The organism is Nonomuraea antri, assembly GCF_013283785.1.
Taxonomy (GTDB): Bacteria; Actinomycetota; Actinomycetes; order Streptosporangiales; family Streptosporangiaceae; genus Nonomuraea; species Nonomuraea antri.
In genome coordinates this window covers 1-48,661 of sequence record NZ_JABCPZ010000056.1, presented here as the reverse complement: position 1 = coordinate 48,661, position 48,661 = coordinate 1, and the positions used below count along the sequence as shown (strand labels likewise).

General features: G+C 70.4%; 49 protein-coding genes and 1 tRNA gene. 36 read left to right on the top strand and 14 right to left on the bottom strand.

The window, feature by feature from the left end; translation table 11 throughout:
- From HII36_RS20250 to HII36_RS20235, 4 genes are all read left to right on the top strand, one after another.
- The coding region (locus HII36_RS20250) for a Na+/H+ antiporter NhaA (protein WP_173524785.1) at positions 1–836 on the top strand (836 nt) is incomplete at its 5' end.
- A 31-nt stretch (positions 837–867) separates the two neighbouring features.
- Positions 868–1,308, top strand: a complete 441-nt coding sequence (locus tag HII36_RS20245) for a phage holin family protein (RefSeq protein WP_236003674.1) — start codon at positions 868–870, stop codon at positions 1,306–1,308.
- Positions 1,298–2,218, top strand: coding sequence for an alpha/beta fold hydrolase (locus HII36_RS20240; RefSeq protein WP_173524784.1), 921 nt, complete (start codon positions 1,298–1,300; stop codon positions 2,216–2,218). Before HII36_RS20245 ends, HII36_RS20240 begins: the two co-directional genes overlap by 11 nt.
- Entirely contained in the window at positions 2,215–2,658 is a 444-nt protein-coding gene (locus HII36_RS20235; RefSeq protein WP_173524783.1) for a DUF309 domain-containing protein, read from the top strand. The genes HII36_RS20240 and HII36_RS20235 overlap by 4 nt, the downstream gene beginning before the upstream one ends.
- Here HII36_RS20235 and HII36_RS20230 read toward each other — a convergent pair.
- Positions 2,655–3,845 (bottom strand): MarP family serine protease, encoded by a 1,191-nt coding sequence (locus tag HII36_RS20230; RefSeq protein ID WP_173524782.1) that lies wholly within the window; start codon positions 3,843–3,845, stop codon positions 2,655–2,657. The two genes, HII36_RS20235 and HII36_RS20230, sit on opposite strands and share 4 nt — an antisense overlap.
- A gap of 82 nt (positions 3,846–3,927) precedes the next feature.
- Between HII36_RS20230 and HII36_RS20225 the strand changes: the two genes are divergently transcribed.
- Positions 3,928–4,446: a HEAT repeat domain-containing protein gene (locus tag HII36_RS20225; RefSeq protein ID WP_173524781.1), complete on the top strand. Its 519-nt coding sequence runs from the start codon at positions 3,928–3,930 to the stop codon at positions 4,444–4,446.
- 54 nt (positions 4,447–4,500) lie between these two features.
- Here HII36_RS20225 and HII36_RS20220 read toward each other — a convergent pair whose 3' ends face one another.
- A complete protein-coding gene (locus tag HII36_RS20220) occupies positions 4,501–5,154 on the bottom strand; it encodes an NUDIX hydrolase (protein WP_173524780.1) in 654 nt (217 codons plus the stop codon).
- 40 nt (positions 5,155–5,194) lie between these two features.
- Positions 5,195–5,923, bottom strand: a complete 729-nt coding sequence (gene nth, locus HII36_RS20215) for an endonuclease III (protein ID WP_173524779.1) — start codon at positions 5,921–5,923, stop codon at positions 5,195–5,197.
- A 223-nt stretch (positions 5,924–6,146) separates the two neighbouring features.
- Here nth and HII36_RS20210 point away from each other — a divergent pair, with 223 nt between their 5' ends.
- Positions 6,147–6,827: a Crp/Fnr family transcriptional regulator gene (locus HII36_RS20210; protein ID WP_138690488.1), complete on the top strand. Its 681-nt coding sequence runs from the start codon at positions 6,147–6,149 to the stop codon at positions 6,825–6,827.
- 4 nt (positions 6,828–6,831) lie between these two features.
- On the opposite strand, the gene HII36_RS20205 is transcribed toward HII36_RS20210, so the two are convergent.
- From HII36_RS20205 to HII36_RS55735, 4 genes are read right to left on the bottom strand one after another with little or no spacing between them, the layout of a single operon-like run.
- Entirely contained in the window at positions 6,832–7,623 is a 792-nt protein-coding gene (locus HII36_RS20205; protein WP_173524778.1) for an MBL fold metallo-hydrolase, read from the bottom strand.
- Positions 7,620–8,432, bottom strand: coding sequence for an NUDIX hydrolase (locus HII36_RS20200; RefSeq protein WP_173524777.1), 813 nt, complete (start codon positions 8,430–8,432; stop codon positions 7,620–7,622). Before HII36_RS20200 ends, HII36_RS20205 begins: the two co-directional genes overlap by 4 nt.
- Positions 8,433–8,480: 48 nt before the next feature.
- Entirely contained in the window at positions 8,481–8,939 is a 459-nt protein-coding gene (locus HII36_RS20195) for a RidA family protein (RefSeq protein WP_328807796.1), read from the bottom strand.
- Positions 8,936–9,091 (bottom strand): hypothetical protein, encoded by a 156-nt coding sequence (locus HII36_RS55735; protein ID WP_193318817.1) that lies wholly within the window; start codon positions 9,089–9,091, stop codon positions 8,936–8,938. Before HII36_RS55735 ends, HII36_RS20195 begins: the two co-directional genes overlap by 4 nt.
- A 122-nt stretch (positions 9,092–9,213) precedes the next feature.
- Between HII36_RS55735 and HII36_RS20190 the strand changes: the two genes are divergently transcribed.
- Positions 9,214–10,215, top strand: a complete 1,002-nt coding sequence (locus HII36_RS20190; protein ID WP_173524775.1) for an ArsA-related P-loop ATPase — start codon at positions 9,214–9,216, stop codon at positions 10,213–10,215.
- Positions 10,212–11,342, top strand: a complete 1,131-nt coding sequence (locus HII36_RS20185) for an ArsA family ATPase (protein ID WP_173524774.1) — start codon at positions 10,212–10,214, stop codon at positions 11,340–11,342. Before HII36_RS20190 ends, HII36_RS20185 begins: the two co-directional genes overlap by 4 nt.
- A 73-nt stretch (positions 11,343–11,415) precedes the next feature.
- Here HII36_RS20185 and HII36_RS20180 read toward each other — a convergent pair whose 3' ends face one another.
- Positions 11,416–11,712, bottom strand: coding sequence for a WhiB family transcriptional regulator (locus tag HII36_RS20180; protein ID WP_148036282.1), 297 nt, complete (start codon positions 11,710–11,712; stop codon positions 11,416–11,418).
- A gap of 241 nt (positions 11,713–11,953) precedes the next feature.
- On the opposite strand from HII36_RS20180, the gene HII36_RS20175 reads away from it, so the two are divergent.
- Positions 11,954–14,218, top strand: a complete 2,265-nt coding sequence (locus HII36_RS20175) for a transglycosylase domain-containing protein (RefSeq protein ID WP_328807795.1) — start codon at positions 11,954–11,956, stop codon at positions 14,216–14,218.
- Between the two features lie 311 nt (positions 14,219–14,529).
- Here HII36_RS20175 and HII36_RS20170 read toward each other — a convergent pair whose 3' ends face one another.
- Complete coding sequence (locus HII36_RS20170) at positions 14,530–14,988, bottom strand: GatB/YqeY domain-containing protein (protein ID WP_173524772.1); 459 nt, start codon at positions 14,986–14,988, stop codon at positions 14,530–14,532.
- A 59-nt stretch (positions 14,989–15,047) separates the two neighbouring features.
- On the opposite strand from HII36_RS20170, the gene HII36_RS20165 reads away from it, so the two are divergent.
- The 4 genes from HII36_RS20165 (at position 15,048) to HII36_RS20150 (ending at position 19,505) form a co-directional block, all read left to right on the top strand.
- Positions 15,048–15,941, top strand: coding sequence for a metallophosphoesterase (locus HII36_RS20165; protein ID WP_328807794.1), 894 nt, complete (start codon positions 15,048–15,050; stop codon positions 15,939–15,941).
- Between the two features lie 64 nt (positions 15,942–16,005).
- Positions 16,006–16,079: transfer RNA gene (locus tag HII36_RS20160), tRNA-Pro, on the top strand.
- A 496-nt stretch (positions 16,080–16,575) separates the two neighbouring features.
- Positions 16,576–17,058 carry a hypothetical protein gene (locus tag HII36_RS20155; RefSeq protein WP_173524771.1) on the top strand — a complete coding sequence of 161 codons (483 nt, stop codon included), beginning with the start codon at positions 16,576–16,578 and terminating at the stop codon, positions 17,056–17,058.
- Between the two features lie 470 nt (positions 17,059–17,528).
- On the top strand, positions 17,529–19,505 hold the full coding sequence (locus tag HII36_RS20150) for a HEAT repeat domain-containing protein (RefSeq protein WP_173524770.1): 1,977 nt from the start codon (positions 17,529–17,531) through the stop codon (positions 19,503–19,505).
- 148 nt (positions 19,506–19,653) lie between these two features.
- On the opposite strand, the gene HII36_RS20145 is transcribed toward HII36_RS20150, so the two are convergent.
- The gene (locus tag HII36_RS20145; RefSeq protein ID WP_173524769.1) at positions 19,654–20,289 is read right to left on the bottom strand and encodes a DUF4760 domain-containing protein; all 636 of its coding nucleotides are present in this window, start codon (positions 20,287–20,289) and stop codon (positions 19,654–19,656) included.
- A 210-nt stretch (positions 20,290–20,499) separates the two neighbouring features.
- On the bottom strand, positions 20,500–20,958 hold the full coding sequence (locus HII36_RS20140) for a GNAT family N-acetyltransferase (RefSeq protein ID WP_173524768.1): 459 nt from the start codon (positions 20,956–20,958) through the stop codon (positions 20,500–20,502).
- Positions 20,959–21,087: 129 nt separating this feature from the next.
- Between HII36_RS20140 and HII36_RS20135 the strand changes: the two genes are divergently transcribed.
- From HII36_RS20135 to HII36_RS20100, 7 genes are all read left to right on the top strand, one after another.
- A complete protein-coding gene (locus tag HII36_RS20135; RefSeq protein WP_217369713.1) occupies positions 21,088–23,133 on the top strand; it encodes a right-handed parallel beta-helix repeat-containing protein in 2,046 nt (681 codons plus the stop codon).
- A gap of 99 nt (positions 23,134–23,232) precedes the next feature.
- Positions 23,233–24,063: a hypothetical protein gene (locus HII36_RS20130; RefSeq protein ID WP_173524767.1), complete on the top strand. Its 831-nt coding sequence runs from the start codon at positions 23,233–23,235 to the stop codon at positions 24,061–24,063.
- Positions 24,064–24,068: 5 nt separating this feature from the next.
- Positions 24,069–25,067, top strand: a complete 999-nt coding sequence (locus HII36_RS20120; RefSeq protein ID WP_236003673.1) for a phosphotransferase enzyme family protein — start codon at positions 24,069–24,071, stop codon at positions 25,065–25,067.
- A 328-nt stretch (positions 25,068–25,395) separates the two neighbouring features.
- A complete protein-coding gene (locus tag HII36_RS20115; RefSeq protein WP_173524766.1) occupies positions 25,396–26,289 on the top strand; it encodes an ABC transporter ATP-binding protein in 894 nt (297 codons plus the stop codon).
- Between the two features lie 152 nt (positions 26,290–26,441).
- Positions 26,442–27,137, top strand: a complete 696-nt coding sequence (locus HII36_RS20110) for an ABC transporter permease (protein WP_173524765.1) — start codon at positions 26,442–26,444, stop codon at positions 27,135–27,137.
- Positions 27,138–27,140: 3 nt separating this feature from the next.
- Positions 27,141–28,616, top strand: a complete 1,476-nt coding sequence (locus tag HII36_RS20105) for a sensor histidine kinase (protein ID WP_236003672.1) — start codon at positions 27,141–27,143, stop codon at positions 28,614–28,616.
- A complete protein-coding gene (locus tag HII36_RS20100; protein ID WP_173524764.1) occupies positions 28,609–29,253 on the top strand; it encodes a response regulator in 645 nt (214 codons plus the stop codon). Before HII36_RS20105 ends, HII36_RS20100 begins: the two co-directional genes overlap by 8 nt.
- Before the next feature lie 269 nt (positions 29,254–29,522).
- Here the strand turns inward: HII36_RS20100 and HII36_RS20095 are convergent, their stop codons facing one another.
- Positions 29,523–29,885, bottom strand: a complete 363-nt coding sequence (locus HII36_RS20095) for a nuclear transport factor 2 family protein (protein ID WP_173524763.1) — start codon at positions 29,883–29,885, stop codon at positions 29,523–29,525.
- A 318-nt stretch (positions 29,886–30,203) separates the two neighbouring features.
- Between HII36_RS20095 and HII36_RS20090 the strand changes: the two genes are divergently transcribed.
- From HII36_RS20090 to HII36_RS20080, 3 genes are all read left to right on the top strand, one after another.
- Entirely contained in the window at positions 30,204–31,061 is an 858-nt protein-coding gene (locus HII36_RS20090) for a polysaccharide deacetylase family protein (protein ID WP_173524762.1), read from the top strand.
- A gap of 319 nt (positions 31,062–31,380) precedes the next feature.
- Positions 31,381–32,928 carry a M64 family metallopeptidase gene (locus tag HII36_RS20085; protein ID WP_173524761.1) on the top strand — a complete coding sequence of 516 codons (1,548 nt, stop codon included), beginning with the start codon at positions 31,381–31,383 and terminating at the stop codon, positions 32,926–32,928.
- Between the two features lie 102 nt (positions 32,929–33,030).
- Positions 33,031–33,642, top strand: coding sequence for a hypothetical protein (locus HII36_RS20080; RefSeq protein ID WP_236003671.1), 612 nt, complete (start codon positions 33,031–33,033; stop codon positions 33,640–33,642).
- A 48-nt stretch (positions 33,643–33,690) separates the two neighbouring features.
- Here HII36_RS20080 and HII36_RS20075 read toward each other — a convergent pair whose 3' ends face one another.
- On the bottom strand, positions 33,691–35,082 hold the full coding sequence (locus HII36_RS20075; protein WP_173524760.1) for a hypothetical protein: 1,392 nt from the start codon (positions 35,080–35,082) through the stop codon (positions 33,691–33,693).
- Positions 35,083–35,264: 182 nt separating this feature from the next.
- Between HII36_RS20075 and HII36_RS20070 the strand changes: the two genes are divergently transcribed.
- Both HII36_RS20070 and HII36_RS20065 read left to right on the top strand, forming a co-directional pair.
- On the top strand, positions 35,265–36,761 hold the full coding sequence (locus tag HII36_RS20070) for an alkaline phosphatase PhoX (RefSeq protein ID WP_173524759.1): 1,497 nt from the start codon (positions 35,265–35,267) through the stop codon (positions 36,759–36,761).
- 75 nt (positions 36,762–36,836) lie between these two features.
- Positions 36,837–37,934: a hypothetical protein gene (locus HII36_RS20065; RefSeq protein ID WP_173524758.1), complete on the top strand. Its 1,098-nt coding sequence runs from the start codon at positions 36,837–36,839 to the stop codon at positions 37,932–37,934.
- Here the strand turns inward: HII36_RS20065 and HII36_RS20060 are convergent.
- Positions 37,888–39,048, bottom strand: coding sequence for an ROK family transcriptional regulator (locus tag HII36_RS20060; protein WP_173524757.1), 1,161 nt, complete (start codon positions 39,046–39,048; stop codon positions 37,888–37,890). The two genes, HII36_RS20065 and HII36_RS20060, sit on opposite strands and share 47 nt — an antisense overlap.
- 55 nt (positions 39,049–39,103) lie before the next feature.
- On the opposite strand from HII36_RS20060, the gene xylA reads away from it, so the two are divergent.
- From xylA to HII36_RS20005, 11 genes are all read left to right on the top strand, one after another.
- A complete protein-coding gene (gene xylA, locus HII36_RS20055; protein WP_173524756.1) occupies positions 39,104–40,255 on the top strand; it encodes a xylose isomerase in 1,152 nt (383 codons plus the stop codon).
- Positions 40,252–40,995 (top strand): sugar phosphate isomerase/epimerase family protein, encoded by a 744-nt coding sequence (locus HII36_RS20050; protein ID WP_173524755.1) that lies wholly within the window; start codon positions 40,252–40,254, stop codon positions 40,993–40,995. The genes xylA and HII36_RS20050 overlap by 4 nt, the downstream gene beginning before the upstream one ends.
- Positions 40,992–42,086, top strand: a complete 1,095-nt coding sequence (locus tag HII36_RS20045; protein WP_328807793.1) for a Gfo/Idh/MocA family protein — start codon at positions 40,992–40,994, stop codon at positions 42,084–42,086. The genes HII36_RS20050 and HII36_RS20045 overlap by 4 nt, the downstream gene beginning before the upstream one ends.
- Before the next feature lie 63 nt (positions 42,087–42,149).
- The gene (locus HII36_RS20040) at positions 42,150–42,476 is read left to right on the top strand and encodes a PadR family transcriptional regulator (protein ID WP_236003670.1); all 327 of its coding nucleotides are present in this window, start codon (positions 42,150–42,152) and stop codon (positions 42,474–42,476) included.
- Positions 42,473–43,444 carry a hypothetical protein gene (locus HII36_RS20035; protein ID WP_173524753.1) on the top strand — a complete coding sequence of 324 codons (972 nt, stop codon included), beginning with the start codon at positions 42,473–42,475 and terminating at the stop codon, positions 43,442–43,444. The genes HII36_RS20040 and HII36_RS20035 overlap by 4 nt, the downstream gene beginning before the upstream one ends.
- Before the next feature lie 34 nt (positions 43,445–43,478).
- The gene (locus HII36_RS20030) at positions 43,479–44,354 is read left to right on the top strand and encodes a hypothetical protein (RefSeq protein WP_173524752.1); all 876 of its coding nucleotides are present in this window, start codon (positions 43,479–43,481) and stop codon (positions 44,352–44,354) included.
- Between the two features lie 133 nt (positions 44,355–44,487).
- Positions 44,488–45,102: a VOC family protein gene (locus HII36_RS20025; RefSeq protein WP_173524751.1), complete on the top strand. Its 615-nt coding sequence runs from the start codon at positions 44,488–44,490 to the stop codon at positions 45,100–45,102.
- 44 nt (positions 45,103–45,146) lie between these two features.
- Positions 45,147–46,766 carry a lysine--tRNA ligase gene (gene lysS / locus HII36_RS20020; protein ID WP_173524750.1) on the top strand — a complete coding sequence of 540 codons (1,620 nt, stop codon included), beginning with the start codon at positions 45,147–45,149 and terminating at the stop codon, positions 46,764–46,766.
- Positions 46,763–47,308, top strand: coding sequence for an AAA family ATPase (locus HII36_RS20015; RefSeq protein ID WP_328807792.1), 546 nt, complete (start codon positions 46,763–46,765; stop codon positions 47,306–47,308). The genes lysS and HII36_RS20015 overlap by 4 nt, the downstream gene beginning before the upstream one ends.
- Positions 47,309–47,361: 53 nt before the next feature.
- Positions 47,362–48,090: a glycosyltransferase family 2 protein gene (locus tag HII36_RS20010; protein ID WP_173524749.1), complete on the top strand. Its 729-nt coding sequence runs from the start codon at positions 47,362–47,364 to the stop codon at positions 48,088–48,090.
- A 128-nt stretch (positions 48,091–48,218) separates the two neighbouring features.
- Positions 48,219–48,578 carry a hypothetical protein gene (locus tag HII36_RS20005; protein ID WP_173524748.1) on the top strand — a complete coding sequence of 120 codons (360 nt, stop codon included), beginning with the start codon at positions 48,219–48,221 and terminating at the stop codon, positions 48,576–48,578.
- The last annotated feature ends 83 nt before the right edge of the window (positions 48,579–48,661 follow it).

Sequence of the window (48,661 nt, the reverse complement as noted above, 5' to 3'; positions counted from 1 at the left end):
CCGAGGGGGCGTCCAGGGGGTGGGCGATCCCGACCGCGACGGACATCGCGTTCGCGCTGGCGGTGCTGGCCGTGACGGCCAGCGCGATGCCCGCGGCCCTGCGCGCCTTCCTGCTGACCTGCGCGGTCGTGGACGACCTCGGCGCGATCACGATCATCGCCATCTTCTACACCGACAACGTGAACCTGCCCATGCTGGCGCTCGGCGCGGCCCTGATCGCCTGCTACGGCCTGCTGCAGCGCAAGGGCGTCAGGTCGCCGTGGATCCACCTGCCGCTGGCCCTGGCGGCCTGGTACGCGGTCGAGGTCAGCGGTGTGCACGCGACCGTCGCCGGCGTGGCGCTGGGCCTGCTGACCCGCGTCAGGTCCACCGAGTTCGAGCGCACCTCGCCGGCCGAGGCCGCCGATCACTACCTGCGCCCGGTCTCGGCCGGTTTCGTGGTGCCGGTCTTCGCGTTCCTGTCGGCGGGGGTGAAGCTGGACGGATCAAGCCTGGGCGCTATGTTCTCCGATCGGGTAGTTCTGGGAGTGATAGCGGGACTCGTACTCGGCAAGTTCCTCGGCGTGTTCGGCGGCGCCTGGCTGTCCGTGCGGCTCGGCCTGGCGAGACTGTCGGAAGAGCTCCACTGGCGGGACATGGCGGCGGTGTCGTTGCTGGCCGGGATCGGGTTCACGGTGTCACTGCTGATCGGCGACCTCGCGTACGGCGCCGAGCGGCAGCGCGCCGTAGCCGTCACCACGGGGATCCTCGCGGCCAGCGTCATCGCGTCGATCCTGGCGGCGGTGCTGCTTCACTTGCGGGTACGCAAGCGCCGTCTTGCACTGGATGATGTTTGACAGGGCCACCAGGCCTCGATAGGAGACGTTCATGCCGCAGACTCCCGAGGAAGAATCCCTGGGCTCGCTGGTCGCCCAGGCGAGCAGTCACATCTCGTCCCTGGTCCGCTCCGAGATCGAGCTCGCCAAGGCCGAGTTCAGGTTCGACGCCAAGCGGGTCGGCATGGCGGGCGGCCTGTTCGCCGCGGCCGCCTTCATGGCCCACCTGTGCCTGATCCTCGCCTCGTTCACGATCGCGTACGTACTGGCCCAATGGCTGCCGCACTGGGCGGCCTTCCTCATCGTGACCGTCTTCTACCTGGTGGTCGCGGGGCTGCTGGTGCTCATCGGGGTCCGCAGGCTCAAGGGGCTCGCCGGGATGAAGCGGACGGCCAGGTCGATCAAGGGGCTCAAGGAGATCGCCTCGCCCAACGGGCAGAACCTGCCCGTTCCCACACCGGATCGCGAGCCGGTGACCCGCGATGGCACCTGACGAATCGCTCGTCCAGATCGAGGGGCCGTGGACGCATCGCGCGGTCCACGCGGGCGGCACCCGCTTCCACGTGGTCGAGGCCGGCGAGGGCCCGCTGGTGCTGCTGCTGCACGGGTTCCCGCAGTTCTGGTGGACCTGGCGCAGGCAGCTCGAATCGCTGCCGGCCGCCGGTTACCGCGCGGTCGCCGCCGACCTGCGCGGCTACGGCGGCAGCGACAAGCCCCCGCGCGGCTACGACCTGCCCACGCTGGCCGCCGACGCGGCGGGGCTGATCCGCGCGCTCGGCGAGACCGGGGCGATCGTGGTCGGCCACGACTGGGGCGGCCTGCTGGCCTGGACGATGGCGGTGCTCGACCCCAAGTGCGTGCACCGGCTGGTCACGGTCTCCGCCCCGCACCCGCTGCGGCTGCGCAGCGCGCTGCTCACCGACCCGTTCGGCCAGCTCAGGGCCAGCGGTCACGGCGTGGGCTTCCAACTGCCCATCCTGCCGGAACGCCGGCTCACCCGCGACGGCGCCGCGCTCGTCGGCCGGCTGATCTACGAGTGGTCGCGGCCCGGCTGGCCCGACGCCGAGACCGCGCGCACGTATCGCGAGGCGTTCGCGATCCCGGCCGTGGCGCACTCGGCGCTGGAGTATCACCGCTGGTTCGGCCGCTCCCAGTTCCGTCCTGACGGGCTGCGGTTCGCCCGCGCCATGCACACCGAGGTCGAAGCGCCGACCCTGCAGCTGCACGGCGCGCTCGACCCGTGCATACTGCCGCGTACCGCGCAGGGTTCCAGCCGGTACGTGGCCGCGCCCTACCGGTGGCGGCTGCTCGAAGGAGCCGGCCACTTCCCCCACGAGGAGATCCCCGACGTGTTCGACGCCGAACTGCTCGGCTGGCTGGCCGACCCAGAGCCCGACCGATGAGAGACCGCGACCCCGAGGGCCGTCCGCGCAACGCCAGGCCGCGCGACGCGTACGGCAGGCCGCTCCCCTACGGCTCGCCCGGCGTGGCCCGGGTCCCCGACGACTACGCCCCCACCACCGAGCAGGCCCTGGCCGACGCGCGCCGGTTCCTGGCCGAGGGCCTGCCGTTCAACGCGCACGAGGTGTTCGAGGGCCGCTGGAAGTGCGCGCCCGACGACGAGCGTGAGCTGTGGCAGGGCCTGGCGCAGATCTGCGTCGGCCTGACCCACCTCCAGCGCGGCAACGGACGCGGCGCGCTGACCCTGTTCAGCCGCGGCGCCGCGCGCATCCAGGGCTACGGGGCCCCGTACGACGAGGTCGGCAAGGCGGCGACCGCGCTGAGCCACGACAGCGACCCGGCCGCGGCCGTCGCCGCGATCCTGGGCAGGCTGCCCGGCTAGTCGCATTCCTGGGTGCTGGCCCGGGTGGTGTCGTTCCTGCCCTGCTCGACGTCGGGGGCGACCTCGGCGGCGGTCAGGACGTACCCGGTGTCCTTCTCGTTGATCGCCGCGGCGAAGATCACGCCGTAGACGCGGCCGCCGACGGTGAGCAGCGGGCCGCCGGAGTTGCCCGGCAGGACCTCGCCGCGGATCTGGTAGACGTTGCGCCGGACGTTCGAGCCGCGGTAGATGTCGGGCCCGTCGGCCTCAAGGCGGCCGCCGATCCTGGCGGCCACGGCGGTGAAGCCCTTGCCCTTGGGGAACCCGGCGATGATCGCGTTGTCGCCGCGCTCGCCGCTGTCGTCGAAGGCGAGTGACGGCAGGCCGAGGCCGGGCACGTACAGGACGGCGATGTCGCGCTGCGGGTTGTAGCGCACCACGGTGGCCGGATGCTTGCGCATGTCGGCGTCGATGACCTGCAGGTTGCTGGTGACGCCGGCGACCACGTGCGCGTTGGTCATGATCCGGTCTTTGGCGTAGACGAAGCCGGTGCCCTCGATGTGCTTGTTGCAGCTCTCGGCGTTGCCCTGGACCTTGACGATGGCCCGGCGGGCGCGCTCCAGCTTGGCGCCCTGCATGATGCTCTGGTCGGGCGGCGGCACGTCGATGAGCTGGCCGGCGCCGATCGCGTCGAAGACGGGCGGGAAGTCGGAGCGGTCGATGAACTTCTTGAACGGCGCCTGCCAGTTGCGCGCGGCCTGCGGGATGGCCTCGTCGACGGTGGTCAGCAGCGCGGAGTTCTTCACCTGGTCGACCAGCGGCGTGAACGCCGTCGAGACGATCAGCGACCCGATCAGCCAGGCGATCACCAGCACCGACAGCGCGCTGGCGAACGTGCCGCCCACCGCGTCGGCGGCCTTGGCCGGCTCCCACGTGACGTGGCTGCGCACCACCGCGCCCAGCGTGGACGAGGCGAACTGCCCGATCGTGGCCGCCAGGAAGACGATCACGATGGCGAGCAGCGCCTGGGGCGTGTCGCCGTCGACGACCGCCTTGGAGATCGGCGGCGCGATGAAGACTCCGAGCACGGCTCCGCCGACGAACCCCACGAAACTCATCGCGCCGATGATGAAACCCTGCCGGTACCCGGAGATGCCGAAGGCGATCACGAGGCCGATCAAGATGAGGTCAAGCAGATCACCGCGCACGCTTCAAAGGTAACCAGCGATACGGTCAAGTGTGCACGTCTTCCGCCAGGACGGCGTCACCCTGCTGACTATCTTGGGCGGTATGCCGCCGATCGAGCGAACAGTGCGTGGTCTCATCGAGGCAGCTCTGCGCGACACCGATCCCGACGGGCCGGTGCGCTGGCAGGTGATCTCCACGCTCCGGCAGCGGGGCGATCTGGAGTCGTTCATCGAGGCCAGGCGGCTGTGCGCGGCCGACAGCGTCACCGAGCGGCTGCTCGGGGTCGACATCATGGGCATGCTCTCGCCCTTCGTCGACCGCACGCTGCCCGTCCTGCGCTACCTGGCGGCCAGCGAGAGCGACGCCATGGTGCTGTACTCGGTGCTGATCGCCTTCGGGCACCTGGCCGACCCGCGCTCGCTGCCGTCCGTGATCGACCTGGCCGGTCACGACGACGCCAGGGTCAGGTACGGCGCGGCGTACGCGCTGCAGCACGTGCTGGGCAACCCGCCCGACAGGGCGGGGCTGGAGGCGCTGCGCATGCTGGCCGTCGACAGCGACGCGGACGTGGCCGGCTGGGCCGCGCTCGGCGTCGCCCTGACCACGGGACGCGTGCTCTAGCCGCGGGCTCGGGCGCCGTTCCAGCGGCGGCGCAGGCGCCGTTCCGGCCCCGGCTCAGGCGCCGTTGCGCGCGGCCAGGTTCAGCACGTCCTGCGGGAGCTCCTCGATCCGCCCCGGGTCCCACGGGCGCTCCAGGCCGCCCGCGCGCAGCACGGTGTCGAGCACCATCGCGGTGAAGCCCCACACCAGCATGCCGCGCACCCGGAAGGCCGGCCCGGTGAACCCGCTCGGGTGGCGCAGCGCGATGCGGTTGCCGGGGTCGACCAGCTCGGCCAGCGGCACCCGCTCCACGGACTCGACCTCGTCCGGCGAGGCCGCGTGCACCTCGCACGGCTCCTGCCACCAGGCGACGACGGGCGTGACCCGGTTGTCGCTGTGGTCGAGGTAGAGCTCGGGCAGTGAGCACAGCACGCGCACGCCGCCAGGGACGACGCCGGTCTCCTCCTCGGCCTCGCGCAGCGCCGCCTGGATCGGCCCGCCGTCGTCGGGATCGACGCCGCCGCCGGGGAAGGCGGGCTGGCCCGCGTGCCTGCGTCCGCGGGAACTGCGCTGGATGAGCAGCACGTCGGGGCCGAGCGGGCCCTCGCCGAACAACATCAGGACCGCGGCCGGACGTCCGCCGCGCGCGGGCGGGCGCAGGTACCGGGGGACGCGGATCCGCTGGGCCTGCTCGGCCAGTCGGTCGAGCCAGTCGGGCACTTGGGTCACGCATCCTCCAACACACCGGGGTCCAGGTGACTTCCCCGGCTCAAGAGAAAGGACCCGATCGGACGAGCTTCGCGGCTTCCTTCTCGCTGGTCGGCCCGGTGCCGTACGAGGGGCACAGCGCGGCCAGCGGGCACACCCCGCAGGCGGGACGTCGGGCGTGGCAGATGCGGCGGCCGTGCCAGATCACGCGGTGCGAGAAGATCGTCCACTCGCGCTTGGGCAGCAGGTCGCCGACGACGTGCTCGATCTTGACCGGGTCGGTCTCCTCGGTCCAGGCGAAGCGGCGCACCAGCCGCTGGAAGTGCGTGTCGACGGTCAGCCCGGGCACCCCGAAGGCGTTGCCGAGCACCACGTTGGCCGTCTTGCGGCCCACGCCTGGCAGTGTGACCAGGTCTTTCAGCTTGTTCGGCACCTCGCCGCGATAGCGTTCGCAGACCGTCTGGGCCATGCCGATGATGCTGTTCGTCTTGGCGCGGAAGAAGCCGGTCGAGCGGATGATCTCTTCCATCTCGGTCCGGTCGGCCGCGGCGTACGCCTCCACGTCCGGATATTTCGCGAACAGGTGGGGAGTGACCATGTTGACGCGCTTGTCCGTGCACTGGGCGGACAGGATGGTGGCGACCAGGAGTTCGAGCGGGTTGCGGAAGTCCAGCTCGCAGTGGGCGTCGGGGTAGGTGTCGGCGAGGATCCTGTTCATCTTGCGCGCGCGTCGTACCAGACCGAGCTGGGTCTCCTGCTTGCGTTGACGGCCTGCCACGTTCGTCGCCATGCCGCCAAGACTAGAACGCCCGGCATCCCGTTGAGCCCGTCACCGGCACGAACGCGCCCCGGCGACAAAAGGGGTAGAAGTAAGCATCTGTCCATGTATGTCCGTAAACTTCGCCAAGGAGATCGCGGCGAAGCGGGGACAAGCCCGGACCACTCAGGCATTCCCCTAACCTGTGTGTGCCGCCCGAAGTGGGGTGAGTCACAATGGCAGCAGAGGAGGCAGAGTGAACACCGAAGACGTGCTGGGTAAGGCCCCCCTGTTCGCCGCGCTCGACCGTGAGAGCGCCGCGGCGCTGCGCACGAGCATCACCGAGGTCCAGCTGTCCAAGGGACAGACGCTCTTCCACGAGAACGAGACCGGCGACCGGCTCTACGTCGTGCTCGAAGGCAAGATCAAACTCTCCCGCACCTCGCCGGACGGCCGGGAGAACCTGCTGAGCGTGCTCGGTCCGAGCGAGATGTTCGGCGAGCTGTCCCTGTTCGACCCGCGCCCGCGTACGGCCACCGCCACCGCGCTGACCGACGTGCGCCTGGCCGGCCTCGGCCACGACGACCTGCGCCCCTGGCTCACCGGCCGCCCCGAGGTGGCCCTGCACCTGCTGCGCGCGCTCGCCCAGCGGCTGCGCCGCACCAACGACGTGCTGGCCGACCTGGTCTTCACCGACGTCCCCGGCCGGGTGGCCAAGCAGCTGCTCGACCTGGCCGAGCGGTTCGGCACCAAGACCGACGACGGCCTGCGCGTGCACCACGACCTGACGCAGGAGGAGCTGGCCCAGCTCGTCGGCGCCTCGCGCGAGACGGTGAACAAGGCGCTGGCCGACTTCGCCCAGCGCGGCTGGCTGCGCATCGAGGCCAAGGCCGTGGTCATCCTCGACATGGACCGGCTCTACAACCGCTCCAGGTAGTCGCCTAGCGGCCGTCGAGGTAGTCGAGCTGGGCCCGCACCGACATCTCGGCGGCGGGCCAGAGCGACACGTCCACGTCCGCGTACACGATCTCGACGATCTCGCGCGGCGTGCGCGCGCCCCGCGCACGCGCGGCCCTGATCTGGTCGAGCCGCTGCCTGCGGTGCGCCAGGTAGCCGTCAAGCGCGGCGATCGGGTCGTTCAGCACGGGCCCGTGCCCCGGCAGCAGCGCCAGCGCGCCAAGGCTTTCCGCCGCGGCCCTGAGCCGGTCGAGGCTGCGCAGGTAGTCGCCCAGGTCGCCGTCGTCGGCGATGACCGTGGTGCCCCGGCCGAGCACGGTGTCGCCGGTGAGCATCGCCAGGTCGGCGGGCAGCCAGAAGCAGAGCGAGTCGAACGAGTGGCCCGGCGTGCCGTACACGTGGATCTCCACGTCGCCGGCGGTCACCACGTCGCCGTCGGCCAGCCCTTCCGAGCCGAGCCGGTGGCGCGGGTCGAGCGCCCGCACCGGCGCGCCGACCAGCTCGGCGAAGCGCTTGGCGCCGCCGCTGTGATCGATGTGCCCGTGCGTGAGCAGCACCTCCGTCACGCGCCGCGCCCCCAGGTGGTCGCGCAACCGCCGCAGGTGCGACTCGTCGTCGGGACCCGGGTCGACGACGACCACCTCTTCGCCCGCGCCGACGACCCAGGTGTTGGTGCCGTCGAGCGTCATCGCGGACGGGTTGGGCGCGAGCAGGTTCTCCGCGTGCTCGGTACGCGAGCCGTCGGGGGTGCCGATCGGGATGTGCAGCCCGCTCATGAGGTCATCAGCCGCATCTCGCCCTCGACCTCCACGGCCCTGGGCATGATCGTGACGATCTCCCGGTGCGCGGCGAGCGCGCCGGCCACGTCCGCGTACGCCGACAGCTCGCTCAGCGTCTGGTAAGTGGGCGGCATCAGGAAGATCTCGCCCCGGTGCGCCAGCTCGACGGCCTCGGCCGGACGCCGCCACACCACGTGGTCGGCCTCGCCGCCGACGTCGCGCGTGCGCTGGCCCGCGGGCAGCACCGCGGCGAAGAACCGCGTGTCGAAGCGCCGGTGCTCGATCTCCGGCGTGATCCAGTGCGCCCAGGGCTTGAGCAGGTCGGAGCGGAGCACCAGGCCGCGCTTGGCCAGGAAGTCGGCGAAGGCCAGACTCCGGTCGATCAGGGCCAGCCGGTCGGACTCCCAGTCGTCACCCGTGGTGTCGGCGACCACCGAGCCAGGGCCTGGGCCGGCCAGCAGCACGCCGGACTCCTCGAACGTCTCGCGCACGGCCGCGCACACCAGCCCGCGCGCCACCCGCTCGTCGGCGTTGAAGACCGCGCCCCACTCGGCGGGCGAGGGACCGGCCCAGGCCACGGCGTGGTCGGTGTCGCGCGGGTCGACCGAGCCGCCGGGGAACACGTACGCCCCGGCCGCGAAGGCCATCGTGGCTTTCCGCCTGAGCAGGTAGACCTCGGGACCGCGACCGCCGCCGCGCAGGATCACCACCGTGGCGGCGTCCCGCGCGGGCACCGGCTCGACGCGTCCGGCGAGAATGTCCCTCGCCCGCTCGGCGAGCTCTTCTGGTAGCGGAAGACCGGCCACATGACCTCCTCTAGAACGTCACTCGGTCATGGTGACACATCCCCGCGGTCAGGAGACCTCGACGATCAGCTCCACTTCCACCGGGGCGTCCAGCGGCAGGGAGGCGACGCCCACCGCGCTGCGCGCGTGCTTGCCCGGCTCGCCGAGCACCTCCGCGAGCAGGTCGCTGGCGCCGTTGCCGACCTGGGGCTGCTGGGTGAACGCGGGGTCGCTGGCCACGAAGACCACGACCTTGACGACGCGGTTCACCTTGCTCAGGTCGCCGATCTCCGACTTGACGGCCGCCAGCGCGTTGAGCGCGCAGATGCGGGCCAGCGCCGCGCCCTCCTCCAGGCTCACCTCGGCGCCCACCTTGCCGGTCTGCGGCAGCTTGCCCTCCACCATCGGGACCTGGCCCGAGGTGTAGACGAGGTTGCCGGTGCGCACGGCCGGCACGTACGCGCCCACCGGGGCGACGACCTCGGGCAGCGTCAGCCCGAGTTCGGCGATCTTCTGCTCGGGGGTCACGGCTTCTCCCTCTTGAAGTAGGCGACGAGCTGCTCGGGCGAGGCGCCCTGCACGATCTGGACCAGTTCCCAGCCGTCGGCGCCGAAGTTGTCGAGGATCATCTTGGTGTTGTGGATCAGCACGGGGGCCGTGAGGTACTCCCATTTCTTCATGGGGATCAGCGTCTCACAACACGCGACTCCACCAGCGCCGAGGCTCGGAACCGCGCCAGTGTGAGCAATCTCAAAGGGTGCTCGCAGGGTTTCGACAAGTGACCGTTCGGTAGCCTCGAAACGTGGACTCTCGGGACACGGATTGGGACGGCGTACGCCTGCACGTCGTCACCGGCAAGGGCGGCACGGGCAAGACCACTGTCGCCGCCGCCCTCGCACTCGCGCTGGCCGCGGGCGGGCGCAAGGTGCTGCTCGTCGAGGTGGAGGGCAGGCAGGGCATCGCCCAGATCTTCGACCTGCCGCCGCTGCCGTACGAGGAGCGCAAGATCGCGGTGGCGCCGGGCGGCGGTGACGTGTACGCGCTGGCCATCGATCCGGAAGAGGCCATGCTCGAATACATGGAGATGTTCTACGGGATGCGCAGGGCGGGCCGCGCGCTGACCAAGATGGGCATCGTCGACTTCGCCACCACCGTCGCGCCCGGCTTCCGCGACGTGCTGGTCACCGGCAAGACCACCGAGGCCGTGCGCAGGCGCGCCAAGAACGGCAGGCGCGTCTACGACGCCGTCGTGCTCGACGCGCCGCCCACCGGCCGCATCACGCGCTTCCTGAACGTCACCCAGGAGGTGGCGGGCCTGGCCAAGGTCGGACCGATCAAGAACCACTCCGAGCTGGTCAGCGGAGTGGTGAAATCTCCGGAAACGGCGGTGCACTTCATCACCCTGCTGGAGGAGATGCCGGTTCAGGAGACGCTCGACGGCATCGCCGAATTGCGTTCGGCCGGTCTGCCGCCCGGCGGCGTTTTCATCAACATGGTTCGTGAATCACTGCTTCCGCAGGCCGTTCTTGACACGGCTGTCAAGGGCCGCTTCGACGTCGGCGAGCTCGTGCTGGGGCTCAAGGCGGCCGGGCTGTCCGACGGCGCCGACGCCACCGCGCTGGCCGAGTCGCTCGCCGAGGAGGTCGTCGAGCACGCCCGCCGCACCGAGCTGGAGCACGCCGAGCGCGAGACGCTGGCCGGGGCCACGCTGCCGCGCTACGAGCTGCCGCTGCTGGCCGACGGCGTCGACCTGGCCGGACTGTACGAGCTGGCCGAGAGCATCCGCACCCAGGGAGCAGCGTGAAGAAGCCCGCCGTACTGGACGTCGACGCGATACTCGACGACCGGGGCACCAGGATCATCGTCTGCTGCGGCGCCGGCGGCGTCGGCAAGACCACCACGGCCGCCGCGCTGGGCCTGCGGGCCGCAGAACGCGGCAGGTGCGCGGTCGTGCTGACCGTCGACCCCGCGCGCCGGCTGGCGCAGTCGATGGGGCTCACCGAGCTGGACAACACCCCGCGCCTGGTCACCGAGCACGAGAACGGCGGCCAGCTGTTCGCGATGATGCTCGACATGAAGCGCACGTTCGACGAGATCATCGAGGCGCACGCCGACCCCGAGCGGGCCCGCCAGATCCTGTCCAACCCCTTCTACCAGTCGCTGTCCTCCAGCTTCTCCGGCACGCAGGAGTACATGGCGATGGAGAAGCTGGGCCAGCTGCGCCGCTCCGACGAGTGGGACCTGATCATCGTCGACACGCCGCCGTCGCGCTCGGCGCTCGACTTCCTCGACGCGCCGGAACGCCTCGGCCGCTTCCTCGACGGACGTTTCATCAGGCTGCTCACCGCGCCGGCCAAGGCCGGAGGACGTAGCGCGTTCCGGCTGCTGAACGCCGGGTTCGGGCTGATGGCCGGAGCCATGACGAAACTGCTCGGCGCGCAGGTGATCAAGGATCTGCAGACGTTCGTGTCGGCGCTCGACGCGGTCTTCGGCGGGTTCAGGCAGCGCGCGGAGATGACGTACAAGCTGCTGCAGGCGCCGGGCACGGCCTTCGTGGTGGTGGCGGCGCCCGAGCGCGACGCGATGCGCGAGGCGTCGTACTTCGTCGAGCGGCTCGCCGAAGAGCGCATGCCGCTGGCCGGCCTGGTGGTGAACCGGGTGCACGTCTCGAACGCCGCGACGCTCTCCGCCGCACGCAGCGCCGCCGCCGCGGAAGACCTGGAGTCCCGGGGCGAGCACGAGCTGACCGCCGCCGTGCTGCGGCTGCACACCGGACGGATGCAGCTGGCCGCCAGAGAAGGACGCGAGCAGGACCACTTCGTCTCCGCTCACCCGACGGTGCCGGTCGCCAGGGTCCAGGCGATGTCGCAGGACGTGCACGACCTGGCCGGGCTCCGTCAGATCGGCGAACTGCTCGCCGCCGGGCACTAGCCCCGCGGGAACCGACAGCGAACGCGGATACGGCCAGGCGCCTCACCGCCTGGCCGTATCCGCGCGGGCTCGGTCAGCCCGCGATCAGCTCATTGGTCCGTTCGTACTCTTCCTTGGCGGACTCGAGCAGCTCACGCCACGAGTCCACGTCGGGGCGCCGCCGCAGCAGCGCTCGCCGTTCCCGCTCAGTCATACCGCCCCACACCCCGAACTCGATGCGATTGTCCAGCGCATCGGCGAGGCATTCGGTACGGACCGGGCATCCTCGGCAGATCAGCTTCGCCCTGTTCTGTGCGGCGCCCTGGACGAACAGAGCGTCCGGGTCCGCACCTCGACAGGCGGCACGGGAGGTCCAATCCGTGATCCACATTTCGACCCCACTCCCCTTAGGTGGTCAGTCGTCATTTGGGGCCGACGGGCGCGGGCGCCGAGCCTCCGTATTCAGTTGCCGCAGAGGAGAACGTACGCAACGACCGGTTCGGGCCGACAGACCCCAGAGGACCAATTTCTCGCAGCAGTCTTGACCGGGAATGACTAGTCACCCCCGCCAGTCAAGGCGAAATGGTGTCGCGTTACCGATTCCGCCAGTCTTTCGACGTACTCTTGGTAGCGTGCAAGCTCAGGGTAAAGATCGTTCATCTCCGATCCTGAACGTCCTGCGACTGATCATCGCGGGCGCGGCGGCGGGAGTGCTCGTGGCCGCCATCGGGCTGCCCGCGGTCGGCGGCGCGGGCGTCTCCGCGAAGAGCGCGATGGAGGGTCTGAACCTCAAGCCCGAACAGCTGGACGAACCCCCGCTCCCTGAACGCACGGAACTGCTCGACGCCAACGGCAAGCGGTTCGCGCAGTTCTACTTCGAGAACCGCCAGTCGGTGCAGCTGGACAAGGTCTCCCCGATGATGCAGACGGCGCTGCTGTCGATCGAGGACTTCCGTTTCTACCAGCACGGGCCGATCGATGTGGAGGGAACGGCCAGAGCGCTGGTCAAGAACTTCACCTCCGGCGGCGTCATGCAGGGCGGCTCGTCCATCACGCAGCAGTACGTCAAGCAGGTGCTGGTCAACAAGGCCGAGACCCCGGAGGAGCGGCAGGCCGCCATCGCGCCCACGCTCTCGCGCAAGCTCGCCGAGCTGCGTTACGCCATGGCGATCGAGAAGAAGTACTCCAAGAACGAGATCCTGGAGAAGTACCTCAACATCGCCTACTTCGGCGCGGGCGCGCACGGCATCCAGGCCGCGGCCAGGCGGTTCTTCAACAAGCCCGCCTCCGAGCTCAACCTCGTCGAGTCGGCCACGCTGGCCGGCGCCGTGCAGAACCCGGCGCGCACCGACCCGAACGTCGGCCCCGAGTCGCGGGCCAGGCTGCAGGCCAGGCGCAACCTCGTCCTCGACAGGATGCACGAGCTCAAGAAGATCACCCTGGCGGAGGCGAACGAGGCCAAGGCCAAGAAGCTGGGCTGGAAGGACGTCGACGTCCCCGGCGGCTGCGACGAGAGCAAGTACGCCTACTTCTGCGTCTACGTCCAGCACGAGATACTCAACAACGAGGCGTTCGGCAAGACGCCCGAAGAGCGGCTGAAGCTGCTGCAGCGCGGCGGGCTGCGCATCAAGACCACGATCGACCCGAAGATGCAGGAAGCGTCCGAGAAGGCGATCAAGAAGTACGTCAGCAGCAAGGACAAGCCGGTCGCCGCGCAGGCCATGGTCGTCCCCGGCACGGGTGAGATCAAGGCGATGGCCGCCTCGCGCAAGTACGGCACCAGCAAGAAGAAGAACGAGATCAGCTACAACGTCGTCGCCGACGCCGCGCACGGCGGCGGCCGCGGCTTCCAGCAGGGCTCGACGGCCAAGGTGTACACCCTGGCCGCGGCGCTGGAAGAAGGCATGAAGTACGGCGACGGCTTCCCCTCGCCTGCCGGCTACAACGCGGCCAGCACCAGCTCGTTCCGCGACTGCAAGGGCAACCGGGTCGGCGACCCCAAGCACCAGGTGCGTAACTCCAGCGAGGGCGGCGGCGGCTTCAAGACCCTGCAGACCGGCACCTGGGGCTCGGTCAACACGTTCTTCATGAAGCTGCAGGAGAAGGTCGGCCTGTGCAAGGTCGTGAAGCTGGCCCAGAAGATCGGGCTCAAGCGGGCCGACGGCGGCAAGCTGGGCGAGTTCGAGACGTTCACGCTCGGCATCAACGAGGTCGACCCGGTCACCGTGGCCAGCACGTACGCCGTCTTCGCCGCGCGCGGCCAGTACTGCAAGCCGCTGGCCATCACCGAGATCAAGGACAGGTACGGCAAGGCCAAGCAGTACAAGCCGAAGTGCGACCAGGTGATGGAGGAAGAGGTCGCGGACGCGGTCAACGGCATCCTGGCCGGCGTGTTCACCAAGGGCACGATGAGCGGCGTCGGCGGCATCGGACGTGACGCGGCCGGCAAGACCGGCACCACCGACGGCTACATGTCGGCCTGGTTCGCCGGCTACACGCCGAACCTGGCCTCCGCGGTCTCGCTCGGCGACCCGCGCGGCGCGTTCAAGCACACGCTGACCGGCGTCACCATCGGCGGGCGTTACTTCTCCTACGTCTACGGCGCCTCGATCTCCGGCCCGATCTGGAAGGACTCCATGCTCGCGGCGCTGAAGGGGGTCGAGCCCGTCGACTTCGTCGGCTACGACCGGGACCGCTTCGGCGGCTGCGACGACAACTGCGCGCCCAAGCCGCCCAAGAAGAAGAAGGGCGACCGCGACGGCGACGGGCCGCCCGACGGAGGGCCGTTCGACGACTACGACCCGAACAACGACGGCCCCGACAACGGGCCCGGCCCGGACGACGGTCCCGGCCCCGATGACGGCCCTGGGCCGGGCGACGGCCCTGGGGGCTGGTGACGGCCGGGCTCGGAGTCGTTGACCGGACACGCGAGAGGCCTCCGCCTGTGGCAGGCGGAGGCCTCTCGAACGGGACACCTACCGGTCATGCGCTCATAAAGGCCCCAGGAGAGCCCTGAGAGGCACTTGAGAGCCCCGCGGAGACCATCGAGGAGTCTCGATGCCCGGAGCGAGCCCTGCGGCCCTGAGCCGGTCCCGCGGCCCCGCAGCCTAGAGCCGGCCTCACAGCCCTCGGAGCCTTGAGGAGTTCCGGAGCGTTGAGAAGCTCCGGAGGGTCAGGAGGACCAGGAAGGTCTGGAGGGTCTGGAGGATCAGGAAGCGGCCAGGCGAGCCCGGACGGCCGCCGCCACGCGCCCGCCCTCGGCGCGTCCGGCCACCTTCGGGTTGACGACCTTCATGACCTGACCCATCGCCTGCGGCCCCGCCGCGCCCGTCTCGGCGACGGCCTCGTCGACGAGCCTGGCCAGTTCCTCGTCCGACAGCTGCGCCGGCAGGTACTCCTCCAGCACGGCCTGCTCGTCCAGCTCGGCCTGGGCCTGCTCGGCGCGTCCGGCGTTCGAGAACGCCTCGGCGGCCTCGCGCCGCTTCTTGGCCTCCTTGGTGAGGACCTTGATGATCTCGTCGTCGCTGAGCTGCCTGGCCTCCTTGCCCGCGACCTCCTCGACGTTCACCGCGGCCAGTGCCATCCGAATCGTCCGCAGACGGACCTCGTCCTTGGCCTTCATCGAGGCCGTGAGGTCGGCCTTCAGCTTGTCCTTCAATGCGCTCATGCGGTCCATCTTGCCGTCTGCGCGGACGCCTCGTGCCCGTTGTCGGGCATCATGAGTACGTGAGGAAAGCCGTCGCAGTGCCCCTGTCCATACTCGGTCTCGGCCTGGCCGGACTGGGTTACGCCTCCGTGGTGGAGCGCAACTCGTTCCGCCTGCGCCGCTTCGACGTGCCCGTGCTCGCGCGTGGGCAGCGTCCCGTGCGAATCCTCCACCTGTCCGACCTGCACCTGACGCCGCGCCGCACCATGCTCATCAACTGGGTGCGCTCGCTCGGCGCGCTCGAGCCCGACCTGGTCGTCAACACCGGCGACTCCATCGCGCACCCCGACGCCGTCCCCGCGCTGCTGCACGCGCTCGAGCCGCTGCTGTCACGTCCCGGCCTGTTCGTGTACGGCTCCAACGACCTGTACGCCCCGGTCCCCAAGAACCCGGCCCGCTACCTCTGGCGCACGTCCAAGAACGACCACCGCCAGAAGATCCCGTCGCTGCCCTGGGAGGAACTGGGCGCCGGCATGGCGGCCGAGGGCTGGCTCGACATGAACAACACCACGGCCCGCATCAAGATCGGCGACCTGGACGTGGCGGTGGCCGGCATCCACGACTCGCACATCTCCCGCGACCGCTACGACCTGGTGGCCGGTCCGGCCCCGGCGGACGCCGACCTCCGGCTCGGCGTCATGCACTCACCCGAGCCGCGCAACATGACCCGTTTCGCCGCCGACGGATACCAGCTCCTGCTGGCCGGCCACACGCACGGCGGCCAGCTCTGCATCCCGTTCTACGGCGCCCTGGTCACCAACTGCGGCATCGACCGCGCCCGCGTCAAGGGCCTCAGCCGCCACGACGACGCCTGGCTCCACGTCTCGGCCGGCCTCGGCACCTCGCCGTACGCCCCGGTCCGCTTCGCCTGCTTCCCCGAGGCGTCGCTCCTGACGCTCGTGCCACGCCGATAACGCGGTCACAAGCACGCGAGAAGTCCGCTAGACTTTCCCAAGCACGAGCAAGACGGGCGTGCACCGGGGTGTAGCGCAGCTTGGCAGCGCGCTTCGTTCGGGACGAAGAGGTCGTGGGTTCAAATCCCGCCACCCCGACAGTATTGCCGCAGGTAGAAGGCCGCTTCTGAAGTTCGGAAGCGGCCTCTTCTGTTTCCTGGGTGACCAACTGCGTGGCTACACATCTCGCTCCAGCTCCGAGTCGTAGTCATCAAGCGGTCCAGTCCCAACCCAGGGCCGAAGTGTTCTCGTCTGGCGGGACACGCACGGGCTCGATGGAGCCGGGCGGTTGAGGGCACCACGGCGGGCAGATGGCGAACGTGTCCCCTGAAGATCGTTGGGTGTCTACGCCGCCTGGAGCACGTCACCGGCACCGTCCCGCCGGCTGACCTGCTCTTGGTCGCTGAACTCCTGGGAACCGTCTTGGATCCGCGCAGCCGGCGGGGTCGCCGCTATCGGCTCGGCGGATGGGGGTGGAGCGACTGCAGATTTCTTGCAGCAGTTCTGCACACCCGACCTGGGAGCTTGGACATGGAGGCGCTCCTATGAGTTGTGATCATATGGCAGCGCGTAATGGCCCATCGAAAGGGTATTCATGCGCACACGCAAGTTGCAGCCTGCGAAAACCCTCATCCTGTCCACCGCCCTCGTTTCCGCCGCCGTCCTCGCCAACCCGGGACCGGCGCAGGCAGCGGCTTACACCGCGGAGACCGCCTGCGCCGAGACAGCGGGTTACGGCAGCTGGAAAAACCTGGACAGCCGTCCCGTCAAGATCGGCTCCAGCACGTGGGGCAGGGTCTACCTGATGTGGAACGGCTCGCGCGGCACCAACTGTGTGGCCACGATCAAGACGACCTTCGACGGGGTGCCGAGTTTCACGCAGGCCACACTCAAGATCCAAGGCGTCGGAAGCTACAGCGACCCGCGGTTGCTCACCGACCGAAAATACAAGTACTACGCCGCCGTAGTGAAGGCTGCCGCGGGCAAGTGCGTCGACTTCGCCGGCAAAATCGCCGACACCCGTCTCGACTACTCGCTCGCCTCTGGCGGACGCGGACAGTGGGGCAACTGCGGCTGATGAACCGTTCCGGGGGTCGCCGCACGAGTGAGTGCGGCGACCTCCGGTTTCGTGCTTCGGCAAGCTCTCGGTCGCGGCTTCTCGGGACACCGCCCTCATTTCGTGTGCCAAAGCGTGAACCGTCTGATCGGTTCGGACACAGGGTGAGATGGCCGAGCCGGCTGCGTCGAAATCCCGATGACTCAAGTGATCGAAACCACGATCTTGGCCAGGGAGGTTGCTCCGCCGAGCACAGCGAGCAGGGATAACGCCAGCAGGGGGCGAGCCGGTAGTGGCGACCCCGTCGGCTGCGCAGGCAGCTCAGCGAGCAAGGGCAGGTCAGTCGATGGGTCGGTGAACGACGGCACAGCCGAAAGGTCCTCCTCGGCGCCTTGATCGTCGAATCAGCGGCAGGCCGGAAGCTCTGGCGGTTCAACTGGGAGAGCGCGAGACCGGAGCGGCGAGGTAGGCCTGCCGGGAGGGTGCCCGGCATGCTTGATCACTCCGGGCGAGCGGATCTGATCGACCGTGTCGACTGGGCGTCGCTGAACCATGCGTACGGGCCCGCGACCGACGTGCCCGGACGGCTGCGTGATCTGGTCTCCGGTGACGGCGAGGTGAGGCGCGCCGCGCTGGTGGACCTGTATGGGAACGTCCTGCACCAGGGCAGCGTCTACGACGCCACGCTGGCCTGCGTGCCGTTCCTGCTGGCGGTGGTGGCCGACGCGTGCACGCCTGGCCGGGCCGAGGTGGTGGCCCTCCTGGGCGAGATCTGCGACAGCCTGAACGACTTCCCGGAGGAGTTCGCGGCCACGCCGTGGCCGGGGGACGGAGGGGAGGTCTTCGTCAGGCTGCTGGCCGATCCAGACCCGCAGATCCGGCTGGAGGCGGCCAGGGCCGTGGCGACGTGTCGTGACGACAGCGGGACGGTCATGTCGGTGCTGCGTCGGCGACTGGGTGAGGAGGCGAATCCGGCTGTGCGGGTCGGGCTGGCGGAGGCGGTTCGTGCCCTGGCGCCGTACATGCCGGATGTGGCGGACGTTCGGGAGGTGGATGGCGAGGGCGGGCCGGATATGGCGGACGCGACGAGTGTGCGGCGGTGGCTTGCGGAGGTCGCGGCCGGTGACCGCGATCCGAAGGTGCGTGGCGAGGCGGTGTCCTGCCTTGTCGAGTGGGTGCCCGAGTCGCTGCCGGCCGGTGTCGTCCCCGCCGCGCTGGGCGTCGAGCTGACTGAGTGGCTCGTGGAGCGCCTGTCTGACGGGTTGGGCGACCGGGTCGCCGAGCGCCTGGAACTGATCACGGCTCTGCTCCGCGATCCCGATCCCGGGCGCAGACTGATGGTGATGGAACCGGCGGCGGCGCTGGTGGACGGGTGGCGCGGCGACTACCGGCGACTCGCAGCGCTACTGGGCACGCAGTTGTCCCATCCCGACCCACAACTGGCCGCCGCAGCCGCGGTGACCCTGCATTCTTTCGGGCGCCTGGCCGCTCCTGCCGCTGACGACCTGGCAGCGTACGTCGCCGCTGGGCCGCGCGAGGGGCGGCCACGGCTGGACCAGCACTTCGGCTGGATCACGGTGTGGCCCGACCATCCGCCGATGACCGGCTATGCGCTCGTCGCCCTGGCCGGGTTGCGTGACGAGCGTGCGCTGCCCGCCGTGCGCTGGGCGCTGGAGCGCGAGGACCCGCCGAAGGACATCGGCCGCGTGCTGGGGTCGATGGGACCTGTCGCCGCCGGGCTCGTACCGGTCGTCCGGCGGCGGTTGCATGACTTGGCGGGGGGTGAGCAGCGGGCCGGGCTCGTGCGCGCGCTCGGCGAGTTCGGTGAGGCCGCCGCCGCTGCGGTGCCCGAACTCCTCGCGCTGCCTGGCGACCTGGACGTTGTGACCACGCTCGGGCGGATCGGCCCGTCGGCGCAGCCGGCGGTGCCCGCACTGCGTCGTGCGCTGGAGAGCGACGACCCCCACCTCGCCGTGGCGGCCGCGACGGCGCTGTGGCGGATCGAGCAGGACGCCGGACGGGCGCTCCCGCTCCTCGCCCGTCACCTGGCCGAGGCCGACCATGACCGTCCTGGCGTCGCGACCGTGGTGGCAGCGGTGGCCGAACTGGGACCGGCGGCGGCTCCGCTCGCTGGAAGGCTGCGCGAGTGGCTTGACGCCCGCTCGCCGGACGTGCGCTGGCGGGCGGCTGTAGCGCTGTGGCGAGCCACCGCGGACGCCCGGAGCGCCCTGCCGGTTCTGCTGGACGCATGGGAAGGTCACGTCGCCTGCAGGCTCCCGGCCGCCCGCGTGTTCGCGGAGATGGGAGCGGCGGCCGGAGCAGCCGTACCGGCGCTGCGGGCGGAGCAGGCCCGCATCCGCCGTCACCAGCCCGGGCAGGAAGGCGGGACCGACACGATCGCCCCCGACGAGGACCTGCGGGCAGCTTGCGCCGATGCTCTGCGCCGGATCGGAGAGACGGCTCCATGAACCGGCGGTTCTTTGGGTGGACGCCGCAGACAGAACCAACGGCAGTCGGGCTTGAAGACGGTCAGCCTCTTGTCTCCGGCGCACATCGCCTTCGATGGCTGATGGCACGGCGATCAGCCTGCACCTGTTGTTTCCGTGCAACGCACGTTCAGCGATCATCCGGAGTCGGAGCACTTTCGCCGGTCGGGTCGTCTGGCCTTTCTTGCGGTGGATCTGCCGGCAGCCTTCTCAGGACGAGCCCATAGCTCTTGTCGAGCGGAAATTTATCACGAATCCGACACACCAAGTCTTCGTAGAATGTGCCGAACCCATCATTGGGCCCACGCAATTCACGTTCTCGCATGACAAATGGCTCAAGCGCCTTCCATGCCCTGTTCGCGCGATAGCCGAAAAGGGGGACAACCAGCACCTCATCCGCCATGTTCATCACGACGAGGGTGCCGATACTGCTGAAGAAGGTCATCACGGCATTAACGGCGATCCGCGCTTCTTCTGGCAGCCGAGAGCAGCCCAAGCTGGGATCTTGCTCCTTGGCGAGAGATTCGATGACATAGGATTCAGCGCGCTGGAATTCGACAGTTCTGAACTCTTGAGCAAGGTCCACCAGGACACTCAGCTCGTTTGCGTGGTGCATGGTAGTGGACTGCCTTAGCGCAATGAGCGCCGATATCACCAAAGCCGTCAGAGATAGCATCAGTGCCAAGATGTTGAAGAGGAGTGAGAAGTCCATGCCACCCTCACATGTGCCTTCGTTCGCACCGCCGAAGCTCAAGGCCTGCTGCACAGCCTAGACGTAATGGCTGCAGGAGAGGAGGCCCACCTGCAGTCCGTCACCTCGGGCCGGACGTGGATGATGGCTGTAAGAACATTCCGGCCGGTACGGATCCTGCATGCATGACGTGATCACGCCGAGAGCTCGTTGTTGCATCACAAATCCCGCTATCCCGACCGGCGAGAAGGCCGCTTCCGGTTTTCGGAAGCGGCTTCTTCTGTTTCAGCGCGAGTGGTAGTCGACTGCTTTGAAGGGCCAGCCGGTGGACAGCCAGGCTGTCACGGCTTCGTACAGGGGCACGTCCAGGTGGGCGCGGTCGGCTCGTACCCAGGAGGACACGTCGGCGTCATGGTCCTGGTCGCGCGAGGGATAGATGTAGACGCAGCCGATCACGTCGTCGTCGGCCGGGTCGAGGACGGTGTAGGTGAATCCGCGGCGCTGGGCGTAGTCGTTCGCGTGGCGTTCCAGGTCGGCGAGGTTCGCTTCCAGGGTCATGCCGTTCACGGGGGGCCACTTTCCGTCCGGGTAGCCGGGGGTGGCGCGGATGTGGTCGATGCTGCCGGTCCAGGCGGCGTGGTCGGCGACGTTGTGCTGCGGCCCCAGGGGTTCCAGCCGGAACTCCGGCTTGACCAGGTGTGCGGGGACGGCGAAGTCGTCGGGGACGAAGGGGGCGTCGGTCATGAGGCAGAGATTGTCATACGAGCCCGCTCGCGGTGTTCGATCTTGAGGGTGAGGTGAGCTCCGACTACAGTGTCGACGCTTGGCGGTCAGGTGCTGTCAAGGTTGGTCGAAACCGGAGGAGAATCAGTAATGCGAAGAACCTGGCCGGTGGCGTTGGCCGCCCTCGCCACGGTTGTCATAGGCGGTGCGACGCCGGCGAGCGGCGCCACGGTCGATCAGGCGGCCACCGCGACAGCGGCCAAGGCCGTAGTCGATCAGGCGGCCACCGCCACAGCGGCCAAGGGCGCGGCGAGCGCTGCTACGGCGGCCAAGGCGGCGGTCTGCGGTAGTTCGTCGCTGAACGGGCCGGCCACGCCGCCCCCGGGCGCGGTCGTGGTGCCCGCGGGCGACAACAGCGGCGTGGACTTACGCCGGCCGAACACCACGTACTACTTCGAGACCGGCACGCACACGCTGGCCCCCGAGCAGTACGCGCAGATCGTCCCGGGCGACGGCGCGACGTTCATCGGCGCGCCCGGCGCGGTGCTGGACGGGCAGCGGCTGAACCGGTACGCCTTCGGTCAGCACGCGACCGGCGTCACGATCCGGTACCTGACCATCACCGGGTTCGTCGCGCCCCGCGACGAGGGCGTGGTCAACCACGACTCGGGCGACGACTGGGTCGTGGAGCACAACACGATCCGCGACAACTCCGGCGCCGGACTGATGGCCGGGGCCAGGAACAAGATCCGCGGCAACTGCTTCAAGGACAACGGGCAGTACGGGCTGAACGCGTACAAGGCCGGCAACACCATCACCGGGCTGGTCGTCGCGGACAACGAGTTCACCGGCAACAACACCGACGACTGGGAGACCAAGGAGCCCGGCTGCGGGTGTACCGGTGGCATGAAGTTCTGGGCCGTGAACGGCGCCGACGTGACCGGCAACTGGGTCCACGCCAACCACGGGCCGGGCATCTGGGCGGACACCAACAACAACGACTTCCTCATCGAGAACAACCTCGTCGAGGACAACGAGTCGCTGGCGATCTTCTATGAGATCAGCTACAACGCCGTGATCAGGAACAACACCATCCGCCGCAACGCCTGGGACTCGGGTGCCGAGCGGGCGACGAAGGGCGACCCGTTCCCCGAAGCGGCGATCTACCTGTCCGAGGCGGACGGCGAGCCCCGCGTGCCGGCCCGGACCAGCAAGATCGAGATCACCGGCAACGTGCTGGAGAACAACTGGGGCGGCATCACCGCGTGGGCGAACGCCGACCGGTACTGCAACAGCCCGGCCTCGACGACCGGTGACTGCACGCTGATCGTCGGTCCGACCAACACCGCACAGTGCGCGGCCCCGGCCATCGCCACCAACCCGCTCTACACCGACTGCCGCTGGTGGACGAAGAACGTCGACGTCCACCACAACACGTTCACCTTCGACCCTGCCGCCGTCGACGGCGGCTGCCCGACGCAGTACTGCGGGCACATGGCCCTGCTGTCCAACTGGGGCACCTACCCGGACTGGTCTCCGTACAAGGGGGACGTGATCCAGAAGTCGATCGTCCGCGAGTCGAACAACTCCTGGCACGACAACACCTACACCGGACCGTGGCAGTTCAGGGTCGGCGACATGGGCAACCACGTCTCGCCCGGGCAGTGGGCCGGACCCCAGTACGCCCAGGACGCGGGCAGCACGTTCGACGGCGCCGCGCCCGTCCCGCCGGCGATCACCGAGCAGGACTTCGAGTCCGGCACGACGACCTCGCCCTACAGCCCGTGGTACGGAGCCGAACTGGCGCACCGGACCGGCGACGCGCACGGCGGCACCGGATCGCTGCTGATGACCAGCAGCCAGGCGTACGGCAGCGCGGTGGCGCTGGACAACTACCCCGGGTACAGCGGGGTCGTCGCCGGCACGAGCTACCAGGTGTCGCTGTGGTACCGGGAGGCCGCGGCGACCATGCCCGCCGTCACCTGGAACGTGCGCTGGCGCGACGAGTCCGGGACGGTGCTGCGTACCGACGCCGTGTCCTTGGCCAGGAAGGCCGACTGGACCGAGGCGTCCGGCACGTTCACCGCGCCCGCGGGCGCGACCCGCGTCGACTGGGCCTTCGTCTGGAACGCGAGCGCGGCCGGGCCCGCCTTCCAGATCGATGACGTGGTGATTCGTCCCGGGAAGCCGGCGTAGCGGAACAGATCAAGGGGCTCGATCCGCGAAAACGGGTTGAGCCCCACGATCGTTTCGGTGGGACAATCGGGCGGTCGTCACGATGCGGGAGGATCAGCCATGAAGCGCCGCGCCGCCACCACTGTGCTGGTCAGCTTGATGATCACGATCACGAGCGCGGTGGCCGATGCCCCCGCGCACGGTGCTCCCGTGTACGGCTCGGCCGGCGACGTCTCCCACGCGGTGCGGGCGCTCGAGCGGCAGCTCGTCGAGCATCGCGGCGTGACCGTGTCCGACCGCTGGACCAGGGGGTACGTCGGGGATGACATCCACTACGTGTACCTGTACAAGAAGCTGGTCGAATTCGGCAAGGGCAAGGTCGTCGCGACCGACACCAGGTACCGCGGGGGCAACAAGCACGCCGGCAACGGCGCCTTTCGCTATCTCACCTTCCCCGGCCGCCACTACATGCAGGACAAGAACCAGCGGCTGCCGGAGGGCAAGCGCTGGGTGCTGGAGGAGGGGAAGGAGTTCGTCCCGACGGCGAACGGGCCGATCAGGGTCACGGAGCCGGCCGTGCTGAGAGCCGTGCTCGCCAAGGCCAAGGTGAAGCGACCGGCCGGCGTGTACGACGGCACGCGTACCACCCTGTACGAAGGCACGATCACTTTCGGTGAGCTCTACGCGGCCTCCCCGCGGAACAATGGGGGCAAGCCCACGGCCAAGGACGCGAAGCGCGAAGTCTCCTGGCGAATCTGGGTCGGGAGCGACCAGCTGACCCGCCGCGTGTGGAGTTCGTATCGCTCGCGCTCGCTGCCCTCCGGCGTGAGCGAACTGCTGGAGACGCATGTCATGGACACGCTGTTCACCGGCTGGGGCGCGAAGACGGACATCACTCCTCCCCCGGACGATCAGGTCATCCGAGCCGAAGACCTCGACGGCGAGGAGTAGGCGGTATGCGGATGGCGGAAATCGCGCGGGCGGAGGCGGCGGCCAGGTCGATCGCCGCGTCACTCGGGCTGATGGCCGACAACGCGATCGTGCTGCACAACTCGAACGCGCTCACCTTGCGGCTGCTGCCTTGTGACGTCCTGGCCCGGGTGGTGCCCGTCGCGCGGGTCGAGGATGAGCCCGCCCCGCAGTCGGTTGAGTGGAACGAGGACGAGCGCGCACCGCAGTCCTCCGCGCGGATCGAGGACGAGGCCGCACCGAAGCCGGCCACGTGGATCGAGGACGAAGCCGCTCCACAGTCGGCCGCGTGGATCGAGGACGAGGCCGCACCGCAGTCGGCCGCGTGGTTCGAGGTCGGGCTCGCCCAGCGGCTGGCCGAGTCTGGGTGTCCGGTGGGCGTGCTCGATCCCCGGGTGGAGCCGGGCGTCCATGAGCGCGCCGGCTTCGTGGTCACGTTGTGGACCTACTACGCGCCGGTGACGTCTCACGAGGTCTCGCCGGTCGAGTACGCCGACGCGCTCGCGCGGCTGCATGCCGGTATGCGTACGGTCGACGTCCCCGCGCAGCACTTCACGGATCGGGTCGAGCGGGCTCAGCGGCTCGTCGCGGACCGCGACCGTACGCCGGAGCTCGCGGACGCCGACCGCGAGCTGCTCGGCGACACGTTGCGCCGTACGAGACGGGTGATCGGCGAGCGTGGCGGCGCCGAGCAGTTGCTGCACGGTGAGCCGCATCCGGGCAACCTGCTCAGCACTGCGCAGGGGCCGCTGTTCATCGACTTCGAGACGGTGTGCCGCGGACCGGTCGAGTTCGACCTCGCCCACGCGCCGGAGGAGGTCGCCCGGCACTACCCGGGCGTCGATCACGAGCTGCTGCGCGAGTGCCGGATGCTGACGCTGGCGATGATCACCTCCTGGCGCTGGGATCGCGGCGACCAGCTCCCGAACGGCCGTCTGCTGGCCGCGGAATGGCTCAGCCAACTCCGGGCGGACGCATCCCACTGAATCCGGCCGACACCCGACTCCGGGCGGACGCGTCAGGCTGATCCTGGCCGGCGCCCAGCTCCTCCTGGCGGATGCATCACCCTGATCCCGGCCAGCGCCCAGCTCCTCCTGGACGATGCATCACCCTGATCCTGGCCAGCGCCCAGCTCCTCCCCGCCGATACATCACCCTGATCCCGGCCGACGTCTGGCCCCTTCCCGCCAATGCATCACACTGACCCCGGTCGGCACCATCCACCGTTCGGTTGATTCGAGGATCAGCAGCTCGCACCGCCGATCATGGCCGGCGGGTCGATTCGCCGCGGCCGCGCAAAAACCATGCTTGAGGCATGGCAGTCATCGAAGTCACTGATCTCCGCAAGGGCTACGCGGGCCAGACGGTCCTGGACGGCGTGTCGTTCTCGGTGGAGGAGGGCGAGATCTTCGGCATCCTCGGCCCGAACGGCACCGGCAAGACCACCACGGTGGAGTGCGTGGAGGGCCTGCGCCGTCCCGACAGCGGGACGATCAGGGTGCTCGGGCTCGACCCGGCCAAGGACGGCCGCAAGCTCCGCGAGCAGATCGGCGTCCAGCTCCAGCAGACCCAGTTGCCGGAGAACCTGAAGGTCTGGGAGGCGCTCGATCTGTACGCCTCCTTCTACGCCGAGTCCCGTGACTGGCGGGAGCTGCTGGTCGAGTGGGGGCTGGCCGACAAACGCAACGCCCGGTTCGGCAAGTTGTCCGGTGGCCAGAAGCAGCGGCTGTTCATCGCGCTGGCGCTGGTGGGCAACCCGCGCGTGGCGTTTCTCGACGAGCTGACCACCGGGCTCGACCCGCAGGCCCGCCGTACCACGTGGGAGCTGATCAAGCAGGTGCGGGCGAGCGGCGTGACCGTGGTGCTGGTCAGCCACTTCATGGACGAGGTGGAGGAGCTGTGCGACCGCGTGGCGGTGCTCAACCACGGCAAGGTGGTGGCGGTCGACACGCCGTCGGGGCTGGCCGGCGGCGAGCACCGGATGCGGTTCAGGCTGATGGCCGGCGAGCTGACCGACCTGAGCGGGGTGCCGGGGGTCAGCGACGTGACCAGGACGGGCGACCGGGTGGTGGTCACGGGCCGGGGCGACTTCGCCACCGCAGTAACCGCGCATCTGGCCCGCCACCAGGTGCTGGTCAGCGACCTGCGCATCGACAAGCGCACGCTGGAGGACGCGTTCACCGCCCTCACCGGCCGCCCCCTCGACTGACCCGCACGCGTCCGTCTCATCCACCCCGACCGGCCGACCGGCTGGCTGACCCGCACGCATCTCACCGTCCCCGGCTGGCCGACCGCTCAACCTGACGCGCGCGCGTGCACGTTCAGTACGCACGCCCGCCCCCCACACAAAGGAACCTGATCATGATGAAGCTCGCCCTGGTCGAGACCAAACTGCTGACCCGCGAACCCGGCGCGCTGTTCTCGCTGCTCATCCCGCTGTTCATCCTGGTCGTCTTCGGCAGCTCGATCGAGCCCGGCGACACCGTGCTGCTGCCGATGGCGCTGGCCATCGCCGTGGGCCTGGTCGGCCTGTACCTGCTGCCGACCACCCTGGCCACCTACCGCGAACGCGGCATCCTGCGCAGGTTGTCGACCACGCCGGTCCGTCCGGGGAGCCTGCTGGCGGTGCAGTTGCTGTTGCAGTTCGTGCTCGCGGTGGCGGCCTGCGGGTTACTGATGGCGGTCGCGGGCAGTGTGCTCGGCGCCCACCTGCCCAGCCTGGTGCTGCCCGGGGTGCTCACGTTCCTCCTCGGTACGGCGAGTATGTTCGCGATCGGCCTGCTCGTGGCCGCTCTGGCGCCGAACGGCCGGGCCGCCAACGGTCTCGGGGTGCTGCTGTACTTCCCGATGGCCTATCTCGCGGGGCTGATTCAGCCGACCGACCAGATGCCCGATATGGTGGCCGCGATTGGGACGTACACCCCTCTGGGTGCTTTCGGGCAGAGCCTGCGGGAGGTCTGGGCGGGCAGTGTTCCCAGCCCGCTGCTGCTCGGCGTGATGGCCGCCTACGCCCTGGTCATCAGCGCCACCGCGGCCAAGTTCTTCCGCTGGGAGTAAGGAATGACCGGCAGGCTCGACCGCTGGGAACGATTACTGGAGCGCCAGATGGCGGCCGCTCCGTACGTGCTGCTGCTGATCTCCACGGTCCTGTCCCTGCTCACCGGTGGCCATCCGGGGATCACGATCGGCCTGGCCGTGCTCGCCGCGGCATGGTTGTGGCTGGTGCCCCGCGGCGTACCCCAGGCGGCCGATCAGGTGGACCCGCACGGCGCACCCCAAGCCGGCGAGCCGGGCAGCGCACCCCAGGCCACCAAGCCGGGCAGCGCACCTCAAGCCACCGAACCGCAAGGCCCACCCCAGGCGGCCGAGCCCGGCAGCGCACCTCAAGCCACCGAACCGCAAGGCCCACCCCAGGCGGCCGAGCCCGGCAGCGCACCTCAAGCCACCGAACCGCAAAGCCCGCCCCAGGCGGCCAAGCCGGGCAGCGTGCCCCAGGCGGCCGAGCCGGTGGTGCCGGGCAGTGCGCTCCGCCGGGCCCGGCCGGCGGTTCCGCGTGGCGGGCTCTACGTGACCGGGCTGGTGGTCCTGATCGGCGCGCTCTGCACGCAGGGAATGTGGTTCGCCAGCTTCTTCGGTTTCACCGGTTACCTGCACTCCTGGCAGTACCTGACAGGCAAGTGGCGTTTCGCCGGGGTGACCGCCACGGCGGCGATCAGCGTCGCGGCCTACGGCGGCGGGCTGCCGGAGCCCACCCCGTCAGCCGTCCTCACCTTCCTGTTCTTCACCGGCGCGATCGTGGCCGCGGTCGGCATGTTCAGCTTCGTCGGCGAGATCACCGCCGAGCGGAGCGCCGAGCGCAAGCGGATGGTGACGCGGCTCGAAGAGGCCATGCGCGAGAACGCGGGACTCCAGGCGCAGCTCCTGGTGCAGGCGAGAGAGGCCGGCGTGCTGGACGAGCGCCAGCGCATGGCGGCCGAGATCCACGACACCCTCGCTCAGGGCTTAACCGGCATCGTCACCCAGCTCCAGGCGGCCAAGCGGGGCGAGGACTGGCAGCGGCACGTGGATCTGGCGATACGGTTGGCACGCGAGAGCCTGGCCGAGGCCAGGCGCTCGGTGAACGCGGTGGGGCCCGGCCAGCTTGAGTCGGCGCCACTGCCCGAGGCCCTGACGGAGATCGTCGCCCAGTGGCGTGAGCTGAACGGCACACGAGCGGACCTCACCGTCACCGGACCGGTCCGGCCTCTGCATCCGGAGGTCGAGGAGACGTTGCTGCGCACCGCGCAGGAAGCCCTGGCCAACGCGGCCAAGCACGCCCAGGCCGAACGGGTCGGGCTGACCCTGTCGTACATGGAGGACGTGATCACTTTGGACGTACGCGACGACGGCGTCGGATTCGACCCCAAGCTGACGGCCTTCGGCCTGACCGCCATGCGCAAGCGCGTGGACCGGCTGGCGGGCACGCTGGAGATCGAGTCCGAGCCCGGCGCGGGCACCGCCATCTCGGCGAGCCTCCCGGCGGTGGCACGTGGCTGAGCGCCCGATCCGGCTGCTGATCGTCGACGACCACCCGATCGTTCGCGACGGGATCAAGGGCATGTTCACCGGCGACCCGGACTTCGAGGTGGTCGGCGAGGCCGGCGACGGCGCGCAGGCCGTCGAGCTCGCGCGGGTGTCGAACCCCGACGTGGTCCTCATGGACCTGCGCATGCCCAGGATGGACGGCGTCTCCGCGATCAAGGAGCTGGCCAGGGTCGGTGTCCCGGCCCGCGTCCTGGTGCTCACCACCTACGACACCGACCGGGACGTGCTGCCCGCCATCGAGGCCGGGGCCACCGGCTACCTGCTCAAGGACACCGGCCGCGACGAACTCGTCCAGGCCGTGCGCACGGCGGCGCGCGGCGCGGCCGTGCTCTCACCGTCGGTCGCCACCCGGCTGCTCACCCAGGTCCGCACGCCGGCCGACACGCTGAGCGAGCGGGAATTGGAGGTGCTCAGGCTGATCGCGGACGGCGCGACCAACCGCGAGGCCGCCGGGCGTCTGTTCATCAGCGAGGCCACGGTCAAGAGCCACGTCCTGCACATCTACGCCAAACTGGGCGTCAACGACCGCGCGGCCGCCGTCGCCACCGCCTTCCGCCGCGGCCTGCTCACCCTGGGAGACGACACCTGAGCCGACAGCCGACCCGACGCCCGACCAGACGCGACGCCCGAGCCCAACGCGACGCCTGACGCCCGACGCCCGACGCGACATCTGACGCCCGACGCCCGACCCAACACCAGACGCCGGACGCCGGACGCCGGACGCCGGACGCGACGCCCGAACCCGACGCGACGCCCGATACCCGACGCGACGCCCGACCCGACGGCGACGACACGCTCAGGGGGCCACACGCTCAGGGGGACGACACGCCCAGGGGACGATGGCTGACCCCGCCCGTCTCAGGTCGCGTAGACCGGGGCCAGGTCGACGAAGATCCGGTAGTCGGAGATCAGCCCGTCGTCCCGGGTCTGCCAGATCGTCACCGCCGCGACACTGACGTCCTTGCCATCGAGCCGCCGACAGGTCACCTCGGTCTCGGCGATGATGTCGGCGCCGGCCTGCCAGGTCCTGACGATGCGGTGCCGGAGACCGGCGATGGTGGCGTAGAAGGCCCGCAGCAAGGCGGTGACGGCCTCGTGTCCCACCAAGGGCTCGCCGTTGCCGAACACCAGCCTGGCGTCGTCGGCCAGAAGCCGGACGAATTCCTCCGGGTCGAACGAGTCGACCTTCTGAAAAACGTGCCGTGCCGCGTCATCGGACATGCCATTCACTCCTCGGGGTAAACGGAATCTCTGCTGGGGACGATACGTAATTACCGGCGACATGCAACCCCCGTCTTATTCAGCGGCCAGAAAATCGCGAATAGAAAAACGAGCGGGCCATTCTTCGGCCGCGGCGGGACGCATCGTGCCAGGTGGGCGCGCGGACGGGCGGCGACGCCGGCGTTCGCGGGAGGGCGCCGAAGGACCCGTGGCGCCCGCCGCCGGAAGAGCACCTGGCCAGAGTGCGGGGCACGAGCTTATATTTAGGAAGCTTTCCTATTAGAAGTGCCTCGACTCCCCCCATCGAAAGGCTCTTCCATGCGACTTCGCATACTCGCGTCCGGCGTCATCACGGCACTGACCCTCACCATGGCCGCACCCGCCCAGGCCGACACCGCCGGCCCGACCGGCGAGATCGTCCAGACCACGCGGACCGGCGGTCAGGTGGTCGCGCTCACCTTCGACGACGGCCCCTCGCCCGCCTGGACGCCCAAGGTGCTCGACCTGCTGCGCGGCCGGCGGATACGCGCGACGTTCTGTTTGCTCGGCAGCCAGGCCAAGGCCCATCCCGACCTGGTACGACGCATCGTCGCCGAGGGCCACGCCCTGTGCAACCACAGCTTCAACCACGACTACCTGGCCGATCGGACCCCGGAGGAGATTCGGTCCGACCTGACCGCCACCAACGACGCCATCCGCACCGCCGCCGGCGACCCGGACCTGCCCATCCGCTACTTCCGCGCCCCGTACGGCGGCTGGGGCGCCACCCCGCAGGTGGCCGCGAGCCTCGGCATGACCGCGCTGGCCTGGAACATGGACCCGGCCGACTGGGATGGTTCGCCGAGCGCGGTGCTCGCCGAGCGGCTCAACACCCAGCTCCACCCGACCGCCGTGGCACTGTCGCACGACGGCGGCGGCGACCGGGGTCCCACGCTGGCCGCCTACGAGCAGGTGCTGCCCCAGTGGCAGCAGGCGGGCTGGAAGTTCGACCTGCCCGCGGTGACCGGCGGGCCCTACCCGCCGATGTGCACCGCACCCGATTGGCAGGCGCACACGGTCTACGTCGAGGGCAAGCGGGTCTCGCGGGACGGCCGGGTGTACCAGGCACGCTGGTGGACCCAGCTGGAGAACCCGGCGTCGGCCTGGTGGGTCTGGACCGACCTCGGCGCCTGCTGACCCTCGGTAGTCGAGCAATTCCCCGGCTCGCGTATTACGAGCCCGACTCGCACACATGCGTTTACGCGACCGGGGGCCCAAATGGTGCGGAAAATCGCCCCAGAAGGTCACGCTACGAAAACGTCCCCGTTCAGCTCGGGCTTTTCTCGCCCGCCACCCGCCGGACACCGGATATCCCCCGAAAAACGCTTGCGCGTATGCCTGATGCGCCGCATACGATCGCCATAAGGGATGGGAGTTTCCAGGCCGGAACAAGCCTGGAATCCCGGGGGCCCCCTTCTCATCCTCCGTGTTCACCGACAGGGAGGATCAATTGAACGTGCGTGCGTTAGCCGCTGCATTCGCCGCGGCCACGATGTCCGTGGCGCTCGTATCGGCGCCCGCGCTGGCCGAGCCGACCAAGCCCGACGTCCCCCACGAGGTCTTCTCCCCCGACGGGACGATCAAGCACGTCGAAGTGGACCCCGCCGACCTGCCCAAGGTCCCCAAGTCGCTGGCCGCCGCTCCGTCCAGGCTGAAGCAGGTGGAGATCAACGGCCCCAGTGAGAACCGCATCGACCTGGTGTTCCTCGGCGACGGTTACACCGCGGCCGAACAGACCGCGTACGGCACGGAGATCGACGCCGCCTGGGCCACGATGGTGGAGCGGGAGCCGTACAAGACGTACCGCAAGCTGTTCAACGTCTGGCGCGTCGAGATCGATTCGCCGCAGTCGGGCGTGAGCGGCGACCCGACCGCGGACGTCCACGTGGACAGCCCGCTGGCCATGACGTACTGGTGCGGCAACACCGAGCGCCTGCTCTGCGTGGACACCGCCAAGGCCTGGGAGTACGCCAGCGCGCTGGTGCCCGGCGCCGACCAGCTCCTGGTGCAGGCCAACAGCTCCAAGTACGGCGGCGCCGGCTACTACACCGACGACGTCGGCACGTTCTCGCGCAACCCCTCCTCCAGGGAGGTCGTCCTGCACGAGCTCGGCCACTCCCAGGGTGACCTGGCCGACGAGTACGACTACGACGGCCCGGAGCAGTACCCGTCGACCGACGAGCCCACCGAGGTCAACGTCACCATCAACTCGACAGGCGCCAAGTGGGGCGTGTGGCTGGGCGAGACCACCCCGGACGGCGGCGTCATCGGCGCGTTCGAAGGCGCCAAGTACAGCCGGCTGGGCATCTGGCGCCCCAGCCAGGACTCGCTGATGCGTAACCTGGGCCGGGAGTTCAGCCTGGTCAACCGGGAGAAGCTGGTGCAGTCGTTCTACACCGAGGCCGACCCGGTGGACTCGGCCTCCACGCCGAGCGGCGGCACTCACAACCCGGCCCAGTCGCTCACCCTGCAGACGGTGGACGTGCCGCTGACCATCAAGTGGCAGGTCGACAACGTGGACGTGCCCGCCTGGGACGGCAAGAAGACGCTCACCCCGGCCGACTTCACCTCGACCGGCAAGAGCAGCTTCGCGCTGAAGGCCACGGTCACCGACTCGACGCCGATGGTCCGCAACCCGATCTTCAAGCCGGACCTGACGCAGACGCTCACCTGGGGCGTCGGTCAGACCAGCCCGACCAACCCCACGGCGACGTTCACCAAGACGTTCGACTGGGGCACGGGCTTCGAGGCGAGCGTGGCCGTCAAGGCCGGCTCCACCGCGGTGACCTCGTGGACGGTCGAGTTCGACGTGCCCGCGGGCTTCTCCATCAACAGCACGTGGGACGCCAACCGCACCCAGACCGGCACCCACTACACCTTCACCAACAAGTCGTACAACGGCTCGATCAACCCGGGTCAGACCGTGACGTTCGGCCTGGGCGGCGCTCCGGGCAACTTCCCCGGCATCACCAACTGCAAGATCAACGGAAACCCCTGCAACTGATCCAGCGGACGCCCGCCCCCGGGAAGCCGGGGGCGGGCGTCCCGATCGGTCTCCACGCCGGTCTCCAGTCGGGTCCAAGTGGGGACCGGCATCGTGGTGGCCATGAGGAAAGGCCGCCGCAAAGGCACCACCAGACCGCGTCGCAGGGAGGCCGGGCCCATCCGCATGCCGAGCGGCACCCGGCGGCCCGCCGCGACGGCCACCGCTCCCGCCAGGCGCGGCCCCGGCTGGTTCGGCCGGGTGCTGATCGTGCTGATGTGGGCGGGGACGTGCCTGGTGCCGCTGCCGTTCTCGGTGCCGTGGATCCAGCTCGCGGCCGGGGCCGTCGGCACGCCGGGCACGCTCACGGTCGAGTCGTGCGTGGCGCTCGGCCGGGGGCGTTACGACTGCGAGGGCGTCTTCGTGCCGCGGGGCGGCGGTGGTCCCGTCCAGGTGTCCGCGCCCGCCGATCTCGAGGCGGGCGACCGGGTGACGGCCCAGCTCACGCCCGAGGGCGACCGGGCGGCGCTGGCGGGGGCGCGCGGCGTGCTCAGCACGCTCATCCTGCCGTTCTTCTGTCTCGGCGGGCTCGGTTTCCTGCCGTACGTGCTCCTCTACTGGACCTCTTGGGCCACCAGGCGGCAGTTGCGGGTGGCGGCGATCACGGGCGGGGTGCTGACCGTCGTCTCACTCACCGGCATCGTCGTCGGCCTTGTCGCCGTGTATTCAGTGTGAGTCGTCCTGCTCCGTCTGAGACGTCCTGCTCGGTCTGAGCCACAAGGATCAGGCCGGCAGCCTGTGACCGTGGTCGAGCGGCACGGCGCGAACCGTCCTGGCCCACCACAGGAGCGCGGCCGAGGCAAGGCAGGCGGCGGTCAACCAGAGCGGAGACACAACCGGTTCCGGCCCGCTCACGAACATCTCCTGGACGGAATGCGCGTTCAACGAAAAGCCCCCGTCGTCCGTCTCCCGGCGCGACGAGCCGGCGATCAGCAGCGCCGTGCCGGCGAGCCCGGCCGCGGCGGTCACCAGCAGCGCGGTCACGGCCGCCAGGAACGTACGCCTGGTCCCGCGATGCGCCGCGACCAGCACCAGCACCGCCGCACCGCCGAGCCCGGCGGCGACCTCGACGGCCCACCAGAGACCCGGCAGGTCCTCCTCGAACCGGCGCGGCGTGAGCCACGACACCCGGTCATGGGCCAGATTGACCAGGCCGGGCACGACCGGGAGCACGCACGCGGCCACCCGGGCCGCCACCGACGACCAGGCCGTCACGGCGAGCGCGAGCGGCCGGGCGGGCAGCGGCAGCGGCGCCGGGCGCGGCGGGGCCTGGCGGCTGTCCGAGTCGGCGAGGTCGTGGGCGGAACGGGCGATCCAGACCATCGTCAGGATGGCGGCGGACGCGGTTACCGCCTCCCCGTAGACGAACCCGACACCGCCCACGTTGCGCAGCGGAATGCCCACGATCGCGAGCCCGACCGGCGCGGCCAGCACGGCGATCCCGTACCCGACGGTCGAGCGGCGCCAGCGGCCGTCGCCCCACTGGCCCGCCAGCACCAGGACGGTCCAGATCAGCGTCGCCCAGGAAGCCACCCGGCTGGAGTCGACCAGGCGCTCGGCGGCCCGCCAGTCGAGCGCGTCGAACACCTCGCTCGCCAGCGTGAGCACGCCGCCCGTCAGTCCGGCGAACAGCGCGAGCCCGCCGGCGCCCAGGATCGGGCCGAGCACCCGGTGAAAGGCCACCACGGCCGCGATCACCAGGAGCAGTTCGAGCACCACCGCCCACCAGGGCCAGATCGGCAGGACGACGTACACGAGCCAGATCGCGACCTGCGCGTACAGGGTCCAGCGCAGCAGCCGCACGCCCCGGCCGGCCGGCGGCCTGGGCCCGGACTCAGGGCCGCGCAGGATCTGCCAGAGCGCCCAGGCGAACAGGCCGCCCACGGCGACCAGGACGGCCACCCGCGGCCAGGACGGCGAATCCTGGATCTCCTGCAGGAACAGGGACGTGAGCCAGCCGTCCGAGTCGGCCTCGTCCAGGTCGTAGAAGAGCGTCAGCCGCCACAGGGCCCTGAGGTCGTCGCGGGCCAGCGCGATTCCCGCGGTGGCCAGGAGCATTACGGCATAGGCCGCCGCGGCGAGCACGGCGAGGAAGCCTGACCGATGACGATGCACGACACCATTCCAGTGAGCAGCCGGGGGGTTCGGGGCGCCTCACCTTAGCGGGCACAAAACGGAGAAGTCGATCAAGGCTGCACAAATGGGTCCCCTCAGCCGCCGGGAAGCCGTTTAGTCTGACGTAAGGTCCGGTTCACCGCATGTTCAGACAACAGGTCCAAGTATGCGAGGGAAAGCACATGACCGAGCTTGATCGACGTTCCTTCCTCGGCCGTGGCCTCGCCACCGCCGGTGGCGTGCTGGCCAGCGGCGTCGCCGTCCAGACCCTGACCGCGCACGCCGCGTGGGCGGACCAGGGCCGTCCCGTCGCGGAGTCGCACCAGGTGGGCTACGGCCCGCTGCGCCGCATGCCGACCAGGAACACCGGCGAGGAACTGCTCGCCCTGCCCGCCGGGTTCTCCTACGTCGTGCTCGGCAAGACCGGCACGCCCATGAGCGACGGTGTCGCGACGCCGATCGCGCACGACGGCATGGCCGCCTTCCACGGCACCCGCCGCCACACCGCCAGACTGATCCGCAACCACGAGGTACGCACCACCCCCGGTTCCCCGGTCGGCCGGGTGCACGTCGAAGGCTCGCGGCGCTACGACGAACTCGGCGTCGCCGGCACCACCACGCTGGAGGTGGACCTGCGCAGCGGCGAGGTGATCCGGCACTTCGTCAGCCTGAACGGCACCATCGTCAACTGCGCCGGCGGCCAGATGCTCGGCAGGCGCGGCTGGCTGACCTGCGAGGAGACGACCGCCGGGCCGAACCAGGGCTGGCAGCGCAAGCACGGCTACATCTTCGAGGTGCCGCTCGACGGCCCGTCGCCGGGAAATCCGGCGCCGTCGCAGCCGCTCACCGCCATGGGACGCTTCTCGCACGAGGCCGTCGCCGTGGACCCGCGAACCGGCTACGTGTACGAGACCGAGGACGACTCCGGCAAACCCGACGGCTTCTACCGCTTCCGCCCGCACGACCCCCGCAACCTCGCGGCCGGCGGCGTACTGGAAATGCTCAAGATCCGCGGCGTCAGCGGCTACGACTGCCGCGAGGGCCAGACGATGGGCGTCCGCCTGCCCGTCGAATGGGTACGCATCGACGACCCCGACCCCGACCTGGAGGGCGGCGCGCTCACCTGCACCAAGCAGGGCCTGGCCAAGGGCGGCGCCAAGTTCAACCGCCTGGAGGGCTGCTGGTACGGCGACGGCTCGATCTTCTTCAACTCCACCAGCGGCGGCGACGCCAAGAACGGCGACCCGCCCAACGCCGACGGCTTCGTGGAGGGCTACGGCCAGGTCTGGCAGTACCTCCCGAGCCGGCGCGACGGCGGCACGCTGGTCCTGGTCTACGAGTCTCCAGGGCGCAAGGAGCTCGACTCGCCCGACAACCTGACCTTCACCCCGCGCGGCGGCATCGTCCTGTGCGAGGACGACTCCTCAGACGCCGACGCCGACCCGCACCCGCTGGCGCCCGGGCTGGAGAACGTCAACCGGCTGATCGGGCTGGACCCGCGGCGCGGGCAGCCGTTCGAGTTCGCGGTCAACATCGCCGACGACAGCGAGTTCGCCGGGGCCTGCTTCAGCCCGGACGGCTCGACCCTGTTCGTCAACCAGCTCGGCAGCACGGCCGCGCTCGACCCGCCGGGCCGCACGTACGCCATCCGCGGCCCCTGGCACCGGGGTCCGCTGTAGCTTTCCGGCAGGCCGGGGGTTTCCCCAGGGCGGGCCCTGACGCGGACGGGCCCGCCGCTCGCCTACCGTGCGGGCATGCCGGAACCTGAGCCGCTGGACTGGGGCGCCCCGGTGACCGCCGCCTGGCGCGAAGGCGCGATCACCCGCATCCACGAGCTCGACTCCCTGTACCGCTGGATGCTGGCCGCCCCGCCGGCCCTCGGCGCGGCGTCGCTCACCGGCGACATCAGGCGGCACCTCGACCAGGCGGCGGCCGCCGCGGAACAGGCCAGGAACCCGTACCGGTCCTTCACCGGCGCCGCCTTCGAGCGGGTCAGCAGCAACTGCGACGCCGCCGAGGCGCACCTGCTGCGCGTGGCGCCGGACGGCTACCTGCTCGGCCAGTTGCCCAGCCTGGTCACGCACGTGCGCCGGCACCTGGCGCCGGACGACGCGCGGCTGCTCGCGCTGGTCCGCATCGCCGCCGGGCGGGAGAACGGGCCGCGATGGACCAGGTTCGGCCGCCGGGTCGAGCCGCTGGGCGAGCGCGAGCGCACCACGATCGTCTCCGCGGTGCGCGGGGCCAGCTCGGAGGCCGGGCGTGAGCAGTCGCGGGTCAGGAGTTTCCGCAACGTCCTCACGATCACCACGGCCTTCCTCGTCCTGCTCGCCGTCGCCGTGGGCGTCCTGGGCGCGCTCAACCCGACCGCGGTGCCGCTCTGCTTCACCCCGGAGCGCGGCGGCGAGGTCCTGGTCGTCTGCCCCACGGCGCAGTCCACGCTCGGCCGGGTCGGCTCGCCGCATGACATCGACGAGGTGGTGCGCGCCACCGCCGCGGCCCAGGACCTGGTCACCGTGGAGGTGGTCGGGCTCGTCGCGGCCGCCATCGCCGCCGCCACCGGGCTGCGCAAGCTGCGCGGCAGCTCGGTGCCCTTCGGCCTGCCGGTCGCCCTGGCCGTGCTCAAGCTGCCCACCGGCGCGCTGACCGCGTTCCTCGGGCTGCTGCTGATGCGCGGCCAGTTCATCCCCGGGCTGAGCGCGCTCGACTCCTCCGCGCAGGTCATCGCCTGGGCGGTCATCTTCGGGTACGCGCAGCAGGTGTTCACCCACTTCGTCGACCAGCAGGCGCAGAACGTGCTGAACCGGGTCAGAGGCCGAGCACCCGAGCAGGGTCGGCCAGCAGCCGCTGGATGACCAGCCCCGCGGCGCCCAGGACGGCGGCGTCCGCGCCGATCTCCGACACGGTGACCTGGGGCGTGCCGCCGCGCAGCCCGCCCAGCCTGGCCGTGAGCGCCTGGCCGACCGGGTCTTCGAGCCAGGGCGACAGCGGCGCGAAGATGCCGCCGAGCACGATCCTGCCCGGGTCCATCAGGTGCACGGCCGAGGTCAGCGCCACGCCGAGGGCGTGTCCGGCCCGCTCGCAGCCGGCCAGGGCCCGCTCGTCTCCGTCCTTCAGCAGCCTCACCAGGTCGTCGATCGTGTCCGCCGCGCCCAGCAGCGCGTCCCTGCCCGCGTACACCTCCAGGCAGCCCCGGCCGCCGCAGCGGCAGCTCGGGCCCTCCGGCATCACGACCACGTGGCCGAGCTCGCCGGCCAGCCCGTACGTGCCGCGGAACACCCGGCCGTCCACCACCAGGCCGGCGCCGATGCCGATCTCGCCGGAGACGTACAGGAAGTCCGTGGCGCCGGAGCCGAACCACAGCTCGCCCAGCGCGGCCAGGTTCGCCTCGTTGTCCACCTCGAAGCAGCCGTCCTGGACGGGCAGGCCGAGCAGGTCGGACACGCGTACGTCGCGCCAGCCGAGATGCGGCGCGTTGCGCAGCAGCCCGTCGGCCACCGGTCCCGGCACGGCCAGTGCCGCGCCGGTCAGGCGCAGCCCGGCGCGCCCCGCCTCGGCCATGGTCTCCTCGGCGAGGTCGCGCAGCGCCGCCAGCACCGCCTCGGGCCTGGAGTTGCGGTTGTCGACCGCCCGCGTCCTGCGCACCCGGACGGAACGGGTGAGGTCCACCACGCACGCGGCCAGGTAGCCGATGTTGGCCTCCAGCCCGAGCGCGGCCACCCGGTGCCCGCTGAGCCGGACCGCGACGCCCGGCCGGCCGCGTTCACCGTCGCGCATCGCGCCCAGCTCGGTCACAGCGCCCGCCTCCAGCAGGTCGGACACCAGCTTGGAGACGGTGGTCTTGGTCAGCCCGGTGGCCTCGGCCAGCGCGGCCCTGCTGAGCGGGCCCCGGTGGCGGATCACGTCGAGCGCCACCGCGAGGTTCCTGGCGCGCATGGAATCGTGCCGTACCCCCCTTGACGCTGCCATGCCCGCCTCCTCAGGATTATGTGCAGATTATGGACTAAAGAACCGAGGGCGGTAAATGGCCGAGTTCACCCCCACTCCTGATGACCGCTTCACCTTCGGACTCTGGACGGTCGGCTGGCAAGCCCGTGATCCGTTCGGCGACGCCACCCGGGCCCCGCTGGACCCCGTCGAGAGCGTGCACCGGCTGGCCGAGCTGGGCGCGTACGGCGTCACCTTCCACGACGACGACCTGCTCGCCGTCGAGCCCGACAAGGACACGGCCGTCGCCGCCTTCCGCAAGGCGCTGGACGAGACCGGCATGCAGGTGCCCATGGCCACCACCAACCTGTTCACCCACCCGATCTTCAAGGACGGCGCGTTCACCAGCAACGACCGCGACGTCCGGCGGTACGCGCTGCGCAAGGTGCTGCGCAACCTGGACCTGGCCGCCTCGCTCGGCGCCCGGACGTACGTGTGCTGGGGCGGGCGCGAGGGGGCCGAGTCCGACGCGGCCAAGGACGTGCGTGCCGCGCTCGGCCGCTACAAGGAGGCACTCGACCTGCTCTGCTCGTACGTCCTGGACCGCGGCTACGACCTGCGCTTCGCACTCGAACCCAAGCCGAACGAGCCCAGAGGCGACATCCTGCTGCCCACGATCGGCCACGCGCTGGCGTTCATCGGCGAGCTGGAACACCCGGAGATGGTGGGGCTCAATCCGGAGGTCGGCCACGAGCAGATGGCCGGGCTCAACTTCGTCCACGGCATCGCCCAGGCGCTGTGGCACGGCAAGCTCTTCCACATCGACCTCAACGGCCAGCACGGCCCCAAGTACGACCAGGACCTGATCTTCGGCCACGGCGACGTGAAGAGCGCCTTCTTCCTGGTCGACCTGCTCGAACACGGCGGCTACGACGGCCCGAGACACTTCGACTACAAGCCGCTGCGCACCGAGGACGCCGCCGACGTGTGGGCATCCGCGGCGGCGAACATGCGCACGTACCTGATCCTGCGTGAGAAGGCCAAGCAGTTCCGCGCCGACCCCGAGGTCCAGGACGCACTGCGCGCCTCCCGCGTGGACGAGCTCGCCCAGCCCACCCTGGCCCCCGGCGAGAGCCTGGCCGACCTGTGGAACGACGAGTTCGACCCGGAAGCGGCCGCTGCCCGCGGCTACCACTTCACCCGGCTCAACCAGCTCGCGCTCGAGCACCTTCTGGGGGTACGCGGATGACCAGGCCGATCAGCGTCCAGCTCTACACCGTCCGGCACCAGCTCGCCGAGGACCGCGACGGCACGCTCACCCGTCTCGCCGGCCTCGGCTACCGCGCGGTCGAGCCCTTCGACCCGATGGCCGACCCCAAGGGCTTCCGCCAGGTCATCGACGACCTCGGGCTGAGCGTGTCGAGCACGCACGCCTACGCCCTGCTCGGCCAGGAGCCTGCCGAGGTCTTCGAGGCCATCGCCACCATCGGCGCCGATCTGGCGATCATCCCGGGCGGCATCGCGCACGAGGAGTTCACCACCGCCGACGGGCTCGCCCGCACCGCCGGCCTGCTCAACGACCTGGCCGAGCAGGCGTCGGCGCACGGCACGCGGATCGGCTACCACAACCACTGGTGGGAGATCGAGCCGCGCATCGACGGCAGGCACGCGCTGGAGGCGCTGGCGGACCTGCTGGCGCCCGAGGTGTTCCTGGAGATCGACACGTACTGGGCCGCGGTGGGCGGCGCCGACGTGCCCGCGCTGCTGCGCCGGCAGGCGGCACGCACGCTCGCGCTGCACGTCAAGGACGGTCCCGGCGTCAAGGACGAGCCGCACACGGCGGTGGGCGCGGGCGTCATGCCGGTGCCGGAGATCCTGGCCGCCGCGCCCGACGCCTGGCGAATCGTCGAGCTCGACCACTGCGCCGGCGACGTCTTCGCCGCGCTCGCCGACAGCCACGCCTACCTCACCGAGCTGGAGTCGTCGTGACCGGGCCGGTGGGCGTCGCGATCGTCGGCGCGGGCGTGATCAGCGGCGAGTACCTGCGCAACCTCACCTCCTTCCCGGACGTACGCGTGCTCGGCCTGGCCGACCTCGACCAGGACCGGGCGGCGTCGGTCGCGGCCGAGTTCGGCGTGCCGGTCTCGGGCGACCTGGACACGGTCCTGGCGCTGCCCGAGGTGGAGATCGTGGTCAACCTCACCGTTCCGGCGGCGCACGCGTCCGTAGCGCTGGCCGCCCTGCGCGCCGGCAAGCACGTGTACGGCGAGAAGCCGCTGGCGCTGGACCTGGACGAGGCCGCCAAGGTCATGGCCGAGGCCGCGAACCTGGGCCTGCGGGTCGGCGGCGCCCCCGACACGTTCCTCGGCGCGGGACTGCAGTCCGCGCTGCGTGCCGTGCGCGCCGGGGTGGTCGGCACGCCGGTCGCCGCGGCGGCGGCCGTGCAGAGCCTGGGCCCGGAGTCCTGGCACCCCAACCCGGAGTTCTTCTACCAGCGTGGCGGCGGGCCGCTGTTCGACCTCGGCCCGTACTACCTGACCACGCTGGTGTCGCTGCTCGGCCCGGCGACGACGGTCGCCGCGGCCACCAGGCGCGCCCGCGAGCATCGGGTGGTCGGCTCGGGGCCGAAGGCCGGGGACGTCTTCCCTGTCGAGGTGCCCACGCACGTCCACGCCCTGCTGGACTTCGGCGCGGCCAGCGCGGCGGCGACGTTCAGCTTCGACTCGCCGATCAGCAGGCGCAGCATCGAGATCATCGGCAGCGAGGGCGCGCTGTCGCTGCCCGACCCCAACACCTTCGGCGGGCCGCTGCTGGCCCGCGGGCGGCGCGACGGCGACTGGCGCGAGCTGCCTGTCACGGGGACCACGGCCGGGCGCGGACTCGGCGTGCTCGACCTGGCCAGGTCGCTGCGCGCGGGCACGCCGCACCGCGCGTCCGGCGAGCTGGCCTTCCACGTGCTGGACCTGATGACCGCCATCACGGAGTCGGGCGAGCACGCGGAGTACCGGACGCTCGCCTCCACCGCGCACAGCCCCGAGCCGCTGCCGGACGACTGGGACCCGATGCGGTCCACCTTGTGACCCGGCGCCGGGGGCGCTCTCGTCACAGGGGCGTCTCCCGGCCCGCGTGTTATGTTCTGCACCATGCCCAGAGGCACCGACGAAGTCAGCGAGCCGATGTATTACGTGCTCGCCGCGCTGCTCGACGGCCCCATGCACGGGCACGCGATCATGGGCGTGGTCACCGAGCTGTCGGGCGGCCGGGTCAAGCCCTCGGTCGGCACGCTCTACGGCATCCTGGAGCGGCTCAGCGACCGCGGCATGATCGCGGTCGACCGCGAGGAGCCGGTCGGCGGCAGGAACCGCCGCTACTTCCGCATCACCGACTCCGGCACGACCGTGGTGGAGTCCGAGGCCCAGCGCATGTTGCGGGCGGCCACGCTGGTCATGAAGCGCACCGCCCCCGCATGACCCCGCGCGAAGACCGCTCACGCGCGAACCCGCCCGAACGCCGCGTCGACCCGCTCGAACGCCGCATGGACCCACCCGAACGCCGCATGGACCCGCTCGAACGCCGTTACCGCAGGCTGCTGCTGGCCTACCCGCGGGCCTACCGGGCCGCGCACGGGTCGGAACTGCTCGGCGTGCTGCTCGACTGCGCCGCGCCCGGCCGCACGGTGCCGGAGGCCGGGCAGGTGGCGGGGCTCCTCGCGGGCGGGCTGCGCGAGCGGGTCAGGCACGCCGCGCGCGGCGACGCCTGGCGCGACGGGCTGCACCTGGGCGTGAGCGCGGTGATGGCCGTGCAGCTGGCGGTGCTGCTGCCGTTCGCCGGGCAGCTCCCGCTCTGGGTGGCGTTGTCCGCGCTGGCGTTCGTCGCGGTGCTGCGCGGACGGGTGCGGGTGGCGCTGCCGCTCGCGGCGGCGGTCGCGGCCAAGTCCGTGGCGCTGGCGTCCGGGTGGCAGCCGTTCGACGTCACGATACTTCCGATTTATCCAGATTTTCTGGCTGATCGGCCGCTTTATGCCGACGGCGGGCCAGGCAGCGTGCTGCTCGGCCACGGGGTGGTCCTGCTCGGGCTGGCCATCCTGTCGATCAAGGGGGTGACCCGGGCCAGGTCCTGGTGGTGGTGTGCGGCCGTGCCCCTGGCGGCCTGGACGGGTCCCGGCTGGATGGCCGACGGCACGCCGTACCCGATCGGGCTGGGCAGGATGGCGCTGGAGCTGACGGCGCTCGCGTCGGCCGCGTGGGCGGCCCGGCTCACCCGCGACCCGCGCTGGGCGCCGGCCGCCGCGCTGTACCTGGCGGCGACCTCCGCCCAACTGGTCGAGCACCTCGGCGAACTGACTCATCAGCACCTCGCCTACTGGGGCCTGCTGGCCGTGATGACGGCGGCGCCGGCCCTCCTCCCGCTCGGCCGACGCCGCCGAGTCCCTGATTGACCATACTACGTTCAACGGAGTATGGTCCAGCGCCATGTCCACGAGATCATTGGCTCTGGCCACACTCGTCCTCGTCGTCACCGCCGGCTGCGCGAGCGGCCCGGGCACGCCGTCGGGCGCGCCCGCGACCCCGTCCGCAGCGCAGTCCGTCGGGCCGTCCAAGGACGTGGCACGCAGAATCGACGACGCCAAGGCCGACTGCCTGAAGGCCAAGGGCTTCAAGTACGTGCCCTGGTCCCCGCCCATGCCGCCCATGACCGAGGAGCAGAAGAAGCAGGCGGCCGGCGACTACGAGGCGCTCAAGGCCCAGCGCGCCAAGGAGGGCTTCGGCATCGCCGCCGCCGTGATGAACGCCCGAGGCGACCTCGGCGGCGGCGCCGAACCGCCCAGGAACCCCAACATCGCCATCATCAAGGACCTCTCGCCCGCCCAGCGCAAGGCCTACTCGGTCGCCTCGGGCGAATGCGGCGTCAAGGCGATCAAGCAGATCACCGGCGAGGACGTCCGCTCCTACCAGGAGTGGGAGGAGCAGCGGCACGTCGCCATGCTCGAACGCGAGAACCGCGAGATCGACGGCGACCCCCAGCTGGTCACGCTGGCCTCGGCCATGGCCGACTGCATGACGGCCAAGGGCTACCGGTTCACCTCGACCAAACCCTCGGACGTCGTCAGCTGGGGCAGCGACCTGTTCTCCAGGGAGATGCACAAGATCGCCCAGAAGGAGGACAAGAGCATCCCCGACGTGCGGAACGGCGGCATGTACCTGCCCAAGCACATGACCATGGGCGAGAAGCGCGCCTTCCTGCAGCGTGAGGTCAAGGTCGCGCTCGACGACCTGGAGTGCGGCAGGGACTTCTACCCGGCCTTCGCCACCGTCGGCGAACGGGTGCGCGGCGAGTCCGAGAGCTGATTCCACCCCCCTCCATGCGAACCGCCCGGAATGACCTGCTTCTCGACTGCATGTGAAGAAAGCTGGCAGGCATCCCATCGAGGCGTCGCGCGCGGTAGGACTGGATGAGCCAGCGGATCAGCAAGGAGGGCTGATGACCGACCCCCGTGTCGACCACCTCGTGTACGCGGTGCCTGACCTGCGTCAAGGTGTGGCCGACTTCGCCGCACGCACCGGCGTGTCCCCGGTCCTGGGCGGCTGCCATCCCGGCGGCACGGCCAACTACCTGGTCGGGCTGGGCCCGTCCGCGTACCTGGAGATCATCGGCCCCGACCCCGACAACCCGGACGTCGAGCCGCCGGCGCTGGACCTCGACCGGCCGCGCCTGGTCACCTGGGCCATCCGGCCCGACGATCTGGACAAGTGCGTCGAGCGGGCCCGCGAGCTGGGTTACGACCCGGGCGACGTCCAGCCGCTGTCCAGGCGCACCCCCGACGGGACCCTGCTGGAATGGCGGCTCACCGGCTGGGACGATCCGGCGGTGGTCAGGCCGGTGCCGTTCCTCATCGACTGGGGCGCGGCGGCGCACCCGGCCGCCTCCGGACTCCCGCAGCTCGAACTCCTGTCGCTGGCCGCGGTCGACCCCGACCCCGAGGCGGTCACGCGCCGTCTCGCGGCGGTGTCGGCGGAGCTGGAGGTGTCGAGCGGGGCGGAAACGGGGCTACGGGCCGTGCTGGGCACACCGCGGGGGCCGGTGACCCTGGATTGACGTATTCGTTGGCCTGACCGTCCGCGACCCGCGAGAATGGCGCGATGGCCGACAATTCCCCGACCGACCGGGCCGAGACCGACTGGGTCTCCAGGTTCGCCGACGAAGTGATCGCCGAGGCGGAACGACGCGCGCCGGGCAAAGCGATCGTCTGCGCGTCTGGGCTCAGCCCGTCCGGCCCGATCCACCTGGGGAACCTGCGCGAGGTCATGACCCCGCACCTGGTCGCCGACGAGATCAGGCGGCGCGGCATCGACTGCGTGCACCTGCTGTCGTGGGACGACTACGACCGCTTCCGCCGGGTGCCCGCGGGCATCGACCCGTCGTGGGCCGAGCACATCGGCAAGCCGCTGACCTCGGTGCCCGCGCCGCCGGGCAGCCCGCATCCGAACTGGGCCGAGCACTTCAAGTCCCCGATGATCAAGGCGCTCGACGAGCTGGGCGTCGACTACGTCGGCATCAGCCAGACCGCCCACTACACCTCGGGCGTCTACCGCGAGCCGATCCTGCGGGCCGTGGCCGCCAGGGGCGCGATCGACGCCGTGCTGGCCGAACACCGCACCAGGCGGGTCGACGGCTACTTCCCCTACCGGCCCTACTGCGAGCTGTGCGAACGCGACCTGACCACGGTCACCGCGTACGACGACGACACCACCGAGATGGCCTACACCTGCGAGTGCGGCTTCGGTGAGACCGTGCGCCTGGCCGAGCACGACCGCGGCAAGCTGGTGTGGAAGGTCGACTGGCCGATGCGCTGGACCCACGAGGGCGTGATCTTCGAGCCGTCCGGCGTCGACCACCACTCGCCCGACTCCGCGTGGATCGTGGGCGGCAAGATCGTCGGGGAGGTGTTCGGCGGCACCCGGCCGATCGGCCCGATGTACGCCTTCGTCGGCATCAGCGGCATGGCCAAGATGAGCAGCTCCAAGGGCGACGTGCCGACCCCGGCCGACGCCCTGCAGATCATGGAGGCGCCGCTGCTGCGCTGGCTGTACGCCAGGCGCAAGCCCGCCCAGTCCTTCAAGATCGCCTTCGACCAGGAGATCCAGCGGCTCTACGACGAATGGGACGCGCTCGGCCGCAAGGTGGCCCAGGGCGACGCCCAGCCGGCCGAGCTGGCCGCCTACAACCGGGCGGTGCGCACCTCGCGCGGCCCGCTGCCGGTCACGCCGCACGCGCTGCCGTACCGCACGCTGGCCTCCGTCGCCGACATCACCACCGGGCACGCCGAGCAGACCCTGCGCATCCTGCGCGACCTCGACGGGGTGAGCGACCTCGACCAGGCGCGGCCCAGGCTCGACCGGGCGCAGCGCTGGATCGACACGCACGTGCCCGCCGACCAGCGCACCCACGTGCGCGCCGCCCCCGACGCCGAGCTGCTCGACTCGCTCGGCGAGGCCGAGCGCGAGTCGCTGCGGCTGCTGGTCGACGGCCTCGACGAGCACTGGTCGCTCGACGGGCTCACCACGCTGGTCTACGGCGTGCCCAAGCTGCGCGCCGGGCTGGCGGTCGACGCGCCGGCCACGCCCGAGCTGAAGGCGGCCCAGCGGGCCTTCTTCGCCCTGCTCTACCGGCTCCTGGTCGGCCGCGACACCGGCCCGCGGCTGCCCACGCTGCTGCTCGCGGTGGGCGCGGAACGGGTGCGCAAGCTGATGGGCGCGTGACCTCCCCCCTGCCCGAGCGGGCGGTCGTTCTGATCACCGGCATCTCGGCTTCGGGCAAGTCCACGGTGGCCGAGGAGCTGGCCCGGCGGCTGCCGCGCTCGGCGCACGTGCGCGGCGACGCCTTCCGCCGCATGGTGGTCAACGGCGCGGCCGAGATGACACCCGAGCCCTCCGATGAGGCGGTGCGCCAGCTCCACCTGCGTTACCGCATCGCGGCCGGCGCCGCCGACCTGTACGCCGAGTCCGGGTTCACGGCCGTCGTCCAGGACGTGGTGCTCGGGCCCGACCTGGAACGGTTCGCCGGGTGGATCCGCAGCCGTCCGCTGCTGGTGGTCGTGCTCGCCCCCGACGCGGCCACCGTCGCGAGACGCGAGCGCGAACGCGCCAAGACCGGTTACGGCGCCTGGACGGTCGAACAACTCGACCAGGCGCTGCGCCGCGACACCCCGCGGCTCGGTCTGTGGCTCGACACCGCAGGTCAGACGCCGGCGGAAACCGTCGACGAAATCCTGGCGAAGGCCGCTGATCACCTCATCAAGTGAGGATGCAAGGCGAAATCAAGTGACCTGCATGCGCCATGGTCCACCTTGGTCCCATGAACAAGCAGCCCTTCGCCGCCAGCGTGAGTGTCATCGTCCCCGCGATGAACGAGGCCGCCAACCTCCCCCATGTCTTCGCGACGCTGCCCGACTGGATCGACGAGGTGATCCTGGTCGACGGCAACTCGACCGACGACACCGTCGCCGTCGCGCGCAGGCTGCGCCCGGACCTGCGTGTGGTCACGCAGACCAGGCGCGGCAAGGGCAACGCCCTCATCGAGGGTTTCGCCGCCGCGTTGGGAGACATCATCGTCATGATCGACGCCGACGGCTCGACCGACGGCCACGAGATCCGCCTGTTCGTCGAGGCGCTCGTCAACGGCGCCGACTTCGCCAAGGGCTCCAGGTACGCCCCCGGCGGCGGCTCCGACGACATCAGCCCGATCCGCTCGCTCGGCAACAAGTTCCTCACCGGCCTGACCAACCTGCTGTACGGCACCAGCTACAGCGACCTGTGCTACGGCTACAACGCCTTCTGGGCCCGCCACCTGGACGCACTTGAGCTCGATTGCGACGGCTTCGAAATCGAGACCCTGATGAACGTCCGCGCCGCGCAGGCCGGGCTCGTCATCAGCGAGGTGCCCAGCCACGAGCGCTCCCGCATCCACGGCGAGAGCAACCTGCACGCCGTCCGCGACGGCTGGCGGGTGCTGAAGACGATCATGCGCGAGCGTTCCCGCGGCACCGCCGTGACGCCGCGGACCGAGATGGCACTGGCCAAGTGACCGGGGCGGCGGCCATAGGCGGCCGCCCACGCGCACCACGCCAGACGTACCTGTACCACCGAAAGTAACGCATATCCCGCCGGAGTCCGGGCAGTGGAGACCACCTCTGATGACAAGGGGTGAGTTGGATGACGTTACTGGGTCTGATCCTGGTCCTGCTCGCCGGCGGCGCTGTCGCCCTGGTCCTGACCGAGGAAACCACCAGGTACATCCTGTTCGGCTACACGTTCGAGCTGAACCACGTGCAGATGTTCCTCGCCGGGGCCGCCACGGCGGCGCTGCTGATCGCCGGGCTGTGGATGCTCGGTTCCGGCTCCCGTCGCATGGCCAGGCGCCGCCGCAGGCTGCGTAGCGCCAGGGCGGAGGCCTCCAGCAAGGTGGCGCGGCTGGAGGACGAGAAGCGCGAGCTGGAACGCAAGCTGGAACGCGAGGAGCACGATCCCGGCGACCGCCTGGTGGCCGGACGGAGAGACGACGGCATGCCCTGACGCGTCACTGGCGCGAGGGCAGCAGACGGTCCTCGCGCCAGAGCGCGAACCCGGTGACCAACGCCCCCAGCCCCTCCCACAAC

What these genes read in the sequence shown, in the direction of transcription:
- HII36_RS20245 (WP_236003674.1), top strand. Translation starts at nt 868, where the DNA reads ATGCCGCAGACTCCCGAGGAAGAATCCCTGGGCTCGCTGGTCGCCCAG.
- HII36_RS20240 (WP_173524784.1), top strand. Translation starts at nt 1,298, where the DNA reads ATGGCACCTGACGAATCGCTCGTCCAGATCGAGGGGCCGTGGACGCAT.
- HII36_RS20235 (WP_173524783.1), top strand. Translation starts at nt 2,215, where the DNA reads ATGAGAGACCGCGACCCCGAGGGCCGTCCGCGCAACGCCAGGCCGCGC.
- HII36_RS20225 (WP_173524781.1), top strand. Translation starts at nt 3,928, where the DNA reads ATGCCGCCGATCGAGCGAACAGTGCGTGGTCTCATCGAGGCAGCTCTG.
- nth (WP_173524779.1), bottom strand. Translation starts at nt 5,923, where the DNA reads ATGGCGACGAACGTGGCAGGCCGTCAACGCAAGCAGGAGACCCAGCTC.
- HII36_RS20205 (WP_173524778.1), bottom strand. Translation starts at nt 7,623, where the DNA reads ATGAGCGGGCTGCACATCCCGATCGGCACCCCCGACGGCTCGCGTACC.
- HII36_RS55735 (WP_193318817.1), bottom strand. Translation starts at nt 9,091, where the DNA reads ATGAAGAAATGGGAGTACCTCACGGCCCCCGTGCTGATCCACAACACC.
- HII36_RS20180 (WP_148036282.1), bottom strand. Translation starts at nt 11,712, where the DNA reads ATGTGGATCACGGATTGGACCTCCCGTGCCGCCTGTCGAGGTGCGGAC.
- HII36_RS20170 (WP_173524772.1), bottom strand. Translation starts at nt 14,988, where the DNA reads ATGAGCGCATTGAAGGACAAGCTGAAGGCCGACCTCACGGCCTCGATG.
- HII36_RS20155 (WP_173524771.1), top strand. Translation starts at nt 16,576, where the DNA reads ATGCGCACACGCAAGTTGCAGCCTGCGAAAACCCTCATCCTGTCCACC.
- HII36_RS20150 (WP_173524770.1), top strand. Translation starts at nt 17,529, where the DNA reads ATGCTTGATCACTCCGGGCGAGCGGATCTGATCGACCGTGTCGACTGG.
- HII36_RS20140 (WP_173524768.1), bottom strand. Translation starts at nt 20,958, where the DNA reads ATGACCGACGCCCCCTTCGTCCCCGACGACTTCGCCGTCCCCGCACAC.
- HII36_RS20135 (WP_217369713.1), top strand. Translation starts at nt 21,088, where the DNA reads ATGCGAAGAACCTGGCCGGTGGCGTTGGCCGCCCTCGCCACGGTTGTC.
- HII36_RS20130 (WP_173524767.1), top strand. Translation starts at nt 23,233, where the DNA reads ATGAAGCGCCGCGCCGCCACCACTGTGCTGGTCAGCTTGATGATCACG.
- HII36_RS20120 (WP_236003673.1), top strand. Translation starts at nt 24,069, where the DNA reads ATGCGGATGGCGGAAATCGCGCGGGCGGAGGCGGCGGCCAGGTCGATC.
- HII36_RS20115 (WP_173524766.1), top strand. Translation starts at nt 25,396, where the DNA reads ATGGCAGTCATCGAAGTCACTGATCTCCGCAAGGGCTACGCGGGCCAG.
- HII36_RS20110 (WP_173524765.1), top strand. Translation starts at nt 26,442, where the DNA reads ATGATGAAGCTCGCCCTGGTCGAGACCAAACTGCTGACCCGCGAACCC.
- HII36_RS20105 (WP_236003672.1), top strand. Translation starts at nt 27,141, where the DNA reads ATGACCGGCAGGCTCGACCGCTGGGAACGATTACTGGAGCGCCAGATG.
- HII36_RS20095 (WP_173524763.1), bottom strand. Translation starts at nt 29,885, where the DNA reads ATGTCCGATGACGCGGCACGGCACGTTTTTCAGAAGGTCGACTCGTTC.
- HII36_RS20090 (WP_173524762.1), top strand. Translation starts at nt 30,204, where the DNA reads ATGCGACTTCGCATACTCGCGTCCGGCGTCATCACGGCACTGACCCTC.
- HII36_RS20080 (WP_236003671.1), top strand. Translation starts at nt 33,031, where the DNA reads ATGAGGAAAGGCCGCCGCAAAGGCACCACCAGACCGCGTCGCAGGGAG.
- HII36_RS20070 (WP_173524759.1), top strand. Translation starts at nt 35,265, where the DNA reads ATGACCGAGCTTGATCGACGTTCCTTCCTCGGCCGTGGCCTCGCCACC.
- HII36_RS20065 (WP_173524758.1), top strand. Translation starts at nt 36,837, where the DNA reads ATGCCGGAACCTGAGCCGCTGGACTGGGGCGCCCCGGTGACCGCCGCC.
- HII36_RS20060 (WP_173524757.1), bottom strand. Translation starts at nt 39,048, where the DNA reads ATGGCAGCGTCAAGGGGGGTACGGCACGATTCCATGCGCGCCAGGAAC.
- xylA (WP_173524756.1), top strand. Translation starts at nt 39,104, where the DNA reads ATGGCCGAGTTCACCCCCACTCCTGATGACCGCTTCACCTTCGGACTC.
- HII36_RS20050 (WP_173524755.1), top strand. Translation starts at nt 40,252, where the DNA reads ATGACCAGGCCGATCAGCGTCCAGCTCTACACCGTCCGGCACCAGCTC.
- HII36_RS20040 (WP_236003670.1), top strand. Translation starts at nt 42,150, where the DNA reads ATGCCCAGAGGCACCGACGAAGTCAGCGAGCCGATGTATTACGTGCTC.
- HII36_RS20035 (WP_173524753.1), top strand. Translation starts at nt 42,473, where the DNA reads ATGACCCCGCGCGAAGACCGCTCACGCGCGAACCCGCCCGAACGCCGC.
- HII36_RS20030 (WP_173524752.1), top strand. Translation starts at nt 43,479, where the DNA reads ATGTCCACGAGATCATTGGCTCTGGCCACACTCGTCCTCGTCGTCACC.
- HII36_RS20025 (WP_173524751.1), top strand. Translation starts at nt 44,488, where the DNA reads ATGACCGACCCCCGTGTCGACCACCTCGTGTACGCGGTGCCTGACCTG.
- lysS (WP_173524750.1), top strand. Translation starts at nt 45,147, where the DNA reads ATGGCCGACAATTCCCCGACCGACCGGGCCGAGACCGACTGGGTCTCC.
- HII36_RS20010 (WP_173524749.1), top strand. Translation starts at nt 47,362, where the DNA reads ATGAACAAGCAGCCCTTCGCCGCCAGCGTGAGTGTCATCGTCCCCGCG.
- HII36_RS20005 (WP_173524748.1), top strand. Translation starts at nt 48,219, where the DNA reads ATGACGTTACTGGGTCTGATCCTGGTCCTGCTCGCCGGCGGCGCTGTC.